Below are 55752 nucleotides of genomic sequence, written 5' to 3'. Positions count from 1 at the left end.
CGATGAGCAAGCGCGGGCTGTTCCGGCGCAAGGGATACTTGCGCCGCACCCGCAACATGCTCGAACGCATGAAAAGACTAAAAAACAGGAGAGCGAGAGGATGAGCAGTCTTGTAGGACCCGATGAAGACGATAATCGCGGCAAAATTCCGGTTCCGGACGAAGTGCAAGACGCCATCCGTACACTGCTTCGCTGGGCCGGTGACGATCCGGAGCGCGAGGGATTGCTCGATACGCCCAAGCGCGTTGCGCGCGCCTGGAAGGAATATTGTCTCGGCTACGACGAAGATCCAGCGATCCACCTCTCGCGGATCTTCGAGGAAGTGGGCGGCTACGACGAAGTCGTGCTGCTCAAGGACATTCCGTTTCAGTCACATTGCGAGCACCACATGGCGCCGATCATCGGCAAGGCGGCGATTGCCTACCTGCCGCGCGATCACGTCGTCGGCATCTCGAAGCTCGCGCGCGTGTTGCATGGCTATGCGCGCCGCTTGCAGATCCAGGAACGCCTCACCGCCGAAGTCGCGCAATGCATCTGGGAGCACCTGAAGCCTCACGGCGTGGCGGTGGTGATCGAAGCGAGCCATGCCTGCATGACCGCGCGCGGCGTGCGGACGCCGGGGGTGAGCATGATCACCAGCCGGATGATGGGCACCTTCCTCGAAGATTCGCGCAGCCGCGAGGAAGTCATGAGCCTGATGGGCTACTGAGGCGAAGGCCTCGCCATTCGCGAGCCGGGCGGCGCCGAACCGGATACCGGTCGATGCCGCCCCGCGCGCGTGGCGCGAAGATTACCCGCCGCGCGAAACCGGGATCAGCGCGCCGGTGATCGCGGCGCCATCGGCCGAGGCGAGAAAGTGAATGACTTTGGCGACCGCGTCCGGGCTCACCCATTCCGAATAATCGGCATCGGGCATGTCCGCGCGGTTGGTCGGCGTGTCGATGATGCTCGGCAGCACCGCGTTGGCGGTGACGCTGGAGCCGGCCAGTTCCTCGGCCAGCGCCTCGGTCATGCGGTGGACGCCCGACTTCGACGCGGCATAGGCGCCCATGCCCATCCCCGCCTTGACCGCGCCGCCCGCGCCGATGTTCACGATGCGCCCGGCCTCGGACTTTTTCAGTTCGGGCAAGGCGAGCTGGGTGATCGTCGCGCCCGTCATCACGTTCATCGATTGCATCTTCGCCCAGGTTGCCAGGCTGCCGTCCTCGAGCGTTTCCCAGGCGAACCCGCCCGCGACATTGACCAGCACGTCGATGCCGCCGTTGGCGGCGACGACCTTGGCCAGTGCGCCCTTGGTCGCTTCGACGTCGGTAAGATCGATTCCGCCGATCTCCAGCGAGCCGGCGAGCGGCGCGCTTGCTGTCGGCGCGTAATCGATCCGCGCCACCTTGTCGCCGCGGCTGGCGAAAACTTCCGCGACTGCGGATCCCAGGACCCCGAAGCCCCCCGTAACGATAACCGAACGCGTCATGATATCTCCTTCTTTCGCCTGAAGGCTATCCGCCGCGACGGCATGCGACAAGCCGCTCGCTTGGTTCGCAATGCGTTCGGCGCCTGACCGACGAAATCGGCCGTGGTGCGCTTGTATGTGTGGCCGGTCACCGTTTGGCGACCGGCCATCATCACTCAGAGCTGGCCGAGCATGTGTTCGGCCGAGCTGACTTCGAAGGCGCCGGGCTGTTCGACGTTGAGCTGTTCGACCTTGCCGTCGTTGACGACCATCGAGAAGCGCTGGCCGCGCTTGCCGAGGCCGAAGCCGCTGCCGTCCATGGTCAGGCCCAGCGCTTCGGCGAACTCGCCGTTGCCGTCCGACAGCATGGTCACGTCGCTGCTTCCCGACGCGTCGTTCCAGGCACCCATGACGAAGGCATCGTTGACGGCGGTGCAGGCGATCTCGTCGATCCCCTTGGCCTTGAGCTCGCTCGCCTTGTCGACGAAGCCGGGCAGATGCTTGGCCGAACAGGTCGGCGTGAAGGCGCCGGGGACTGAGAACAGCGCCACCTTCTTGCCCTTGAAGTAATCGGCCGACTGAACCGCGTCCGGGCCGTCGCTGGTCGCCTTGATCAGCTTGACGTCGGGCAAGGTGTCTCCAACGGAAATGGTCATGTTTTCGTCCTTTCGCAGGGCAGGTGGGAATGTCCGTGCCTCATATAGGCGCGGTCCGCCGTGCGGCAACGCGGCATCCCGGAGGAAGCGCGTATTGGCATATAAAGGAATCTTTATATTTGCGTCGGAAGGCGTGAATCGGTAGGAGCGGCGGCACGACATGTGCTGTCCGGCTCCTGACAGGGGCGGCCGGCGCCCGGACCAAAGACGAGATTCATCAGGAGACTGCGCAATGGCAACCCTCGCCGAAGCGACCAAAGACTATGCGATCGCCGATATCGGCCTTGCCGATTACGGACGCGACGAAATCGCGATCGCCGAAACCGAAATGCCGGGCCTCATGGCTCTGCGCGAGGAGTTCGGTTCGTCCAAGCCGCTCAAGGGCGCGCGCATCACCGGCTCGCTGCACATGACGATTCAGACCGCCGTGTTGATCGAGACGCTCGTCGCGCTCGGCGCCGAGGTCCGCTGGGCGACGTGCAACATCTACTCGACGCAGGACCACGCCGCCGCCGCGATCGCCGCGCAGGGCATTCCCGTCTACGCGATCAAGGGCGAGAGCCTGGCCGATTACTGGGACTACGTCGGCAAGATCTTCGATTGGTCGAGCGAGGGCGATCCCGACCTCACCGCCAACATGATCCTCGACGATGGCGGCGACGCCACGATGTTCGCGCTGTGGGGCGCGCGGGTCGAAGCGGGCGAAGACCTGTTCGAGCCGTCCAACGCCGAAGAAATCGAGTTCGTCCGTGCGCTCAAGGCCTTCCTCAAGGCCAAGCCCGGCTATCTCACGGCTTCGGTCAAGGCGATCCGGGGCGTTTCGGAAGAGACCACCACCGGCGTTCACCGGCTCTATCACATCGCCAAGGAGGGCAAGCTGCCGTTCCCCGCGATCAACGTGAACGATTCCGTCACAAAGTCGAAGTTCGACAACCTCTACGGCTGCCGCGAATCGCTGGTCGACGCGATCCGCCGCGCGACCGACGTGATGTTCGCCGGCAAGGTCGCCTGCGTCGCGGGCTTCGGTGACGTCGGCAAGGGCTCGGCCGCCTCGCTGCGCCAGGCCGGTGCGCGCGTGATGGTGACCGAGGTCGATCCGATCTGCGCGCTGCAGGCGGCGATGGAAGGCTACGAAGTCGTGACAATGGAAGAAGCCGTCACCCGCTGCGACATCTTCTGCACCGCGACCGGCAACGAAGGCGTCATCACCGGCGAGCACATGGCCGCGATGAAGGACAAGGCGATCGTCTGCAACATCGGCCACTTCGACAGCGAGATCCAGATTTCCGCGCTCGACAACTACGAGTGGAAGGAAATCAAGGCGGGCACCGATCTCGTCACGTTCCCGGACGGCAAGCAGATCCTGATCCTCGCCAAAGGCCGCCTGGTCAATCTGGGCTGCGCCACCGGCCACCCCAGCTTCGTGATGTCGTCGAGCTTCACCAATCAGACGCTCGCGCAGATCGAACTGTTCGCCAAGTCGGACGAATACGAGAACCGCGTCTACGTGCTGCCCAAGCACCTCGACGAAAAGGTCGCCGCGCTTCACCTCGACAAGCTCGGCGTCAAGCTGACCAAGCTTTCCGACAAGCAGGCCAAGTACATCGGCGTGCCGCAGGAAGGGCCGTTCAAGCCCGACCACTACCGCTACTGATCGGCGCGCCAGGGGAGGGCCGGCGGCAGCGTTCATCGCGCTGTTCGCCGCCGGTCCTGCCAGCGATCTGGGGAATGTCGGCGCAAGGCTTGCCACTTGGCGGCCCAGCCCATTGTCATATCGCGGCGCGCATCGCATAGCCGCGCTCGATGGAAGCCGAACGCCTTGTGGTTCTGACGCTCGCGCTGCTGCTTGCCGTGTGGACGGCGGCAGCGGTGTGGGCAATCGTGTCGGCACGCCACCGGCTGCGCCGCGCGGAAACGCTCGGCCGTTCGGCGCGCCGCCTCGCCAAGATGGTCGAGGAATCGCCGGCGTTGCCGCTGCTGGTGCGCTCCGATGGGCGGATCGAGGCTTCGCCGCGACTGGCGCAGTGGCTGGGGCTCGACAAAGTCCCGCAATTCCTCAGCGAACTCGATGATGGCGAGCGGGGACTGTCGGCCGAAACGCTCGCCGAACTGACGCAGGCGGTTCTCAAGACGCAGAAGTCCGCCGCGCCGTTCCGCATGGTCGCGACCCCGCGCGGCTCTTCGCGCAGTCTCGCGCTGCGCGGCCATCTCGCCGATCCGCAAGTCTCGCCCGGCGGCGCCGCGCTGGTCTGGGTGTTCGACTTCAGCGACAGCGAGAGCGAACTGGTCAAGCTGCGCGAGGAAGCCGCGCGCGCGCGCGGCGATTTCACCGCGCTGGTCTCGCTGATCGAGGCCGCGCCGATGCCGATGTGGTTTCGCCGCCCCGATGGCGCCCTGCAACTCGTCAATTCCGCCTATGTCGCAGCCGTCGGCGGCGAAAATGCGGATGCGGTCGTCGCCTCGGCGACCGAACTGGTCGAGGCGGTCGACGGGCTCACCGCGCGGCAAGTGGCGACGCAGGCCGCCGACAAGAACCTGCCGATCGAGCGCATCGTCAGCATCACGATCGACGGCCAGCGCCGCGCGTTTCGCGTCCACGATCTCCCGCTCGGTACCAACGGCATTGCCGGCTACGCGATCGACATCGAGGATCAGGAAGAGATCGGTCGCACCTTCCGCGCCTTTCGCGAAGCGCAGCGGGCGATGCTCGATCAGCTCTCGGCCGGGGTCGCGCAGTTCGATGCCCATCGTCGCCTGACGTTCGTCAATCAGCCGTTCCAGCGCATCTTCGCGCTGCCGCCGGGCACGCTGGTCGATCCGCCGCTGTTCGAGCGACTGCTCGAATCGCTGCGCGACGCCGGCCGGCTTCCCGAAGTCCGCGACTTTCCCGAATGGCGGCGCGAGAAGGCCGAATGGTTTGCCGCGAGCGAGTCGGTCGAGGAGAGCTGGCACATCGCCGATGGCCGCAACTTGCGGATCGTCGCGCAGCCGATGCCCGACGGCGGCTTGCTGCTGATCGCCGAGGACCAGACCGAGCAGCTGCGCCTTTCGGCCGTGCGCGACACCCTGCTGCGCACGCGGACCGCCACGTTCGACAGTCTGTTCGAATCGGTTGCGGTGTTTGCGCCCAACGGTCTGATGCAGCTGTGGAACCGCCGCTTCGCCGCCGACTGGGGGCTCGAAAGCGATTTCCTCGATACGCATCCCAGGATCGACGTCCTGCTCAAGAAGCTCGAACCTCGGCTGCGGCATGCCGCGCAGGCGAGCACGGTCGGCGATGCGGTGCGGGCGGCGACGCTCGATCGCAAGGAAGCAAGCGGGCGCGTGGTGCTCGCCGATGGTCGCACGCTCCAGTTCGCGGGCGTGCCGCTGCCAGACGGCAACGGCTTGCTGACCGTGCTCGACATCACCGATTCGCAGAAAGCCGAAAAAGCCCTGCGCGAGCGCAATGCCGCCCTGATCGAGGCGGATGCGGTCAAGACGCGGTTCCTCGCCAACATGAGCTACGAGCTGCGCACGCCGCTGACCTCGATCGGGGGCTATGCCGAACTGCTCGCGACCGGCGTGGGCGGGGAACTCGACGAGGCGGGGCGCGCCTATCTTGCCGCGATCATCGAATCCTCGGCGCGGCTCGGCGAACACATCGAAAGCCTGCTCGACTTGTCGCAAAGCGAGGCGGGCATGTTGCCGCTGGCCGAAGAAGACATCGACCTGCAAGCTTTCGTGCGCGGTGTCGCGGAGGAGCGCCGTCGTCGGCTCGAAACCGCGGGCATCACGCTCGATCTCCAATGCCAGCCGATGGTCGGAACGATTTGTGGCGACAAGCGGCGGCTCGGGCGAGCGCTCGGCCACTTGCTCGACAACGCGATAGCCGCCACGCCGCGCCGCGGTCGCATCCTCGTTCTCGTCTCGCGCGAGCGCAAGGGGGGCGAGAACCGGGCCCAGATCGTGGTTTCCGACAACGGGAAGGGCATGGATGCCACCATGCTCGCTCAGGCGCTCGACGGCGTCGGGCTCGAACGCAATCGCAAGGGCTTCGTGCGCAAGCAGGGCATCGGCCTGCCGCTCGCCCGCCAGCTGATCGAGGCGCACGGCGGCAAGCTCGAGCTGATCTCCGAGCCCGGCGAGGGCACCGCCGCGATCATCGAGTTGCCATGAAGGTCTCGCTGACATGAAGGTCGAACTCGCCGATCTGGATGCGATGGACCGGTTCGGCAGCGTCCTTGCCGCGCAATTGCGCCCCGGCGACGTGGTCGCCTTGTCGGGCTGGCTGGGGACGGGCAAGACGACGCTCGCCCGTTCGATCATCGCCGCGCTCGGGCATTCCGGCGACGTGCCGTCGCCCAGCTTCACCATTATCGAGACTTACGATCCCCCCGCGGTGCGGCTGCCACTGGTCCACGCCGATTTCTATCGGCTGGAGGACCCTTCCGAGATCCAGGAGCTCGGTCTCGACGATTATCGCCTGGGCGCAGTGCTGCTTGCCGAATGGCCCGAACACGCCGGCGGCTTCGCGCAGGAGCCGGGCTGCCTCTCAATCCACCTCGAAACTGCGGGTGAAGGCCGGATCGCCATTGTGGAACCGGGGCCCGATTGGCTAGGGCGCATGCCATGTCCGTGACACTACCTGATGGTCTCGACGAATTCCTGGCCGGCTGTGGCTGGGGCGGCGCGAAGATCGAGCCGCTGCCCGGCGACGCTTCGTTCCGCCGCTACTTCCGCGTCACCCGTGGCGAGGACACGGCGATGCTGATGGACGCGCCGCCGCCCAACGAGGATACCGCCCCGTTCCTGCGCGCGGCGCGCTGGCTCGATGCGAACGGCATGCGCGCGCCGCACATTTTCGCCGACGATCCCGCACGCGGGCTGGTGCTGCTCGAGGATTTCGGCACGGCGCGGATGCGCGACTACCTCGAACAATGGCCCGCCGACGAGCGCGGCGTCTATCGCAGCGCGGTCGATGCGCTGGTGGCGCTGCACGAACTGCCGCCGGGGCCGTTCCTCGATTACTCGATGAGCGAATACGTGCGCGAGGTTCGGCTGTTCATCGACTGGTACTGCACTGCGCAGAACCTTTACGTCGATGCGGACGGTTTCGTGTCGGCCTGGGAAAAGGTGATCGGCGCGCTGCTGCCGCGCCAGCGGCCGGGGATCACGGTGCTGCGCGACTATCACGCCGAGAACATCATGCTGCTCGGCTCGCTGCACAACCAGGGCCTGCTCGATTTTCAGGACGCGCTGGTCGGCCACCCGGCCTATGATTTGGTCTCGCTGCTGCAGGACGCGCGCCGCGATGTCTCGCCCGAACTCGAGGCGGAGATGTTCGAGCACTACGTGCAGGCGACCGGCGCCAACGCCGAGGATCTGCGGGCCGACTATGCGCGGCTGGGCGCGCAGCGCAACACCAAGATCGTCGGCATTTTCGTGCGGCTGTGGCGACGCGACGGCAAGCCGCGCTATCTCGAGCTGATCCCGCGGGTGTGGGCGCTGCTGGAACGCGATCTGGCGCATCCCGCGCTGGCTCCGGTCGCCGCCTGGTTCGATGCCAACATTCCGGCCGAACTGCGCGCCGAGAACGGCGGGAGCTTCGCGGCATGACCATCGCCGACCGGGCGGAAGCGCTCGCCAGCGATACCGCGATGGTGCTCGCCGCCGGGCTGGGCAAGCGCATGCGCCCGCTGACGGCGACGCAGCCCAAGCCGCTGGTGCGCGTCGCCGGCCGCTCGCTGATCGACCACGCGCTCGACAAGCTCGAGGCGGCGGGCGTGGCGAAAGCGGTGGTCAACGCGCACTACCTTGCCGATGCGCTCGAAGGGCATCTCAAGGCGCGCAAACGGGGCCCCGCCGTGTCCGTGTCCGACGAACGGGAGAGGTTGCTCGAGACCGGCGGCGGCATGGCCAAGGCCCGGCCACTGCTGCCCGATCCGTTCTTCAGCCTGAACTCCGACAACATCTGGCTCGATGGGCCGACCGACGTGTTCCACGATCTTTCGCGGTTCTGGGACGCCGAGCGGATGGACGCGCTGCTGCTGCTCGTGCCGCATGCCCGTGCACTCAATTATCGCGGGAAGGGCGATTTCCACCTGGATCCCGTCGGGCGGATCACGCGTCGCCGGTCGGGCCGGATCGCGCCGTTCATCTTCACTGGTATCCAGCTCGTCTCGCATCGGCTGCTGCGCGATGTGCCCGTGGGGCCGTTCTCGACTAATGTCCTTTGGACCCGCGCGATCGAGGAAGGCCGGCTCTACGGCATCTCGCACACTGGCTTGTGGTTCGAGGTTGGCGATCCGGGAGCGATCGCGCCCACCGAGGCCTGGCTGACGCGTGCCTGAGGGCCCGCGAATCTATTCCATCGCCGCGCATCGGGGGGTCGCCGATGCCCTCGTCGCCGGATTGGTGCCCCGCTACGGCGACGCCGAATTCGGGCTCGCCCGGCTGACCCTGCTGCTGCCCGGCCGCCGCACCGTGCGCACCGTGACCGAGGCTTTCGTGCGCCATTCGGGCGAGGGGCTGCTGCTGCCGCGCATGGCCGTGGTCGGTGATCTCGATCTCGACGAGGCGCTGGGCAGTCTGCTTGATCCGCTTGGAGCCAGCGACATTCCCCCCGCCGCCGATCCGACGCGGCGCTGGCTGCGCCTCGCGGCCTACTTGCGCGAAGTCGAAGGCGAGGAAACCGGCAGCGGCGCCGCGCTGCTGCGCCGCGCGTTCGAACTGGGCCGCACGATGGATCGCCTGCTGGTGGAAGGCATCGCCCCGATCGATCTCATGTCCGAGCGCATTCGCGGGATCGTCGGCGAGCATGCCGAGCACTGGACCGATGCGACGCGTACTTTCCTGATGGTCCAGCAATTGTGGATCTACGAGCTTGCCGAACGCGGCGAGGTCGACGCGCCCGAGCGGCGCAACCTGCTGTTCGAACATGCCGCGCGGCGCTGGCGCGAGACGCCGCCTGCGGGGCCGGTGGTCGCGGCGGGCGTCACCAGCGCCTCGCCCGCGCTCGCACGGTTGCTGCGCGTGGTCTCGCAATTGCCGCAAGGCGCGGTGATCCTGCCCGATCTCGACCTCGCGCTCGATGCCGAAACCTGGGACGAACTGGGCACCGCCGGCGCGCCCGAGGGGCCGGAGGATCCGCACTTCGCGCCGGGCGATGCGGTCACCCATCCGCAGTATCACCTCAAGCTGCTGCTCAACCGGATGGGCGTGGCGCGCGAGGAAGTGCGCACCTGGCACCGGTCCGGAACCGGCGCCGCCCCGCCCGAACGCAGCCGCGCGATCTCGAACCTGTTCCTGCCGCCGCAAGCCAGCGCGCGCTGGGTCACGCTTGGCCCGGACCAGCGCCGGCTGGCAGGCGTGCGGCTGATGGAAAGCGCGCATCCGGGCGCGGAGGCGCAGGCGATCGCGCTGCTGATGCGCGAAGCGCTCGACGTGCCCGAGCGGCGCGTGTGCCTGGTCACGCCCGATCGCGCGCTGGCCGGGCGCGTGGTCGCGCATCTGACGCGCTGGGGTATCGATGCGGACGACAGCGCCGGCCAGCCGCTGGCGCAGACCGCAGCGGGCCGGGCTTTCCTGCTGCTTGCCGAACTGGTGGCCGAGAACGCCGCGCCGGTGCCGCTGCTGGCGCTGCTCTCGCATCCGCTGGTGCATGCGGGCGAGCCGCGGGCGGAATGGCTGCGCGCGGTGCGGCGGCTCGATCGCGCCATGCGTGGCCCGCGACGAGGCGTGGGGCTCGCTGCGATCGAGGCTCCCGCGAACGAGGCGGGGGTGCGGGACTGGTGGGCCGAGACCGCGCCGATCCTCGCGGCGGCCTTCCCCGAGGGCCGCGTGGCACCGTTGCCCGACGTGCTCGACCGGCTGACGGGCGCGATCGAAGCCCTGTGCGGCGAAGGCGTCTGGGCCGGGCCCGATGGCCGCGCGCTGGCCGCCTTCGTCGAGGAATTGCGTGTGGCGGCGGCCGATGCCGGCACTTCGATCGGCGCGGAAGAAATCCACGCCGTGCTGCGCGATGCGATGGAGCGCGTATCGGTGCGGCCGCCCTGGGGCGGGCACCCGCGCGTCGCGATTTACGGTTTGCTCGAAGCGCGCATGGCCCGCGCCGATCTCGTCATTTGCGGCGGGCTCGTCGAGGGGGCCTGGCCCGCGAGCCACGCGCAGGACGCGCTGTTGCCGCCGGCGGTGCTGCGCGCCCTGGGAGTGCCGGGCGGGGATTTCCGCATCGGTCTTGCCGCGCACGATCTTGCCGCCGCCCTCGGTGCGCCGGACGTGGTGCTGAGCTGGGCCGGGCGCGACGAGAGCGGGCCGGTGATCCCCTCGCGCTTCGTGCTGCGCGTCAAGGCCCTGCTCGGCGAACTGGCCGGGCGCCACCGCGAGGACGAGATGGTGCGGCTCGCCCGCGACGTCGACGATGGCCCGCGCATGCCCGCGCATCCGCGCCCGCAGCCCATGCCCAGCGCCGCGCAGCGCCAGGTTTCGGTTTCCGCCACCGCGCTCGACCGGCTGCGCAGCGATCCCTACCAGTTCTACGCCGGCACGATCCTGCGCCTCTCGCGGCTCGACTCGCTCGATGCCGAGCCGAGCGCGGCCTGGAAGGGCGAACTGGCGCACCGGATCATGGAGCGCTGGCACGAGGCGGACGAACCGCCCGACGGCCTCGAGGCGATCGCGCGCGAGGAACTGGAAGCGCTTTCCGCGCATCCGCTGATGCGGGTGCTGTGGTGGCCGCGCCTCAGCGCCGCCCTGGACACGTTTCGCGAGGAAGTCCTCGCCGCGAAAGACGCCGGGCGGGTGCCGCTGCTGGCCGAGAAGCGCGGCGCGGTCGACTGGCGCGGGGTCACCATCACCGCGCGCGTCGATCGCATCGACCGGCTGGCCGACGGGACATGCGCGATCGTCGATTACAAGACCGGCTCGCCGCCGAGCGATACGCAAGTCGCCAAAGGCTATTCGCTGCAGCTCGGCACGATCGGCCTGATCGCGCGCGCGGGCGGGTTCGAAACGCTGCGTGCCGAACCTTCGGCGTTCGAATACTGGTCGCTCGGCAAGAAGGCCGGCGCGTTCGGCTATGTCCAGACGCCGCTCAAGATCAAGGGCAAGCGTGGCGGCGTGGAACCCGACGAGTTCCTGCCGATGGCCGAGGACTATCTCGATCAGGCGCTCGATCAGTGGATCTTGGGCGATGATCCGTTCACCGCGCGGCTGAACCCCGACTTGCCCAGCTATGCCGACTACGACCAGCTGATGCGGCTCGACGAGTGGTTCGCCAGTCTAGGCGACATGGGGGGAGACGACGCGCCATGAGCGGCGCTGCCAAGCCTTTCCCGCTCCACGGCAACCAGATGCATGCGGTGCGTCCCGACGAGGTCGTCTGGCTGTCCGCATCGGCGGGAACGGGCAAGACGCAAGTGCTGTCCTCGCGCGTGCTACGACTGCTGCTGCAGCCCGATGTCGAGCCCTCGCAGATCCTGTGCCTCACCTTCACCAAGGCTGGCGCGGCGGAAATGGCGGGCCGCATCAACGACAAGCTCGCCCGCTGGGTGCGCATGGCCGAGACCGACCTCTTCGCCGAATTGCGCGCAATCGGGGCGAAGGGCGTGCCCGACGAAGTCGCCCGCGCGCGCACGCTGTTCGCCAAAGTGCTCGACAGCCCCGGTGGGGGCCTGCGGATCGACACCATCCACGCCTTCTCGCAGTGGCTGCTCGCGGCGTTTCCGCTCGAAGCGAAGCTCTTGCCCGGCGCGCGGCCGATGGAAGACCGCGAGCGCGCGATGCTGGCGCGGCGCGTGCTGTCCGACTTGCTCGTCGCGGCCGAAAGCGATCCGCTGGGCGATCCGCAATTGCTCGATGCCGTCGCCGCGCTGTCGCTGCGGATGGGGCCGGACGCGGTGGAGGGCTACCTGCTGCGCTGCGCCTCGGCGCGCGAGGCGTGGTTCGGGCCGGGCGCGTTTCAGGAACCGATGCGGCCGCGCGTGATGACGCTGCTCGGCTTGCCGCAGGAGGCGGATGCGGACTGGCTGGCGGCGATGTGCGCCGACGATGCCTTCGATACCGCGTCGTTGCGCCGCTGCATGGCCACCGCGCATGGCTGGGGCACCAAGACGGGGCTGGCCACGGTCGATGCCATTTCGAACTGGCTGCTCGGCACGCCGGCGCAGCGGGCGGAAACGATCCCCGAGTTGCGCAAGGCCTTGCTGACCAATGACGGAGCGATCCGCTCGCTCGCCTCGCTGTCCAAGGTCGATCCCGAATACCCCGCGTATTGCGGCCGTGTGACCGAATGCATGGAGCGCGTGATCGAACAGGCCGCGCTGCTCGACCTCGCCGAACGACTGTTGCCCGCGCTGCGTCTCGGCCGCGCCTTCGCCTTTGCCTGGGAAGAGGCGAAGCTGCGCGAAGGGCTGATCGACTTCGACGATCAGATCCGCCGAGCTGCCGAACTGCTCGGCAATTCGGCGATGTCGGAATGGATCCGCTACAAGCTCGATCGGCGCTTCGATCACATCCTCGTCGACGAGGCGCAGGACACCAACGAAGCGCAGTGGGACATCATCGACGCGCTGACCGGCGATTTCTTCGCCGGCGAAGGCCAGCACGGCGATCGGATGCGTACGCTGTTCGTCGTCGGCGATACCAAGCAGGCGATCTTCCGCTTCCAGGGCACCAGCCCGGAGCATTTCCGCCGTGCCCGCGACCGCGTGCGCACGCAAATGCATGGCGCGGCGGCCAACGCGGTCGAGCAGCGCGGCAACCTGCCGGCGCGCGAGTTGCGCGATCTCGGCCTCGAACGCAATTTCCGCTCCTCGCAGGACGTGCTCGATTTCGTCGACAAGGCGATCGCCGGGATCGGGCACGAGGATTTCGGCCTCATCACGCCTGCCGATCCGCACAAGGGCGAGGCGCGCCCCGGCTATGTCGCGCTGTGGCAGCCGGTCGACTTGCCCGAAGCGGAGGGCGACGACGGCGAGGACCAGGGCTGGCTGTCCAAGCCCGAGCGGCGCCTCGCCGATCGCATCGCGCGGCAAGTGCGCGAATGGCTCGACGAGACGCGCCCCGGCTTCCGCCTGCACAAGGATGGCCGACGCGCGCGGCCGGGCGACGTCATGGTGCTGGTGCGCAAGCGCAAGGAGCTCGCCGGGCTGATCGTCGCGCGGCTGCATGCCGCCGGCGTGCCGGTCGCGGGCGTGGACCGGCTGCGGCTGGGCGCGCCGTTGGCGGTGAAGGATCTGGTCGCGGCGCTGCGCTTTGCCGCACAACCGCTCGACGATCTCAATCTGGCGAACCTGCTGGTCTCGCCGCTGGTGGGCTGGTCGCAGGAGCAGCTGCTGGAGCACGGCTATCGCGACAAGGGGCGGCTGTGGAACCACTTGCGCGCCAGTGCCGATCCCCTCGTGCTGGCTTTGCGCGAACACTTGGGCGACTTGCTGGCCCGCGCGGATTTCGAGACGCCGCAAGCGCTGCTGCACTGGCTGCTGGTGGGGCCCTGGCAAGGCCGGCGCAAGCTCGTCGCGCGGCTCGGCAGCGAGGCCAACGATCCGATCGACGAACTGATCAACGCCGCCCATGCCTATGCCGCCACCGGCACGCCCAGTTTGGCGGGCTTCCTCGCCTGGTTCGATGCGGGTGACGGCGAACTGAAGCGCGAGCCCGGCGGGCAGGCCGATCAAGTGCGGGTGATGACGGTGCACGGCTCGAAAGGTCTGCAGGCGCCGATCGTCATCCTCGCCGATGCCACCGGCAATCCCGACGAAAGCCGCGAGCGCGGCATCGACCTTGCCGATCCGCGTGAACCCAAGCGCCGCATCCCGCTGCCCGGCCTCGCGAAGGAGGAAAAGGTAGGTCGCCTGCGCGAAGAGCTCGATCTGGTCGCGCGCGAGGAGATGCAGGAGCATTGGCGGCTGCTCTACGTCGCGATGACCCGGGCCGAGGAAGCGCTGTTCATCGGCGGCGCGCTGGGCAAGCGCGACAAGGGCGAGCCGGCGCAAAACAGCTGGTACGCGCGGCTGAAGGCGCTGTTCGCCGAAGGCTCGGAACGGACGGATCCGGTCTGGGGCTGGCGGCTCGACTGGGGCGCGCCGCCCGAAGCGATGCCGCCCGTAGGCGCGGCGCCGCAGCTGCCGATCCCCGAACCGGTGCCCGCCTGGGTCCGCAGCGCGCCGCCTGCCGAGGCACGCCCGCCGCGACCGCTCGCGCCATCGTCGCTGGGCGACGACATCGCGCCTGATCCGCCGCTGCCGCCCGGTCCCGGTACGGCGCTCGCCGCGCGGCGCGGCACGCTGATGCACCGCCTGATCGAGCGATTGCCCGATGTGCCCGATGCCGATCGCGCTGCGCGCGGCGCGGCCTGGCTCGAACGGCAGGCGCCCGACTTTTCGGCGACCGATCGCGCCGAAATGGCCGAGGCCGCGCTTGCCGTGGTCGCGCATCCGGACTGGGCGGAGCTGTTCGGACCGGGCAGCCTTGCCGAAGTGCCGTTCTCGGCCGTGGTGGGCGGACACGTCGTCGCCGGCAGCGTCGATCGCTTGCTGATCGGGCCGGACAGCGTGCGCATCGTCGACTTCAAGACCTCGCGCCGTCCGCCCCTGACGATCGGCGAAGTGCCCGGCGCCATTCTGCGCCAGATGGCCGCATACGTGGCCGCGCTCGAAGCGATCTATCCGGGGCGCGAGGTTTCGGCGGCGCTGCTGTTCACCGCGGTGCCCGTGCTGATACCCCTGCCTGCGGCGGTGCTCGATCCGCTCAAGCAGGAGTTGCAGGCGGTGCAGTAAAGCTTGTGGGCCCGCTTCGCCCCTAACCCTTTCCTCCCCGTCATTCGTACCTAGATAGCCCTCAGAGATAATTCAGGAGCACTGCGATCATGGCCACCAAAGCCGTCACCGATGCGAGTTTCGAGGAAGACGTCCTCAAGTCCGACACGCCCGTCCTGGTCGATTTCTGGGCGGACTGGTGCGGCCCGTGCAAGATGATCGGCCCGTCGCTCGAAGAGATCAGCGAAGAGCTCGAAGGCAAGGTCACCATCGCCAAGATGGACATCATGGCCAACACCGAAGTGCCCGGCCAGTTCGGGGTGAAGTCGATCCCGCTGATGGTGCTGTTCAAGGACGGTCAGCCGGTTTCGCAGAAGCTGGGCGCCGCGCCCAAGAGCGCGCTCAAGGGCTGGATCGAAGGCGAGCTTTGATCCTGTTCGGTTGAGGTTTGACCACCTCTGCTTGGTCTGGGTGCGTCGAGGGGGCGGGTGTTTTGCCTACCCTTCGACAGGCTCAGGGTGAGCGGGGGTGGTTTTCGTTTGCCCTGAGGGCCGATGCCCTCCCGCGACCCGTCACAAGATCCGCTCGTCCTGAGCTTGTCGAAGGACAGACCTGACGCTCGCCCTTTCTCAGTCCAGCGTCGAATTCGCCTCGATCCGCTCCGCTAACGCGTCCCACAAGGCGGGCGTAGACGCGCCGATCAGGCCCTTCCTTTCGAACTCGTCGACCCGATACGCGCTTCCATCAACACGCGCGACTTTGCCGCCCGCTTCGTTGAGGAACAGCGCCCCGGCCGCGTGATCCCAAGGCAGGGTGCGCTGGAACACCGAGACGTCGTTGGTGCCCAGCGCAAGCCGCGGATACTGCTCGGCGGCGCAGCGCGGGATGTCGACCAGCCGGTAATGCGGCGCGATCGTGCGCCTCACCGTTTCGCGCTGGGTATCGTCCAGAAAAATCAGTGAGATCGCGGCGATCGGCGGATCTTCGCCACTGCCGCGCGACGTGATCGCATCGCCGTCGATGAAGGCACCCCCGCCTTTTACCGCATGGCAAAAGCGGCCGGTGAGGCAATCGAGGATCCAGCCGCCCAGTGTCTCGCCGCGATCCGCCAGCGCGACCAGCACGCCGAACGGCGGCTTGCCCGCTGCGAAGTTGTTGGTGCCGTCGAGCGGATCGACGATCCAGCAGAGGCGGTCCTTGAGCGCCATGAGGACGCCTTCGTCGGCATAGGCCGCTTCTTCGCCGACGACGGCCGCCTCGGGCAGCAGCGCGGCGAGCCGTTCGGTGAGAATGTCTTCGCTCTCGCGGTCCGCCACGGTCACCACGCCGTCCGGCGCCTTGCTGACGATCTGGTCGGCGCTCAGCGAGCGATAGTGCGGCAGGATCACTTCGGCGCTGACGTGGCGGATCGCGGTCTCCACCGCGCGGGTGAGAGCGGGCGTGATCTCGGCCATGGCGTTCAGCTCCTGTAATCGGCGTTGATCGCGATGTAGCCGTGGGTCAGATCGCAGGTCCACACCGTGGCGCGGCCGTCGCCCAGGCCGAGATCGACTTCGATGGTCACGTCCTCGCCCTTGAGGTGCGCAGCGACCGGCGCCTCGTCGTAGTCGGCGAGCGGCAGGCCCTCGCGCGCCGCCCAGGTGCCGCCGAAACCGATCGAGAGCTTGTCGCGGTCCGCCGGCTCGCCCGCCTTGCCCACGGCCATGACGACGCGGCCCCAGTTGGCGTCCTCACCGGCAATCGCGGTCTTTACCAGCGGCGAGTTGGCGATGGCGAGGCCGACCTTGCGCGCGCTGTCGTCCGAGACCGCGCCAGACACCGCGATTGCGATGAACTTCTGCGCCCCCTCGCCATCGCGCACCACGAGATGCGCGAGCTGGCGGCACACGTCGGCCAGCGCGGCGGCGAAAGCATCGGCGCCGGGGCTGTCGAACGAGGCGAGCGGCGCGTTGCCCGCCTTGCCGGTGGCGAAGGCGAGGACGGTGTCGCTGGTCGAAGTGTCCGAATCGACGGTGATGCACGAGAACGTCGCACGGTTCGCGGCGGAGAGGCACTGCTGCAGGAACGCCGGCTCCACCGCCGCATCGGTGAAGATATAGCCGAGCATCGTTGCCATGTCGGGCGCGATCATGCCGCTGCCCTTGATGATCGCGGCGAACTGCACCTTGGTATCGCCGATCATCGCCGAAGCGGTCGCGCCCTTGGCGAAAGTGTCGGTGGTACCGATCGTGTCCGCCGCCTCGCGCCACGAGCAAGGCGCGGCGGTCAGCGCGCGCTCGACGCCTTCGCGCGCCTTGTCCTTGGGCAGCGGCACGCCGATCACGCCGGTCGAGGAGACGAAGACTTCGCTTTGCGCGCAGCCGAGGTCATCCGCGACTTGCGCCATGATCTGCTCGACGGCCTCGCGCCCGCGATAGCCGGTGAAGGCGTTCGAATTGCCCGCGTTCACCACCAGCGCGCGCGCCTTGCCGGCTTTGGCCTGCTCGCGTCCCAGTTCGACTTCGCTTGAGCAGCACAAGTTCCGCGTGAACACGCCGGCGACCGACGTGCCTTCGTCCAGCTCCACGTAGGTGAGGTCGCAGCGGCCCCAGTCCTTGTAGCCGGCACGGGCTACGCGCGGCGTGACGCCGGCGATTGCGGGCATCTCGGGGAAGGGGCGGGCAAGCGGGGAAGTGGGAATGTCCATGACGGGCGCCATAGCGGTTGCCCGGACGATTTCCACGGTAAAGGACCAGAGGCGCCTCTATTCTGACGGCGACCATGGACTATTAAGGGTTCCGTCCTTATCTGGCCCCGTATGGCCAGCCGCCTTCTACTCACCTTGCTGGCCCTTCTGACGGGGCTCGCCGCGCAGGTTTCGCCTGCGCGCGCCGCCGAGTGCGCGCGTGCCGCGCAAGTCGTCGCGGCTACCGCAAACCCCGTCGCACCACGCCCGTCGAGCGTTCCGATCGAGCTGCGCAATCCGCCGCGCCTGCATTCGCGGGCCTTTCGCGGCGAGCGGGCTCCCCTGCATGAAGCCGGACAGATCGTTGTGCCGGCGCCGGTTCTTCCTGGGATCGACCGCGCCCACGAATAGCGATTGGCGTCGTCCGGCAGCGCTGCTGCGCGGACCCCAACTCACGCTATTCCCCGCACAGAACTGAACAGGATTCCGCCCATGCTCGGCGCACTCGTCAAGACCATCTTCGGCTCCGCCAACGACCGCTACGTCAAGTCGCTCGACAAGTACGTCCAGCAGATCAACGCCTTCGAGCCCGCGATCACCGCGATGAGCGATGACGAACTGGCGGCCCAGACCGCCAAGTTCCGCCATATGCTCTCCGAAGGCACCTCGCTCGACGATCTGCTGCCCGAAGCCTTCGCCACGGTGCGCGAGACCTCGAAGCGTGTGCTCGGCATGCGCCACTTCGATGTGCAGATGATCGGCGGCATCGTCCTCCATCGCGGCGAAATCGCCGAGATGCGCACGGGCGAGGGCAAGACGCTCGTCGCGACCGTCGCGACCTACCTCAATGCGCTCGAAGGTAAGGGCGTACACGTCGTTACCGTCAACGATTACCTCGCCCGCCGCGACGCGGAATGGATGGGGCAGATCCACAGCTTCCTCGGCCTCACGGTTGGCGTCATCGTGCCCAACCTCAACGAATTCCAGCGCCGTGAAGCCTATGGCGCCGACATCACGTACGGCACCAACAACGAGTTCGGCTTCGATTACCTGCGCGACAACATGAAGCACGACCGCAGCCAGATGGTGCAGCGGCCCTTCAATTTCGCGATCGTCGACGAAGTCGATTCGATCCTGATCGACGAGGCGCGCACGCCGCTGATCATCTCGGGCCCGACAGACGACAAGTCAGAGCTCTACATATCGGTCGATCTGGTGGTGAAGCGTCTGACCGAAGAGGATTTCGAGAAGGACGAGAAGACCAAGAACATCACCCTGACCGAGGACGGCGTTGAAAAGGCCGAGCGCATGCTCGAGGCCGAGGGCCTGCTCGAAGGCTCGAACCTCTACGACGTCGAGAATACGCAGGTGGTCCACCACCTCGACCAGGCGCTCAAGGGCGTCCACATGTTCAAGCGCGACACCGACTACATCGTCAAGGACGACAAGGTTATCATCATCGACGAGTTCACCGGGCGCATGATGGAAGGCCGCCGCTGGTCGAACGGTCTGCATCAGGCGGTCGAGGCCAAGGAAGGCGTCAAGATCGAGCCCGAGAACCAGACGATGGCCTCGATCACGTTCCAGAACTACTTCCGCATGTACCCCAAGCTTTCGGGCATGACCGGCACCGCCGCGACCGAGGCTGCGGAATTCTACGACATCTACAAGATGAACGTCGTCACCATCCCGACCAACGTGCAGATCCAGCGCGTCGACGAGGAAGACGAGTTCTACAAGAACACCATCGACAAGTTCGGCGCCATCGCCAAGCTGATCCGCGAGAAGAACGAGAAGGGTCAGCCGGTGCTGGTCGGCACCGTTTCGATCGAGAAGTCTGAGCTCTTGTCCGACTTCCTCAACAAGGAAGGCGTAAAACACTCGGTTCTCAACGCCAGGTTCCACGAGATGGAAGCGCATATCGTGGCGCAGGCGGGCCGGTTGGGCGCGGTCACGATCGCCACCAACATGGCCGGGCGCGGCACCGACATTCAGCTCGGCGGCAACGTCGAGTTCCGCACCGAGGACGAGCTGAAGGACATGCCCGAAGGCCCCGAGCGTGATGCCGCGATCGCCCGGATCAAGGAGGAAGTCTCCGAAGAGAAGCGCAAAGTGCTCGAAGCGGGCGGCCTGTGCGTGATCGGCACCGAGCGGCACGAAAGCCGCCGTATCGACAATCAGCTGCGTGGCCGTTCGGGCCGTCAGGGCGATCCGGGGCTGTCGAAGTTCTACCTCTGCCTCGAGGACGATCTGCTGCGCATTTTCGGGCCCGACACGCTGTTCTCGCGCATGCTCAATTCGAACCTCGAGGATGGGGAAGCGATCGGCTCGAAGTGGCTGTCGAAGGCGATCGAGACCGCGCAGAAGAAGGTCGAGGCGCGCAACTACGAAGTGCGCAAGCAAGTCGTCGAATACGACGACGTGATGAACGACCAGCGCAAGGTGATCTACGAGCAGCGCTCCGACATCATGGATGCCGAGGCCGTCGACGATGTCGTCACCGACATGCGCGCGGATACGATCAACGCGATCGTCGCCGACGCCTGCCCCGCCGGATCCTATCCCGAGAACTGGGACGTCGAAGGCCTCAAGGCGCGCACCGCCGACATTTTCAATCTCGACGTTCCGATCGAAGCCTGGATCGAGGAAGACGGGCTGGAGCCCGAGCAGATCGAGGAGCGCATCGCCGCGCAGGCGGACGAGAAGATGGCGCTCAAAATGGGCAAGGACGATCCCTCGATCTGGCGCCAGGTCGAAAAGAGCATTCTGCTCGACCGCATCGATCACCACTGGAAGGAACACCTCGCGACGCTCGATGCGCTGCGCCAGGTCGTGTTCCTGCGCGCCTATGCGCAGAAGACGCCGATCAACGAATACAAGCAGGAAGCCTTCGGCCTGTTCGAACGCATGCTCGAAACGATCCGCGAAGACGTGACGCGCATTCTCTCGGTCAGCGAACTGCGTATGCCGGAGACGGTTGATCTTCCCGATCTGCCCGATTTCCTCACCGGCCACATCGATCCGCTCACGGGTCTCGAAGACAGCAACGACGGCGACGGGTCGGCCGCGCGCGCTGCGCTGTTCGGATCGCTCGCTGGCAGCACCCAGGCCACGGCAAGCCCGGGCGGCGCGGGCGCCGATCCCTATGCGGAGATGGAATTGAGCCGCAACGCGCCGTGCCCTTGCGGTTCGGGCAACAAGTACAAGCACTGCCACGGCGCGCTGTCCTGACCGCGCGCTTCGTCCCGCCCCCCTTGTTGACGCAAGGGGGCGGGGCAGGGCTCGGCCGAGAAGAGGGTTCAGTCGGGGATCAGCGCACCGTCCCAGGCAAAGTGGCGGCCGCTGTCTTCCTGGGTCAGGCCGTCGATCACCATGCGCAGGCGCTCCGCGCTGAATTCGGGCGTGAACAGCTTGTCGTCGGCGACATTGCCCTGAAACGGCGCCGATAGTGCGGTGGCGACAGTGCCGGGGTGCAGCGTCACCGCGATCGCTTGCGGATTGCGCCGCGCCAGTTCGATGGCGAAATCCTTCACCAGCATCACCAGCGCCGCTTTCGATGCCCGATAGCTGTGCCAGCCGCCCAGCCGATTGTCACCGATCGATCCGACGCGCGCGCCCAGCGCCGCGAACACCGAGCGGCGCTCGCGATGCAGCAGCCCGAGGAAATGCTTGGCGACCAGCGCGGGGCCGATGGTGTTGACCGCGAGAACTTGCGCCATCGCCGCACCGTCGATCATCGACCATGCCTTTTCGGGCCCGAAGCCCTCGCCATGGAGAATGCCGGTCGCCACGAACACGAGGTCGAGCGGTTCGCGGCCGATCTCCTCGGCCGCGCGCGCGATCGAGGCTTCGTTGGCGTAGTCGAAATGGAAAGGCTCGATTCCCTCGGCCGCATAGCCCAGCTCGGACCGGCCCCCGGCATGGACGTCCCAGCCTTCGCGCGCGAGCTGACGCGCGAAAGCGCCGCCGACGCCGCCCGAGGCCCCGAACACGACGGCCCGCCGCGCGCTCACGCTGGCAACATCCCGATCGGACGGGGTGGGGAAGCGGGGGCGGCCCGAGGGGGTCGTGGCCGAGCGAGATCCGGGAAGGTCAGGTAATGGATCGGATCGCTCTGAGAAGAGGATCGATGTTCGCGCTTCTCACCAAGAGGGCGCAAGGCCGTGATTCCACGCGAGATCATGGCGACTTTTAATCCGAAGCCGCGCCACTTCAAAGCGCGACGAGGGGTAAGTCGTGCTTCGCCCGTCGCTCGCCCGGCATGCGGCGGAGCGGGGGGGGGGGGGGGGGGGGGGGGGGGGGGCGAAGTGGGAAAGGGGACGCGGTTTACATCCGCGCCCCCTCATCCATCACATCATCAGGGCTTCGGTGCCGATGCCCTTCTGGTCGAGCAGGACGACCGCGAAGTCGGCGCCCGCGGTACCGTCGTTCTCACCGAGAATGACGGTGATCTTGCCGGTCGCGTAGCCATCGGGCGTGTCGATATCGATCCCGAGCGCATTCTGGGCGGCATTGATATTGCCGAAAGTGCGCACCGTGATCTGGCCGATTCCCGGATTGGCCTTGTTGGTCATGGTGAAGGCCTGATCGCCCGCGACGTTGAGGTTGGCATCGATGCCGCTGAGGTCGATGATGTCGCCCTTGCTCCAGTCGGCAATGACGTCGACCGGCAGATCGTTCGCGCCCGCGCCCGAATCGTCCTGCTCGATCACGAACATGTCGTTGCCGAGGCCGCCGATCAGGATGTCGTCGCCGTCGCGCCCGATCAGGATGTCGTCGCCAGCGCCGCCGTCGAGAACGTTCGAAACGGCGTTGCCGATCAGCACGTCGTTGCCCGAGCCGCCGCTCGCGTTTTCGATCACGACGCCGTTGGCGATGGTGAACCCGCCGTAGATGCCGCTGGCGAAGGAGACGACGCCGCCACCCGTGGGCGAATAGTCCAGCGTGGCCGCGAGCAAGTCGATCCGCGCGTCGGCGCTGCCCTCGTACACGATCTCGTCGGTGCCGCCGGTATCCCAGATCGTCGAGAAGTAGGTGCCCGGAGCGTTCTCGTCGCGGATCACGTAAGTATCGTCACCCGTGGCATATTCGTGAACGCCGTAGCGGTCCTGCAGCTGCGCGATGTCGAAGGCGCTGAGGCTGCCAGACCAGCCGTAGCCGATCGTCGCAAGAGTGAAGGCCTGCGGTCCGTCGGGGTTGGTCTCCCAGCCGTCGTTGTACGACATGACCGTGTAGACGCCCTGGTTGAGGTCGTAGATGCCCAGCGACGCGGAGCCGGCAACGCCCAGCATGATGTCCGAACCGCCGCCCGTGTCGTGCGGGTGGGCAAGGCCATGCGCGTGGCCGAACTCGTGCAGGACGACCGCGTAGGAATATCCGCCCTGTTCCAGACTCGCCTCACGGGTGAAGCCGCCGCTGAGCAGGTTGAACGTGCCGATGCCCTGCTGCGAACCATAGGCGGGATCCTGGGGATAGAAACGCGCGCCGTACTCGGTCGATTCCGACGTGAGTAGGCGGAAGGTCGCCTGATCGACATCTTCGGTGATCTCGTAATTCACGCCGAGGATGTGCTCGTATTGCTCGAGCGCCGACATCACGCCGTCGATCTGGAACTGTTCCCAGCCGAACGTCACGAGCGGGGTCACCCCGTCATCGCCGACCTCGCCGAAATTCTCGCCCGCCGGCGCGAAATAGACATAGGCCGTCGGCACGCCGCCGACATCGGTGAAGGGGACATTGTTGGCGGAGCGCCAGTCGATCGAATCGAGCGGATCGTAATCGGCCGGGTTGAGCTCGGCGATATCGAGCGTGTAACCGCCCAACAGGCTCGCATCGTAAGGCGTGACCTCGACGTAGTAGGTCCCGCCTTCCTCGGAGAAGAAGCCGGCCAGCGTCTCGTAATTCACCGTTGCCAGAACCGGCGTGCCTGCCGAATCGTATACGGTGAGAACGCCGATGTTCTCGCCGGGCTCGGGCGCGCCGAGTTCGTCCGGCCCCGCGATGCCGCCTGCATAAGTGAAGGTGTAGTACATCCCCGCCGTCGTCTCGATGGCGTACATGTCGACATCTTCGGCGCTGTCGAGATAGCCGAACTCGGTGACACCGGCCGTGACGGTTTCGGCTCCGGCGAACGTGCCCGGCGCGTCCTTCGCCGGGTCCTGGATCCACACGTCGATCGTGTAGTCGCCGGTGTCGGTGTCCAGCGGATAGCCGGCGATGTTGTACCACGAGGTCGCGTAGAGATAGTAGGTTCCGCTCGTCGCGGCGGTATATGTGATCTGCGAGGTGCGACCGAAGCCGCCGTCGTCATCCTCGGTGATATACGAGAAGCCGGGCCCGAACAGTGCGAGGTAAGGATCCTCGATGCCGCCCGTCTCGGTCCCGCGATAGGAGAATGAATAGGTCTCGCCCGCGGTCAGAGTGATCGAAATGAGATCGTAGCTTTCGGTGCCGGACAGGCTTCCGGTCGCCGTAAGGTCCGCTGCGGCGCCAATGACATTACTGGGTGCGGAAACACCCGAGACGGAAGATTGAATGGTCGATGAGTAGCTGCTGCTCATCGTGGTCAGTTTGGCAGGAATATAGCAATTGCTTACAAAATTTTCTTGAAGCGCGAAACTATAGGTCTGGGTATCCATCTATCATCATCCCCCACATGCTGTCGGTACGCGCAAGGTCCACCCCCACCCAGGAGTGCCGTTTTTTGCAATGAGCCTTGACCCATCCTTGCTGTGACGAAAAGTTGTCAAACGATTCTTGCGCTACCCAAGATTGACGATGAACCCATCGCAGCATAAAATTTCGCGTTCAACAAGATGAACTTAGGCCAATGATAAAAAAATTTCCTGCGGCTTGGATTTGGTTGCCGGCGGTCGCTCTGGTTGCGTGTAGCGCAACCTCACGCGAGCCGGCGGCGGAGCCGGGCAAGTCCCGGGCACTCGAGGGCCCCGAAACGATGGATGCAAGAAAAAGCAAGACCCCATTGCCCTATGCGCGCGGGAATCATTTCGATACTCTCGACGAATACTTGCATTATCTTGAGCGATACAATGGTCCGATCGATATGCCCTATTGGCGTGTCATCGGTCCGGGGCGCTACGAGTGGGTCACCACGATGCGCCCGCTCGATGGCGAGAAGGAGCGGCAAGTCGCGACGCGGGCCGAACTGATGGAGCGATACGGTTTCGAAAAGTGACGAGGCAAAGTCGGCCCGGGGCCGCAGATCCGCGCCTGTCCGATGAGCCCGCTTACCTGAAGCTCGCTTTCGAGCTCTAGATCGGTGACTGTGCGATCATCTCCTCCGGCAGGCTGCGGTATAGCCAGCTCGGTCGCAAGGGATTGGGACGGCCCGCCTTTTCCGCCCGCGCGAAGATATAGTGACCAAGATCCGGTCCGCGATGTGCCAGTAAATCGGACAGGCGTTCGAGCTTCGGGAAGATATCCGCCGCACGGTTCGGGCGAACGTCGGCAGTAAAGTGCAGGTCGGGCGCGAAGCCGCAATGCTGCAGCAGGTGCACCGTTTCATGCCGCGTATATTCGCGGTTGTGCCGGCCGTAAGGACCGTACCCGGAATAGGGATCGTAGAGGTTGCTGCCGGCCAGTGCACGCGCAACGTTCTCCAGTCTCGCCACATTGGGCGTGGTCAGGATCAGGCAGCCGCCCGGTCGCAGCACGCGCCAGATCTCGAACAGGGCAGCGACCGGATCGTTGGTCATGTGTTCCAGCACTTCGCAGAACAGCACGCAGTCGAAAGCCTCGTCGTCGAACGGGAAGCGGCCCGCTTCGACGTTCACTTCGACATAGGCCTGGCGGAATTCATCGATGCTGCCGGACGGATGCGCGACACGCACCGACTGTGCGCCGGCCATGCCGTCATTGCCGAAGTAGTTGGTCGCAGTGACGGCGATTTCCGGGCGGAGCCAGCGTAGCAACGTGGTGGTGAAGTAGGGATTGGCCCCGATTTCCAAGGCCTTGGCGACGCCGGGCGGGATCATGTCGATGGTGCGCAAAAAGCGCTCTCCATCTTCGTGCGCATAGGCCCGCAACTCGCCCGAGGGATGGCCGTCCAGCGCCAGCGATTCCAGAGACCGGCACAGACGATCGGCCGCAAACCCACCGAACGAGGGCGTTTCCCCAACGTAGGACCGGGGATCGATCGCTTGCGGCAATTCGTCGGCCATGCCAATCGCACCTTTCGGAAGTTTCCGCTGCAGGGCCTGAACCGGGGCAACGCGGTCAAGCCCAGACGATTTTCGTATGGATTGTCCGCCCCACTCCCAGCGGTGAATACATCCGGACACCGCAAAAGCGAAATCCGCATGAAGCCTTAGAACAACTCCTTATGTCTGCGTGACGCCGTCGCGTTTCCATCGTCCTGGCATTGCTTGCGCCTCAGCTTCGAGAAACGACCGAGGTCGCTGCGAGATCAGTCAGGAAGGGCCTTTCTGATTTGCTTAGCCCCGCCGGATGGGTATCATATTAGGGTCGCTTAGCTTTTTTCGGAAAAAGCCATGGAAACCGACTGGGTCATCAAGGGCCTCCTGACGAATATCATCTCGCCATAAAGTGGAGACTGCACGCTTGTCCCGTTTCGATCATCCGGTTGTCGCCGTTGGGGCATCGGCTGGTGGCATCGAAGCGCTGAAAGGGTTCGTCGAGCACATTCCGGCGGAGACGAACGCCAGCTTCGTGATCCTGCAGCACCTCGCGCCCGATCATGAGAGCCAGTTGACGGAGATCCTCGATCGGGCGGCGCATCTGCCCGTCATCGAGGCGAGCGAGAACATGGCTGTGGAGCCAGGGCGCATCTATGTCCTCGGTCCGAACCGATATCTCACGATCGTCGATCACGGGTTGTTCACCGAGCCGCCTACCGAGCCCCGCGGGCTGCGCATGCCGATTGATCATTTCATGCGTTCGCTGGCGGATGCGGCCGGCGAACAGTCGGTGGGTGTGATCCTTTCGGGCACGGGCAGTGACGGCACGCTCGGCTTGCGCGCGATCAAGGGCGCGGGCGGGGTGGCGATGGTCCAGTCCCCCGATACCTCGCTCTATAGCGGCATGCCCCAGGCCGCGATCGACGCAGGCGTCGTCGATACCGTGGGCTCGATCGACAATCTTTGCGAGATCATCGTCGACCTGACTGAGCGTTCGACGGATCCAGCGGACCAAAGTGGATTCGATCGTACCAATGCCCTCAAATACGGTGCCTTGAGCGTGCAGAGTGGCAAGGTTTCGATCAACTGGCGCGTGTTACGCGGTGGAAACGAGCAGCACTTGCAGTTCGACTGGGTCGAGCGCGGGGGGCCTTCCGTCCAGCCACCCAGATCGCGTGGATTCGGCTCTACTGTAATCGAGCGCATCTTGCGCAGCCAGCTGCTCGCCGAATCGGAAATCCGTTATGAGGAGGCGGGTCTGGAGGTCCATTGCCGCTTCCCGATGTCCCGCCTCACCGGGTCGGACAACGTGCTTGCCAAGGCTCGCACCGACGGCGCCATCGACCTCGAACGATTGCGCGGCGCAAAGGTCATGGTGCTCGACGATGAGTGGCTGGTGGCCGAGCAGACAGCGCAGTATCTGACCGACGCGGGCGTTGAGATCATCGGCCCCTACTTTTCGCTCGAAGAGGCAATGGAGCGCGCCCGGACCGATTCCGTCGACCTGGCCGTGCTTGATTACAATATCGATGGCTCGCCGGTCACGCCGCTGGTCGAGGAGTTTCAGAAAAGCGACATTCCGGTCATCCTCGTCTCGGGGTACGGGTCGCATCTCGATTTGCCGCTGGGGACCTTGGGCGTCGATTTCATGCCCAAGCCCGTATCCGGCACCGCGTTGATCGACCGCGTCGCCCGGCGACTGACCGCGCGTGGCGACAACCAGTCCGCTGCCTTCGAGACGGCAAAGTGACCCGTCGGCGAGACGTCGTCGGTATCGGTGCCAGCGCCGGCCATGCCTATAGCCAGATGGCACTGGACGCGAAGCAGGAGGAAATGCTCGAACGCAGCCTCTACGATAGCCTGCGTTCGCTGCGCGAGAAGGCCGCCCTGCTTCGCGACATCGCCAGCCGGGACGACATCAACAGCGGCAGGCTGATCAAGCGGGCCGACGGCTACGACCAAGACGCTGCTACGGTCGAGGCCATGATCCTGTCGCGGCGCAAATCCGCAGCATGAGTCAAACCGATCCGTAAGAAGGATTCAGCCGGCACACGGCCGGCTGAATCCGACAGTTCGGCGTCTTGCGGCGCTGGCCGATCAGCCTTCGTCTTCCTCTTCTTCGAAGCCGATCGCGACATCGGCATTCGCGGACAATCGCACCTTGTCTCCCTCGACTTCCGCGACGAGTCCGCCCGAGATGTAATGATGATGCCCCGCATGTGCACCGCTCTGGACCTTGGTCAGTTTGATGCGATTACCATCGACGTGATCGACGGTACCAACGTGGACGCCATCGGCGCCAATGACTTCCATATGCTCCTTGATTGCGCTGAGATCGCTCATGACTTTTCCTTCCGTGCGAGGGGCGAACACCATGAACGTGTGAGGGCAGCGATGGTGACGTGGGCATCGCAAATATTTGCGCGCGCGAACGCGGCCTCGCACGGCTCCTGAAGGCCCTTCTCTTACGGCGCGACTATAGCCGACACCGGCCGTGGTTCTGACCGCTGGAACTCAGGCCAAAGTTAGGCAGTTGAAGGTTGCAAGCGGGGTCTTTTGGCAGCGGGCGAAATGCTTCGCGAGACCGCTTATCGCTTCTTGCCGGGCCGGCGGCTTCGGTGGGCCGTCAGCGGATCGGGCTTTTTCGGTCGCACCCAACCGGCGGGCGGACGGATGGTCTGCTGGCTGGTGCCGAGGCCCATCGCGCCGGGCTGCTGACGAGTCAGGCCCGCAGTATCGATCTCTTCGACTTCGGCCTGGTCATTCGCAAGCCGCAGCACACTGATCTGATCGCGAAGCCGGCTAGCTTCCTCGAAATCCATTGCGGCAGCGGCACGCTCCATCGCGAGCCGGAGTTCGTCGATCGCAGTCATGTCGGTATAACGCGTATGTGCTCAATCGGCTGCCACGATGGAATGCTCAAGTCGGACATCGTCGAGAAGCTGCTCGATCGTGGCGCGTTGGGCGTCGGTGCCATTCAGCCTGACGTCCCAATTGCAATGGGGGTGCGTCGCCGCGTCGCGCACGATCACCTTGCCAAGCGCCCGCTGCCATGTCTGCGAAGTGCCGCCTTCCTCCCGGACAAGGCGGGCGATCAGCAACTGTTCGAGGTCGGTGGCTGTCATGTTCACTGCAATAACCGCTCAAGTGGACCAGGAACAGATGTTGCCGCCAGCCTGATGCCAAGCGCCGGTTTTCAGCTGAAAAATGTCGCGACGAATGGCAGGCCGGTTTTGGCTGCGAAAGCGCAGAAATCTGCCTTTCAGGTTGCGACCCTGATTGTCGAGGTCGAGGGGATTGCCTCGCTGGCTCTGAAAGCCGACGCTAGAGCAGTGCACGTCGGTGAGCGCAGCTACGGCAAAGTCGGCGGACAAACTTTCGGCAAACCCTGAGCGGCGGCAAGGAGTGGCTCGGGGTAGGACGGCGCTGCGGCGCTCGGCCGCTGGCTGAACATATCGTACCAGTCGCGTAGAACAGCGCAGCCTTCGGGCAGAGGAACACCATAGAGTTTTTCGGCAAACTGCAGCGTGGCCATGGCCATGCAATCGGCGATGGTGACCCCGTCACCAGCGAGGAATGTGCTGGGGGCTTCGCTTGCCAGCGTGTCGAGCATACGCAAGCGGCCGTAGTAGGCATCCGCCGCAATGGTCGCGGCTTCCCGGCTCTGTTCCTCGCGTCCTGCGAATGCCGGACTGCCTTTGTGGCACCATATCCCGAATTGCAGCGCGGCCTCGTCGATAACCGCGACCAACTCGCGCGTCCGCGCCCGCAGTTCCGGCGTCGCGCCCAGCATGTCAGACGAGGGGAAGCGCTCTTCGAGATACTCGAGGATCGCGATCGAGGAGCGGATCAGCATGCCGCTTTCGGTCCGCAAAATCGGCACGGTGGCGAGCGGGCTCAGTTGCTTCAGTTCGGGTGGCGGCCATCCAGCCAATAGCTCGAAGGCGATCCGGTCTATATCCGTGATCCCCTTCTCGGCGAGATAGATGCCGATGCGGCGAGGATAAAGGCCCCATTCCAGTTCGTAGAGCGTCATGCTCATGCGGCAGCACCGGCCATGGATGCCTCGAATACCAGCGACTGGTGGAGCGAGATGCCGGCGGTCACGCCGTCTGCCGAAGCCCAAGTCGCATTATGGGGCGCACGGGCGATGTCGCCGGCTGCGTATACGCCGGTAACGCTGGTGAGCTTGGCCGCATCCGTCCGGATAATCGGGCCGAATGGTCCGTCGTCGAGCGCGCAGCCGAGCCGTTCGGCTATTGGACTGTTGAGCTTCGAGCTCGGAGCCAGAAACAGTGCGTCGATCGCGGCCTCGCGGCCATCACCGAGCAGCAACGACGTCAGGCTGCGGTCCTTGCCCCGTAGCTCCCTTATCGACGCGGCTTCGATCGATACGCCGCGATGCTCGAGAAGCGTCCTTGCATCCCCCTCGGGCGAGGGGTTGCCGTCGAGATAAAGCGTCGTCGCTCCCCAATCGGCGATAAGCGCGGCCTGATGCGCCGACATGGGCGCGGTCCACAGCACACCAAGTCTGCCGTCCCGATGTTCATAACCATGGCAATAGGGGCAGTGCAGCACGGTATCACCCCAACGTTCGGACAGGCCGGGAACGTCGGGAAGCACGTCGGAAATCCCGAACGCCAGCACCAGTTTCCTTCCGGTGACCGTCCCACCGCTTGCAAGCGTCACCTCGAACCCGCCATCGGCCCGCGTCGCATCGCAAGCCACGTCGGCAATCATTCGAACGGTTGAATAGGCTGCGAGTTGGTCGCGGGCGCTGGCGATCATGCCTTCGGGCGCTGCACCGTCCTGGCCAAAGAAACCGTGCGAGGCGTCCGCGAACCGGTTGCGCGGCTTGCCCGTATCGACGACGCATACCGATCGGCGCGCCCGGGCGATCTGCATCGCCGCCGACAGACCGGCATAGCTCCCGCCGATGACGACGGCGTCATATGTCATGGGTGATCTCCTGATCGACAGCTTCGGCATGTGCGCCCATACGGCGATGGAAGTCATCGCTCAGCTGAGCCAGGGTCACGGTGGCGAACCGGTCGAGCAGCACGGTTCGCGCCTCGTCATAAGCGCTGCCCAGCGCCGCGTTGACGGCCTCCTCGACCAGGCATCCCGGGGCGTCGGTCCGGTTGCCCATCGCAAAGAGTTCGGGGCTGTCCAACCATGTGTAGATGTCACGCAGCGTGACCTCCGAAAGTGGTCGCTCGATCGACCAGCCACCGCCGTGTCCCTTATCGGATTTGACGAACCCCGCCTTGCGTAGCCCCGCCATCGTGCGCCGCATCGTAGCCGGGTTGCTTCGCATGATGATCGCCATGGTCTCGGAGGTTACCGGACCATCCATCTCGGCCATATGCAGCAATACGTGGAGTACGCCCGATAATCTGGTATCCCGTCTCATGTACCTTTATATGATACGTAATTTCTTTTGGGTCAAGATCTGCCCAGGTTTGCGCTTGGAAGGCTTAAATCGGTGCTCTGGGGAGAGCCGGATGGTGAATGGGGAGGGCCGATGGTGATCGGAGCTGGGCAAGGGGGAGGGGCCACCGGAGCGTCGCGGCTAAGGGCAGGCCTGATACACTGGAGAGAATATACGTTCTCGCGGACAGTCCAGTAGACTCGGGGGCACGTCGTTGATCGTGCCGTCCAGTAAGCAGCCGAATGACGATTTTTCTGTCTGAAATCTATGTCTGGCTTTGCTTCAGTGGACACTGGCAGACAGGCGATGAAGAGAGTGGAGCTTGGGGGCCACCGTATCAAGACGGGCAAGTTTCCTGATCCAGGAATTCCTCGACGGCCGCCGCGAAAGCATCCGGTGCGTCGATATGCACCGAATGGCCGCCTGCGATTTCCATGAAGCTCGTGTCCGGATGCTCCAGAGCCATGGCCTTCAGGTCTTTCCGATCGGAGAGCGGACTATCCGCGCCTTTAATGACCAAAGCGGGACAATGACTGCTGGCCCAAGTCTGCTCATGATTGCCATTCAGTGCCGCCACGGACAGCAGAAATTCCTCAATTTCGAAATTCAGGCACCAGCCATCCTCAACACGATGTATCGAGTTTTGCAAATAGGGAGACAGGCGGGCGCCAATGCGTTCTTCCAGCTTCTCTCTTAGCGGGAATACTCCAGCCGATGCGCGCGTAAATTCGCCCTCTTCGTCCAAAGATGTTCCTATATCGACGATGACCATGCGCGACACGCGTTCCGGCATCCGGGCAGCCATATGATAGGCTACGAGCCCACCGAAGGAATGCCCGATCACAGGCACAGCGGTCTTGATTCCTATATGATCCAGCAGCGCAGCCACGTCAGACGGCCCAGCTTCAACCGTTATGCTGTGCATCTCAGGCGAACGCTGGATGGGGACCACTTTGGAATGGCCCGTGGCGGAGAGGGTGGGATTCGAACCCACGGTACGGTTGCCCGTACACCGCATTTCGAGTGCGGCGCATTCGACCTCTCTGCCACCTCTCCGCGAAGCGTCCGCAAGGCGGCTGAAAGGCCGCCCGGTCGAAGGAAGGGCGGCGGTTAGCCGAACTCTTTGCGCTTGCCAAGACCCTCGATGCCGGATTTCGGGGGAGCGAGGGTGCAGTCAGCTTGTTTCCCACATGCGAGAGCCCTACATTCGGATCTATGAACAGAGCGTCCTTCTTTTCGCCTCAGGCCGGACGCGTCATCGACGCCCCGCGCAAAGTCCGCGCCCAGTTCGCCATCGGTGACGTCGTTCGCCACAAGCATCACGACTTTCGCGGCGTCGTCTTCGATATCGATCCGGTCTTCGCCAACAGCGAGGAATGGTACGAATCGATCCCCGCCGATGTGCGACCGTTTCGCGACCAACCGTATTATCACCTCCTCGCCGAAAACGAGGAATCGAGCTACGTCGCGTATGTCAGCCAGCAGAATCTGATGGGCGACAATGATGGCGGCCCGATCGACCATCCTTCGATTTCCCAGATGTTCGAGGATTACGCCGACGGGCGCTATCGCTTGCGGCAGGGACTGACGCACTGAAGGTCCGGTCGAGCGCGCCTTCGGGTGCGAAGGCGCTTTCGTCAGGCGCCTAATTCCGGGAATTCTGCCCAAGAAATCGGGCTGTCCTGCGCTGGCGGTTCAGCTCTTGAGCTTCCATCCCGAGCGAAGCACGAGATACGTGACGATCGCCATGACGACGTTCACCACGAACAGGCCGATCGCGCTGTGCAGCACGGCGGCGTTGGTATCGCCGATGTCGCTCAGGCCGAGGAAGCCGAAGCGAAAGCCCGAGATGATGTAGAAGAACGGATTGGCGCGACTGATCGCCTGGAAGGTCGGTGCCAGATTGTCGATGACGTAGAACGTGCCCGAAAGCAGCGAGAGCGGGGCGATGATGAAGTTGGTGATCGCGGCGTTGTGATCGAACTTCTCGGCCCAGATCGAGGACAGCAGGCCCAGCAGCGCAAGAAACACCGAGCCCATCAGGCCGAACCAGACGATCGCCCAGGGGTGCGCGATCGACAGGTCGACCCCCGGCCAGAAGCTCATCGCCAAGAACAGGGCGCCACCGACCAGGATCGCGCGCGTCACGGCGGCGCCGGTCATCGCCAGCATCAGTTCGCCTTCGCTCAGCGGCGGCATCAGGAAATCGATGATCGTTCCTTGCACTTTGCCCGAAAGGAACGAGAAGCTGGCGTTGGCAAAGGCGTTCTGCATCATCCCCATGACGATCAGCCCCGGCGCGACGAAGGTGGCGAAGTTGACGCCCAGCACTTCGCGTCCACCCCGGCCCAGCGCCACCGAGAAGATGACCAGGAACAAGAGGGTGGTGATCGCCGGCGCCCAGATCGTCTGGGTCTGAACCTTGAAGAAGCGCCGCACCTCCTTCATATACAGAGTCCTGAGGCCCACCCAGTTGACCTGGTGGATCACAGGAACTCCCTTGACCGGAAATTCCCGGGTAGCGGGCAGAGCGTCGGAGATCGGCATGTCGCCGGCAGGGGCTTGATCGGCCATGGTGTGCCGATTATCGGCTGGGCGCCCCAGTGGCAAGTCTGCGGCAAGCGTCCGGCAAGAAAGACGATGAAGGAATGGATAGCGAATGAGCTGGACTGACGAGCGGATCGAGAAGCTCACGAAGATGTGGGAAGGTGGCGCCACCGCCAGCCAGATCGCCGACGAACTGGGCGGTGTGAGCCGCAATGCAGTGATCGGCAAGGCGCACCGCTTGGGCCTCAAGGCCCGACCCTCCCCGGTGAAGCCGAACGAGAAGCCGGCTCGACCGGCGCCTGCGCCCAAGGCTGCGGCGAAGCCGGAACCCGCGGCGCCACCCAAGGCGCCTGCCGAGATCGTGCCGCCGCCGGCCCCCGTCGCGGCCGAACCCGTCGTCGAGGCCGAACCGGCCGCCGACGAGCCCGAGACCGGCGAAGCTGCGGACGCCGGCGCTCCCGCCGCGAAGCCGCGCGTCGTATCCGTGGGGCCGGGTGGCTTCCTGCGCCAGGGCCCTGGGGATCAACAGCAACCGATTCCCCCGGCGCCGCCGCGACGCCTCGTCCCTGCCAAGCCGAGCCCCGAGATTGCCGACAAGACCAGCCTGCTCGATCTCAACGATCGCATCTGCCGCTGGCCGGTCGGTCATCCCGGTGAGCCGGACTTTCACTTCTGCGGCGACAAGGTGAACCCGGGGTTCCCCTATTGCGTCGATCACTGCGGCAGGGCCTATCAGGCACAGCTTCCGCGCGGCGCCCGCCGGCCTCCCCCGCCGCTGCCCTTCGGCGGTCCGCGAGTCCGCTAAAAGACCCAAGCGAACGACACGACAGCGGCGCTGCCTCCGGTGGGAGGTGGCGCCGCTTTCACGTGTGCCGTGCGTGAACTGGGCAAAGCGCGACCGAGATATGTAAGGAATACCGACAAGCCCGGTATCATGGGCATGGCAGCCGCAATTGCCCGTTATCGGGCGCGATCGCAGGGATCGCCACGCGTCGCGCGCTGGCCATCGCCCGTACGGCTTTGAAACTTCGCGATATCGGGGAAGAGCTTCTCGGGGAGGCGGGGCCGGGAGACTGTTCGGCCCCGCCTCTGTTCGAGACTACTCGGGGTACGGATTGCAATAAGCATGGAGCGTGCCAACCTGGAAAAGGCGCTGAGTTCCGGGTGAAACGGCGTTCGGAAGACACTGCGCTGAACCGCTGTTTGTAAAACTTTCCGACGGATGGCGATTGGCCTGGTTGTGGCACCGAAGCGGTGCTTGCCTTGCTAAGTGCCGTGCGCGAAAGACACCCGATGACTTCATATCCGCCTGACGGGCCCATGCCGGCCGACGGCCCGAAGGTCGTGCCCGCCGCCACCGTCGTGATCTTTCGCAATGCGGACGAGGGCGAGCCACCCGAACTCCTCATGGTCCAGCGCGCGAAGAAAATGCGCTTTGCCGGCGGTGCCGCGGTGTTCCCCGGCGGACGCATCGATCCTGCCGATCGCGAGCTCGCGGCGCGGATCTTGCCCGATGCGGATCCCGAGATATCGGCAGCCAAGGTCGCGGCGATTCGCGAAACGCTGGAGGAAACCGGCCTGGCGATCGCCATCCATCGTCCGGTCTCGGCGCAGGAAGTCGCGGCGGCGCGCACGATGCTCGAGCAGGAAGGGGCGCTTGCCCCGGTGCTGGAACGCTTCGACTGGCGGATCCTGCCCGATCGCCTGTCCCTGTTCGCGCATTGGTGTCCGCGTTACGACGGCGCGTTCGACACGCGGTTCTTCGTGACCGATCTTGGCACCGGCGCAGTTCAGATCGCAGTCGATGCGACCGAGAACACCCGGCTGTTCTGGGCGAGCGCCGGTAGAGTCCTGGAGCAGGCCGACGCGGGCGAGATCAGTGTCATCTTTCCTACGCGGTGCAATCTGGCCCGACTCGCTCAGTATCGATGCTTCGACGATGCCATTGCCGACATCGCGCGGTATCCGGTGAGCCGCATCCACGGGATCGAGGAAGACCGCGATGGCGAAGCATGGCTGGCGATCCCGGAGGGACATGGCTACCCGTTTCGCGGTCAGCCCCTGTCCCAGGCCCTGCGGGGCTAAGTTCTCGCGCCGGCTCGGCCGCCGCCGAACCGTCGACCGTGGTTGCATGACGCCGGCAAGCCCGATGCCGACCGCGACGTCGCCGTACTTCAGGAAGGGGCCCGCCCCCTTCGCGAACCGGCATCCTAAACGCTTGAAATGAGCAGAAATCCTTAGAGCAGCGCTAACCACGAATTGGCTCGCACGCGGTATCAAAGCGTTTGACAAGGTGGTCAGCGCCGGGAAAAATCTCCGGGTCCTCGGCAGGCTACGGGGACATGAGAAGCATCGAGAGGGTGGGCATGCCGCAAGGTGCGGAATCCGTCGCGAACTGTTTTGGCGATACTGCGATGACCTGGGGGCAGGGGGCCTCGGGGGGCGGGACGCTGCGGCCCGGCGAGGGCGGCCACCTGCTCACCGCTTATTGCCGTGCGCGTGGCACACGGGTGCGCCTTGCGATCCTCAACATTACCATCAACGGTTGTCTGCTCGATCTCAGGTCCTGGTCCCTCAGAGCCGGCGAACGGGTGCTGATCAGGCTGCCAGGTCTCACCGACCTGCCGGCCGTCCTGCAGTGGGCGGAAGATGGCCGTGGCGGGCTGGTGTTCGATCAGCCCCTCCACGAGGCGGTGCTGCGCCATTTGCTCCACAGCAGCGCAAGCCGGCGCGGATCTCTCGGCGAGGCGTAACGCTGGTCCCGGCTCCCCAACTCCCGCGAATCGCTGTCCCGATCCGGCACCCATGAACGGAAGATTCGGCTCCCTCGTATTGAGTTTGGTCTGCGATAGCGCCTATCTGGCTGTTACAATCAACAAGCCCGGCGCAGCGACAACTGTAGATTGATGATGAACGATTCGCCTTTGGACAGTCTCACCGAGCGGCAGAGGCAGCTTCTTGACCTGGTCAACAGGCAGGTCTCTCGATCGAAGGAAATCGCGAAGGAAACGGGCCTCGCGCCAGGCTCGATCGACACACTCCTCCAGAACGCGGCGAAGACGCTGGGTGTGCGCGATCGCAAGTCGGCCGCGCGCCGCTACGCGGAGCTGGTCGATAAATCTCAAAATTCGTCTCAATTGAGACCGCAACGCTTTGAAACTGAGGAAAATCAGGCTCTTTCGGAGAGCGCAGCCGCTCCCAAGTCGGCCCTAGGCAAGATCCTCAAGTTCTTTCGGGGACCGCCGCTCGGGGGTAGCAGCCAGCATTTGCGCTGGGATCAGATCGCCCTGCAAGTCCTTCGGGTTGCGGCGATCGGCATGGTTTCAATCTGGGCGCTAGTGCTGCTCGTCCTTGGCTTCTTCCGGACATTCGGAGGAAACTGAGACCCGCAAGTTCGGGCGGGGGGCATCCCCCGCGTCATGGAGACAGCCATGTATAACCTCAAGGAATCGAGCGTCCACGTCGTCGCTGCCGAGTGCCGTACCGCCGTCGAGGATTTTGACGCCGCTTATGCTTCGAGCCTGCGCCTGGCCGCTGACACGGTCGAAGGGTTGCGGGGATCGGGCCTGCCTTCGGGTCAGTCGCAGCGGCTCTACCGCAGCTTTACCGAAAGCTTCGACAATCTGCTCGAGGGGCGCAAGAACCTCGTTGCCGCGATCGGGCAACTGCAAGTGATTCACAAGCGCAGCAATCAGGCCGAAACCAGCGGTGGCTGCCCGGTGCCCTGGGACGTGGAGTTCTTCACGAATGCCGAAGGGGATGCCGAGGCCGATCGAACGGTGGCGCAAGCCCCGCTCGTCCAGGCGAATCGCTGACGGATAGCGCGAAGGCGGCGCGCGGTCGGATATGGCGATTACCATCCTCTATCTGGCCGTGTGCGTCGCCTGCTGGACTTACGCGATCCGCTATGGTGATCGGGCGGCTCGCTTCGCCTTCGTCAGTTTCGTGGCGATGACCATCGGCACGATCTTCGCGACGAGCGAATCGGACGAGTTTCGCACGCACTTATCGTTCTGGACCGGCTTCAATACGCTGCTCTTCGTCACCGATCTGCTGTATTTCGCGGCGTTGTTCTGGATCGCGGGCACTTCGCGTCGCTATTGGCCGATTTGGTCTGCAGGCTTCGCACTGCTGTGCGTGCTGACGCATTTCGGGCCGCTGATCGATCCGGCGTCAGACAGCAAGATTTATCGCGGGCTCGAATCGTTTTGGCAGCTGCCGATCTTGGCGACGATGGTGATCGGTATCGCCAGGGACAAGGCGGGCGGGGTCGGACGGGAATCGAACCCGGCGCGCAATTCTGAAGGGACGCGACGATCGCTCGCGTCGCGGATTGTGCGACCGCATTGGCAGTCAAGAGTCCGGAACGGCACTTCCGTCTCCGTCAACGACAGAAGATAGGCCGTCGACTATTTCTCGAGATCCCGCCGGTGCGGCGGCGGGACGCGCGGCACGCCTGCAAGGGCTCGATCTGACCGGGTCGAAGATCTTGCCCTAGCGGCGTGCCGCGCCATTCGTGCTAAGTGTATCGCGGTCCTCGCGCGACCGGCATGATCGCGAGCCTATCGCCGCCGTTGCGATCGGCGATAGAGTTTCGCTGACGGGGGCGCCCCGAAACGTCGCAGCGTCTGCGCACTTCCCAAGCCTGACAAGGCTCGCTAAGGCTTGAGGCATGTCCCCAAACGACATGATCGAAAACTGTCCCATTGCTGCCGTCGTCGCCGATCCGCGCGTCGCGGACATTCCGATCGTCTCCTGCAACGATGCCTTTCTGGAAATGACCGGTTATGACCGGGACGAAGTGATCGGGCGCAATTGCCGCTTCCTGGCAGGGCCCGATACCGAACCGTGGCTTTCCGAGCGGATGCGTACCGGGATCCGGCAGCAACGTCCCGTCCAGGTCGAGATCACCAATTACCGCAAGGACGGGAGCAGCTTCCGTAATGCGGTGCTCGTCGCTCCGATCTTCGATGAGCACGGGAAGATCGAATGGTTTCTGGGCTCGCAAGTGCTCGTACCGCAGGGCGGCAAGGTCAACGGTTACGATGCGCGCTCGGCGCATGCCAAGGTTGCCGAAGTCAGCGATCGGCAACGCGAGATCCTGATCCAGATGGCCGAGGGCAAGCTGAACAAGCAGATCGCCTACGACCTCGGATTGAGCGAGCGGACGATCAAGATGCACCGCTCCGCGCTGTTCAAGGCGTTGGGCGTGCGCACCACGGCAGAAGCCATCCGGATCGCGATCGAAGCGGGCTTCTGACTTGTCGTCGGACCTTCGACGCGTCTTCCGCAAGCTCCGCCAAAGTGCCGCGAGAGCTTGAACGGCGTGCCGCGGGTTCCGCCATCGAGGTCGTGATGGAATGAAAACTCTCGAAGGATCCTGCCGCTGCGGCACGGTGCGTTTCTCGGTCGAAAGCCATGCGCCGGTGCCGTTCATGCGATGCTATTGCTCGATCTGCCGCAAGACCGCGGGCGGGGGTGGATATGCGATCAACCTTCACGCCGATAAGCGCACTTTGCAGGTCCAGGGAGAGACCGCCGTCTATCACGCGACGATCGATGACGGGAAAGGTGGCTGCGAGACGAGTTCGGGCGAGCGGCATTTCTGCCCCGCCTGCGCCAGCGCACTGTGGGTCTACAGCCCCGAATATCCGGAGCTGCTTCACCCCTTCGCTTCCGCGATCGATAGCGAACTGCCGAAGCCGCCTTCGCTGGTGCACATGATGTTGGGCTCCAAGGCCTCGTGGGTCGTCCCCGACGTGGGCGAGGACGATCAGTGCTTCGAGGCATACCCGGACCTCGGCCTCGAAGACTGGCACCGGGCGCACGATCTCTGGATCGATTAGTGTTGCGTGCGTGAAGTCGGGTCTACTTGGGTGGGAGAGGGGGCTCCTCCAGACCAAGTGGGTCAGCCGATCGCATAAGTGAAGTCGCCTCCGTCCGCCGTCACTTCGATCGTGGTTATTTCCTCCCCGTCCATCTGACGCCCGAGCAGTTCGACCGACATTTGCGGCAGCATCGTATTGGTCAGGATCGCATCGATCATGCGACCGCCGCTGTCGACTTCGGTGCAGCGCGACACGATCAGGTCGACCACGTCGTCGCCGTAGCGGAACGCGATCTCGTGGTTCTGCGCGATCCGCTTGCGAATGCGCTCGAGCTGAATGCGCACGATCGCGCCCAGCATCTGCTGGCTCAGCGGATAGTAGGGCAGCACCATCAGCCGCCCGAGCAGCGCGGGCGGAAACACCTTGAGCAGTTCGGGACGCAGCGCCTCCGCCATGGCGTCGGCATCCGGCTTCATCTCCTCGTCCTCGGCCATGGCCATGATGAGATCGGTGCCGACGTTGGACGTCAGCAGGATCAGCGTGTTCTTGAAGTCGATGAAGCGGCCTTCGCTGTCGTTCATGAAGCCCTTGTCGAAGACCTGGAAAAACATCTCGTGGACGTCGGGGTGCGCTTTTTCGACTTCGTCGAGCAGTACGACCGAATAGGGCCGGCGCCGCACCGCTTCGGTCAGGACGCCGCCTTGCCCGTAGCCGACGTAGCCTGCAGGCGCCCCTTTCAGCGTCGAGACGGTATGCGCTTCCTGAAATTCGCTCATATTGATGACGATCATCGAATCGTCGCCCGAATAGAGCAGTTCGGAGAGCGCATGCGCCGTCTCGGTCTTGCCCACGCCCGAGGGCCCGCACAACATGAAGACGCCGACCGGCTTGTTCGGATTGTCGAGCTTCGCCCGGGTCGTCTGGATGCGTTTGGCAATCGCGTCCATCGCGTGATCCTGGCCGATCACGCGGGTCTTGAGCGCATCGGCGATCTTGAGCACGCTGGCGATCTCGTCCTTGACCATGCGACCGACCGGAATGCCGGTCCAGTCGCCGACGACGGCGGCCACCGCATCTTCGTCGACCACGCTGAACACCATCGGATCGTCACCCTGAAAGGCGCGCATCGCATCGACCGCGGCCATCAGCGCTTCGGTCAGTTCCTCGACCGAGGCGGGCGAATCCGCGAGTTCGCCATTTCCGTCCGCTTCCGGGTTCTGCCGTGCGCGCAACGCATCGCGCGCGGCCTGCACTTTGGCGAAGCCTTCCTGCTCGGTCTTCCACTTGGCATCGATGGCAGCGTGGTCCTGCCGGGCCGCTTCCAGGGCTTCCTCCAGCTTCGCGAGTTCGCCGGGTTCGCGGTAGTGCCCTTCGACCTCGCGCCGGGCGATGTCGCGCTCGATCTCGAGCAATTGCACTTGCCGCAGCCGATCCTCCACTTGCGCGGGTGTCGCGTATTGCGAGCCGGCGACACGCGCACAGGCGGTGTCGAGCAGGCTCACCGCCTTGTCGGGCAACTGCCGCGCGGGGACGTAGCGCTGCGACAGCACCACCGCGGCGCGCACGGCTTCGTCGAGCACGACGATGTCGTGGTGCTGCTCCATCATCGGCGCGACCGAACGGATCATCGCCACGGCCTTTTCGGTCGCCGGCTCGCGCACGTCGACGGGTTGGAAGCGGCGCGTCAGGGCCGGATCCTTTTCGAAATACTGGCGGTATTCGGCATAAGTCGTCGCCGCGATCGTGCGCAGCCGCCCGCGTGCCAAAGCCGGCTTGAGCAGATTGGCGGCATCGCCGGTCCCCGCCTGTCCGCCCGCGCCAATCAGCGTATGCGCTTCGTCGATGAACAGGATGATTGGCTTGGGCGAAGACTCGACTTCGTCGATCACCTGGCGCAGCCGTTTCTCGAATTCGCCCTTCACGCTCGCGCCGGCCTGCATCAGCCCGATGTCGAGCGAGCACAGCGTCACGTCCGCCAGCTTGGGCGGCACGTCGCCATCGGCGATACGCCGGGCGAATCCTTCGACCACCGCAGTCTTGCCCACGCCCGCCTCGCCGATCAGGATCGGATTGTTCTGTCGCCGCCGCGCGAGGATGTCGACGCACTGGCGGATCTCGGTGTCGCGTCCGACGATCGCGTCGATCTCGCCGTTGCGCGCCTTTTCGGTGAGATCGACCGAGAATTTCCTGAGCGCGCTGTCCCCGCTTGCCGCCATCGGCACATTCGCGCTGTCCGCTCCAGGCAGGGCGGTACCGCTGTCGGCGGGCTCGCTGGTTTCGCTCGAGGGGCCGACGATGTCCGCGAACCCGTCGCCCAGTCCATCGGCGTTCACCTTGCGCCATTCCGCGCTCATGCCGGTCAGCAGATTTTCCAGCGTCGGCGTCTTGAGCATCGCATAGATCAGGTGGCCGGTCCGCACGCGCGCGGCCGAGAACTGCAGCGAGGCATAGAGCCAGCCCTTCTCGATCGCTTCCTCGATCGGCGGCGCGAAATCCGAAATCGAGGTGGCGCCGCGTGGCAGGCTGTCGAGCCGCAGGACCGTGTCCCGCGCGAGCGCCGTCTCGTCCAGACCGAAATGCGCGCGGATCGCGGCCACGTCGTTCTGGGCGTCCTGCAGCAGCACGTGGACCCAATGCACCAGTTCGACATAGGGGTTGCCGCGCATCTTGCAGAAGCTCGTTGCGGTCTCGATGGACTTCAGCGCGGTCGGATTGAGCCGCCCGAAAAGCGAACTTCTGCTGATCCTGCTCATACTATCCCCTGCTCCTAAACGTCCCTCGTTTACGACTGTTTCGCGCGACGCGGTGCCTTGCGAAGGCGCACATCGCGGCGAATTTCGCCTGGCGTTCCCTTACCGAGCCAGCTCGTCCAGCCCAACTGCGCCGTGCCGTCGGCGCGCGCCGGACTGATCAGCGCGCCGTCCAGTTCGACGAGCAGGACCCAGGTCAAGTGACTGGGCGAAAAGGTGTTCAGCGCATCCCGCGCCATTGGAAAGCGCGGCCCCGACGGCATCAGACTGCGATAATCGGCAAGCGACCCGGCACGGATCACGACCTGAAACGCCTCGGACGACGTGCTGATACGCTTGCCGATGATCGTGTCGTGACCGAGCGAGCAATAGGCCTTGCCCAGCCGGCTCTGATCCGCGCGCTCGATCGGATACCAGTGCGACTGGAATTCCTCGATCGAAACCTGCTGTTCCAGCAAGTGCGAGAGCGCGTCCTCGATCGCGACGGCGCTGCGCGGCGAAGCCAGCAGCGCGGCATACTGCAACCGCGCCGGCGCCGGCAGAGCATGCTTGTCGCTCGTTGCATCGAGGGCGCCGCACAGCAGTGCGATGAACCAGGCGAACGGATCGTCGCCCGGACGGTCCGCGCTCGCCGCCGGCTGGCTATCCGCCCATGCACGATAGAAGAGTTGCAGCATGCGGTTGGAGATGAGGTCCAGCCAGGCCCCGAAGGGCCGCTGCTCGGCATAGCGCCGTTCGTAGATGGCGAATTCGGTGAGATGCGAAGGCAGCGGCCCCATCGGTCCGAGCAGCCCGAGCCAGTGACCCTGTATGTCGGGCTGGCTCTCGCCGAACGCGATCTGTTCGATCGTCGGCGCGGGGAATGACTGGCTGGGGTATTGGGAAAGCTTGAGAATATCGCGCGATTTTCCGCTCGAAGTGCCGACGCGCGGCAAGTCGCTCGCCATCGCTTCGGCAGTGCGGACCACCGGAAACAAGCCGAAGCCGCGCACGTCCTCTGCCATCGCGCGCAGGTAATTCAGATGCTCTTGCGACGGCCGATCCGGGGAGGCCATGACGCGAACTTTCCTTCCATCGAGCTTTCGAAGTGGCATTCGGTGAACGAATTGATGCTCGCGAATTCGGCGAGAAACCGTTCGAGCACCGCGGCGAACAGGAACATGCGCGAATTGGCGAAAGCGGCATCGTCGAACTTGATGCGAATCCGGTGTCCGCGCGCGATCGACATCGAACGGGAGCCGGGGACACGGCGGGTGATGGGCTCCGAACGGACTTCGAGCAGGCTGTCGATATGCCGCTGCGACGCGGCCTCGTCGCGTCGGCCATAGAGCGCGAGGTGATCGCGCAGTGTCGAGGGATCGCCGTCGGCTTCGTCGACCAGCGAGAGGTAGTTCGGCGTGAGGTGACCGATGATCCGCCACGCGGCATCGCCTCGATATCGCTCGACGAAGGGATTGTCGCGCGAAGGCCGCATGTCGCGCGTTCCAATGGCCATCGGCGGGCGCGGCAGGCTGGGCGAGCGCAGAATGCTGACGCGGCGGGCGGGAATGCCGCTTGCCGAAAAGTGGTTGCTGCCCGTGAAGCGCAGGAGCGAGGGCAACTCGCGATTGGTTACCCAGCCCTTGACCGCGAGTTCGGCGACATCGTCGAGCAGGCCGGGGTTTCCAGGCGCCGTCAGCGTCATCCAGGCTTCAGTGCCGATGTAGTCGTTGCGCCGCCGCAGGCGCTGCTCCTTGGTCGAGAGCCTGCGCTGCTTGAGTTGCACCTTGTAGTAGAGCGCATCGCGCTGGTCGTAGAGCTGCGAGCCGATCTCGAACAGCGGTGCCACCGGCCGGCGCAGGGTGTTGTCCTTGGTGAAGGCGTTGACTTCGGTAATGCGGAACACTTCGAAGTCGAGCGGCTTCGCCCTGTCCGGCACGACATGAAATTCGTGCTGGCGCGGCGAATACTGGATGCGGCCCAGTTGCTTTTCGAACAGGTTGATCGCCGGCGTCGCGAAGAGCCGGAAGTTCGCCGGCTCAAGCGCATTGATCAGCTGCGTCGACGTGCGCGAGAGCAGGATGACCACGTCGATCCGCTTGCCGCCGATGTCCTTGAGCTTGCGCAGTCCGGCCAGCTCGGTGAAGAAGAAGCGCTCGGGGCAGGCGAAGTATTCGGACAGAATGCGGTAGCCCCGGAAGCTGCGGCGCTCGGCCGGCAACAGGCTTTCGTCGTCGTCGAAGCCCACTTGCGCGACGGGTCCGATGACCCGCCAGCTTGCCTCGCCCGCGGCCGAATCCGGCGAGCCTGCGATCACGGCCAACTGGTCGCCGATCATCTGGCGATAGAGTTCGCCGGGAATATGCTCGCTGCCGTCGAGGTAGATGGGCAGAGTATCGAGTGCGAGATCGGCGAAATCGACGTCGCCCATGGTCTCTAGCCGCAAGCGGATCGCCGCTTCCGCGCGCACGTTCGCGACTTGCCCGAAGCTCGCCGCCGCGGCGCGGCTGGAGAAATACTCGACGGCCGAGACTTTGATCGGCCACAGCGTGATCGGATGGCCCGAGCGGAAGCGCACCGGCGTCTGCTCGCCCTCGATCGCCTCGGCGATCAGTTCGGTGCCGCGCGGTACTTTGAAACCTTGTGCCAGCGCCGCGTCGCCTTCGATCGGCTCAAATCCGGCAATGCAGATCGAGGGCATCGGCGCGAGATAGTGCGGCTGGATGGCGTGCAGCAGGTGATGAGTGAACTCGGGAAACTGGTCCTCCATCTTGAGCTGCACACGCGCGCCGAGAAAAGCGACGCCTTCGAGCAGCCGTTCGACGTAAGGATCCGGCTCCTGCGGCGATTTCAGCCCGAGATAGCCTGCGGCGTTCTCGTATTCCTTGCCGAATTCGCGCGCCGAATCGCGAAGGTGTGCCAGTTCGCGCTCGTAGAGGCGCAGCAAGCGCGGGTCGATCATGGCTACTCGCGCACCTCGACCGCCGCGATTTCCGCATCGACGTCCGTCTTGAATTTGACCGGCAGCGCGTGGGCGGCCTGCCCCACGTCGCCGGTAATCAGGAACGTCACCGCATTGATCCGTTCGGCCTGATCGAGCGGCTCGACCCGCAAGGTAGAGCTGTCGAGGCGGGGCTCGAAGTCCATGATCGACTGCCGCATCTCGCGCGCACGGCGACGGATCACGGTCTTGGTCGTGTCCTGCCCGGAAAGGTCCGGCACGCCGTAGTTCAGGACCGAGCTGCGGATCTGGGGATAGTCGTCAAGGTCCACGCTCGAAGCGAGGTTCGTGGTGTTGAGCAACCACGAGAGTTCGCGGCGCACGGTTGCGCGCAAGGCCCGTTCGTTGAAGCGGCGCAAGTCGGGAATCGCGAAGTTGCGCAATTGTTCGCGCGAAAATTTGGCCTGCGCGTCCTGGTCCTGCTCGTTGAGACCGGCGACCTTCAGATCCCCGGCCAGCTTGTCGAAGATCGTCGGGGTGAAGCGTTCCTGGGCCATGTCTAGTTGCTGGCGATGGCGAGTTCGCGCACCGTCAGCAGGCCCACGTCTTCGCCATCGGATAGCGTCCAAAGCCGCTGCCCCAGACCCTGCTGCCCCCAGTCCTGATCGACCCAGTCGGTCGATCGGCACAAGCGCAGGGCATCGGCGTCGGCGTTTTCTGTGCCGGGATAGCGCGCCGGAAGGAAGCCCGCGATCGACTGGCCGCTGCGCAGACCGATCTCGACCGGATACCACATGAGGTCGCGCAAGTCGCACGGGCCTTCGCTGGTGATGCTTTCGAGACTGTCGAAGGCGACGAGGCCGTAGCGGCCGCGCATGATCACTTCGAGCGTCGGCCCAAAGCGGCTGTCCGCATCGGCGATCCACTCGAACGGCTTGCCGTCGAGCGTGCCCGCGGTGTCGGGCGCGGCATCGAAGGCCTTGTCGCGGCAGGCTTCGCCCTCGGCGGTGCGGCCTGCGATGAAATGGGTGAGGGCCTCGGCGACATCGCCTGCCCAGACGGAAGGTACGACCAGCTGTGCCGGGGCTTCACCGGCAAAAACCTTGGCACGCTGTTCCTCGGCATCGAGCGCCTGCCCATAGGCGACGGCAAGCATCTTCGCTTCCGACGAAAGCTTGGCCACCATCTCGAGCTGCTTGCGGGCCTTGTCCCGCTCGCCGCAAAGGGCCAGCAGCTGGAACAGGAACATGCGCGCGCGAACGTCGCCGGGCTTTTGTTTGACGCCATCGACGAGAGCGGCGCGCGCCCCGTCGATGTCGCCTTGTTCCAGCAGTTCGTCCGCCCGGTCCATAGCCTGTGATCAGCCCTTGGCTTGTCCTTCGCGGGTATTCCAGGCGGCCCGGACCTTCGATTCCGAGCGCCCCTTGGCGTCGCGCTTGGTCCAGTCGTAGCTGACTTCCTCAAAGTTGAACGACACGCTTTCCCCGATGTCGCCGCCATCGCCGGCGGTTGCCGTAACGTTGTAGGACGAAACGATGATATGCTTGAAAATAACCTCGTAGAGAATTTCAGGCTTGCCGGCCGTAATTGCCAGCACGCGCAGAGTGGCCTCGTCGAAGGGCTCCCCGCCCATCATGTTGTTCATTAGCAGCGCCGACGAGGAATCGACCACTTTGGTGCAGTACAAGTCCTGGACGTTGGCCTGTCCGCGGTTGGCGTACTTGCCGCTGGACTGGAACGTGCCGTCCTGCGAACCGCCAATGCTGAATGTGTTGAGTTGGATCCAGTCCTCGTGGCCGGCAGTATCAGAGTCGCCCTTTACTTCAGGGCCTTTGATCTGCATTAGAATAAGTCCTGCCATCTTTCGCTCCTGTTTATTTTACGGAACCTTGCGTTCCAGGTATCGATTAGTGGCTTCTGGTTACGGTTCTCCGGATCAATTCTTCTTCGGTAGCCGGGAAACCATGCTCAGTGATACGTCCATGCCCTCGAACTGATAGTGCGGGCTCAGCATGAACTTCCCCTTGTAGTACCCGGGGTTTTCCTCGTCGGGTATGACTTCGATCATCGCCGCCTTGAGCGGTCGACGCGCCTTGGTTTCGATGCTGGACGTTTCGGGCGCCCCGTCGACGAAGTTGGCGATCCAGTCCTGCAATTCGCGCTGCAGCTGCGCTTCCTCGCGATTGCCGCCGACCCAGTCGCGGACCATGCACTTGAGGTAATGCGCGAAGCGGCAGCTGGCGAAGATGTAGGGCAATCGGGCGGAGAGATTGGCGTTGGCGGTCGCCCCCGCGTCATCGTACTTCTTGGGTCGGTTGACCGTCTGCGCGCCGATGAAGGTGGCCTGGTCGGTGTTCTTGCGGTGGATCAGCGGCATCATCCCGGCATTGGCGAGTTCAGCCTCGCGCCGATCCGAGATCGCGATTTCGGTGGGGCATTTCAGATCGATGCCGCCGTCGTCGGTCGGGAACGCAGCGGTCGGCAGGTTCTCGAGCGTGCCGCCAGATTCGACACCGCGGATCCTTGTGCACCACCCATAGGTGTTGAACGCTTCGGTGATGCGGGTTGCCATGCCGTAGGCCGCGTTGAGCCACAGATGCTTGTCGTGATCGCCGCCGGTTTCCTCTTCGAAATCGAACTCGTCGACCGGCTCGGTGTTGGCGCCGTACGTCGTGCGCCCCAGGAACCGCGGCATCGTCAGTGCCAGGTATCGGCTGTCTTCGGAATCGCGGAACGTGCGCCAGGCCATGTATTCGTGCGCTTCGAAAATCTTGCCGAGATCGCGGGGATTGGAAAGCTCGGTCCAGCTTTCCATGCCGAACAGCGTCGATTTCGCCGCGGCGAGGATCGGCGCGTGTGCGGCGGCCCCGATCTTCGACAGTCCGCGCATGACCTCGAGATCGGGCCCGGAGTGGTCGAAGTTGTAGTCGCAGACGAAGGCGCCGTAGGGTTGGCCGCCGAGCTGGCCAAATTCCGCCTCGTAGACTTTCTTGAATAGCGGGCTCTGATCCCATGCAGCGTCGCGATACTGCCGGAACATGCGCCGGCATTCTTCCTTGCTGATGTTCATCACCCGGATCTTCATGTCTTTGCCGGTCGATGTGTTCATCACCAGGTAGTGCAAGCCGCGCCACGCCGATTCCAGCTCCTGGAATTCGGGATGATGCAGGATCTCGTTCATCTGGTCGGACAGCTTCTTGTCGATCGCCGAGCGCATCGCGTCGATCGTCGAGTAGACGTCGTTCCCGATGACGGTCGTATCGCCCAGCGCCTGCTGTGCCATCGTCAGCACGGCCTGCTGGATGCGCGTTTTCCGCTCGTCGGTGGCGGGTTTGAATTCCTTTTGGATCAGCGCGGCGAAGTCATCGAGTTCGATCGCTTCGCTGGTCGGGGCTGCTTGGCTGCTTTGCTCTGGTGACCGGTCCGCCATAAAACTGGTGTCTCCTGCTCAAAGATCGATTGTCGTTGCCCGGGATCGTGTCGCTCAGGCTTCGTCGGTTCCGTCGTCGCTCGCCGCAGACTCGTCCTTCGCCTCACTCGCGGCTCGCGCGGACGTGAGGGACTTCAGCAGTTCCGGATCCTTGAGGATCTTGTCGAGCAAGTCCTGCGCGCCGCTCTTGCCATCGACGTAGGCCAGCAGTTCGTTCAGTTCCTGGCGGGTTTCGAGAAGCTTCGCCATCGCCGGCACTCTCTTCACGATTTCGCCGGGATCGAAGTCCTTGATATTCTTGAAGGTAAGATCAACGCCGAGTTTACCCTCACCGGTCAATTCATTGTCGACCATGAACGCTGCCCGAGGAGCAATGCGCTCCATCCGCTGATCAAAATTGTCCATGTCGACTTCAAGAAAATCGCGATCCGAGAGAGCCTTTTTCTCGACCTCGCTCTTGCCGGAAAGATCGGACATGACTCCCATCACGAAAGGGAGTTCGACCTTTTGCTTGGCGCCGTAGGTTTCGACTTCGTATTCGATGTGAACCCGTGGGGCGCGATTTTCCCGAATGAAACGCTGTCCGCTCTTCGCCATAACACACCTCTCTCGGCTGGTTACTGACTGTGTCTGGACTCGATTCCATCCCCCAAGCCCACGTACAGTCTACGGGGGCGCTTTCGATTTACAACAATTAAGGGTCCCTTTTCGGGAGTTGGTGGCATAAATCACATCGCCGCTATTGCGATTAGTCCTCTGGCGGCTGTGAGGTCAGGACCGAGCGAGCATCCTCGAGGCTGCGCGGTGCGATGTCCTCGATCAGACTCAGGAAGTCGAGGTGGACCCAGCCGCGTACGCGCTTGAGGGATTCGGGAATGGGGCTGCTGGGTTCGTTGTTCCGATAGTATTCGATCAGCAGGTCGAGCGCTTTTACGACATCGTCGCGATTGTGGATCTTGCCGGCCACGCCCTGCCTCGTATCCGCAACCCCGGTTTCGGCGGGCCCCGCGCGGGACTCCGATTGCGGCTCATCGCCTGGCGCGGAAATATCCTGTTCGATCCCCGCGAAGTGGCTCAGCGCTTTGCGGGTATTGGCGATCTGCAAATAGAGATTGTCGAAGACCGTTCCGGTCGTGGCGCTGTCGGCATGATCGACCAGAATGGCGTCGATCAGTTCGATCGTGCTTTGCAGCGTGTCGAGCCGTTCGGCGATGCTTTCGAAATAGGCCGGGCCCAACTGCTCGACGGCGGCACGGAACTGAACGGAGCTGCCGTCGCCCTCGTCGCCTTCGAGGAACCCCTCGATCTGTTCGGAACTGAACGAGCCCAGCCGTTCGTGCTCGACCAGCGGCATACGCTTGAAGGGCAGAAGGAACTCCCTGAAGCCCACCAGCGAGTCGCACGGGCCTTTGCGGCCCTGGAAACCGTATTCGTCGAGCGTAGGGTGCACGCTGTCCCACATCGTATCGAGCAAGCCGTGGAGGAGCCGGGCGCCTTGGACGATGACGTCGAGATCGGGTAGCCTGGTGCCGGCGCGCATGAGGTACACGGGCAGCCAGATGTCGCGCGTTTCCGCGGCTTGCGCCAGGATCGTCTGTTTGACGTCACGCCAGGGAACGGCCGGCCCTTCGCCGTCGTCGGAATTCGCCTCGAACGCTTGTTCGATGATCGCGCGTTCAGTGCTGTAGCTCAGGTCCTCGCCGGCCGGGTTCTCGTCGGAAAGCGGGGCGGTCAGCGCGGCGATGTCCAAAGTCAAATCCCCCATTTCGCGACGTCTCGTTCAACCGCACCAGTGATGTGCCGAAGAACGAGGACAGTACCCGGCCCCGCTTGGCGCACTATGCAAAACTTGTCCTATTGAGTAAACACGCAGTCGAGCGCCCTGCGGTTCTTACGCCACCCGGGAATTTTCAGGCGCCCAATGGGTATTGCGCGCAGGCAAGGAATTTGGTTGTCTCGCGTGGGTGGCATATCGTTTCAGGGCGTGATTTTTGCGGGGATCTTGCGACCTTCCGATACGCGAATAGCTAGGGATCGAGAGGCTTCGCCATGGCAGGAACCGACACGCGCCAGCTGCGCTTGAAAATCGACCTCGGAGGCGAGCAGGTCGATATCGTACGCCTCACCGGCACCGAGGAACTGGGCAAGCCCTTTTCGCTCACGGTCCAGATCGCCTCACCGCTGGGCGAGCTCGATCTGCTGCCGCACCTGACCAAGCCGGTGGCGGTCAGCTGCTTCGAGGACGACGAATTCCTGCGCTATTTTCATGGCATCCTCGTCGAAGCGAGGATGGTCCGGGAGCGCGCGATCGGCTTCATCTACGATCTGATCGTGATGCCCTGGACCGTCCTGCTGGACCAGAACATCGACTACGCGATCTACCAGGACATGACCGCGGTCGACATCATCAAGCGCACGTTCGAGAACGCGGGGATTTCCGATTTCGACGTCGGCGGGCTCACCAAGACTTACGATCGGCGGCCCTATTGCGTGCAGTATGCCGAAAGCGATTTCGCCTTCGCCGCGCGGCTGATGCAGGAAGAAGGCATCTACTATTATTTCGAGCATAAGGCTGATCGGCACGTGATGAAGCTTTGCGATTCGCAGTCGGTACATCCCACGGCCAAACCGAGCAGCCTCGAGTTCAATTACGCCGCCGCGTCGCTTTCGGTCGCCTCGGAGCGGGTTCGCGCGGTGGAGCATCTCGACCACTACACCCTGACCAAGTGGCTCGAATGCGTATCGAGCAGCCTGCGCAGCAAGGTCACGGTCCGCGACTACGATTTCGCGAAAGCCGATGCGCCGGTCGAGGCATTGACGAGCGCCGATGGCGAGCACCCCAACGACAACAAGGAAGTCTACGTCTTCCCGGGGAAGCTGGTCGAGGAACAGCGCGCGAAGCATCTCGGTGAAGTCGGCCTCGAAGGCCATCGCACATCGCGTCAGGTCTTTTCGGGAGAAAGCCAGGCGACGGGTCTCGCCGTCGGCACGCATCTTAGAGTCCACAACCACCCCCAGCCGCGCATGAACGACACGTACCTGATCACCAGGACGCACCACCGCTTCGCGATCGAGGAATACCGTTCAGGCAACAGCGGCGAAGAGGACAGCGGCTACGTGGAGTTCGAGGCGATTCCCACCAGCCGCGCGTTCCGACCGGAGATCACCGTACCACGGCCGATCGTGCGCGGCCTCGAATCGGCGATCATCACCGGCCCCGAAGACGAGACCATCTACACCGACGAGTGGGGGCGCGTGAAAGTGCGGTTCCACTGGGACCGTTCGGATTCGCCGGGTGAGAAATCGACGTGCTGGATTCGCGTCTCGCAGACCGGCGGGCTGGGCAATCTGATCCTGCCTCGGGTTTCGCACGAGGTACTGGTGGATTTCATCAACGGCGATCCCGATCGGCCGATCGTGGTCGGCCGTGTGTTCAATTCGAAGCACAAGCCGATCTACCCGCTGCCCGAGCACAAGACGCGGGCGTTGTGGCGCACGTTGCGTTACGGCGAGACCGGCAGCTATCCCGACACCGAGGATCTCGATTCCGGCAAACCCGGAGTCAACGAACTGCGGTTCGAGGACAAGGGCGGGTCGGAGGAAGTGTTCCTCCACGCCGAGCGCGACATGAACACGCGTATCCGCTTCGACGAGACCCATCATGTCGGACACAATCAGGAAGTGAACGTCGGCTACGACCGCGAGCGATCCGTCGGCCACGACGAACATGTCTCGATCGGACGCGACCAGAAGCTCGACGTGGGGCATGATCGAACCGAAACCGTCAGCAACGATCGCGAGACCACGATCGGGGTCAACGATACGCTCGAGGTCGGCCAGGAACTGAAGATCAAGGCCGGCACCAACATCAAGATCGAAGCGGGAGTCTCGATCGAACTCAAGGTCGGAATGACGTCGATCACGATCGACAACATGGGCATCCAGTTCAAAGGCCCGCAGCTCACGCTCAAAGCCGATGGAATGCTCAATGCATCGGGAATGATGACCCAGATCTCCGGATCGGCGATGCTGACCGCCAAGGGCGGCATTGTGATGATAAATTGAGCGTGGCCATGACCAAGACGCAGAACCAGCCGTGGAGCAAGGTCCAGTGGACCGAAAGCAATCAGATCCTGCGCCTGCTGGACCGCGATGAAGCCGAGATCGCGGCGATGCCCCGGGATGTGGCCGAATGCCACCGCGCCTATCTTGCGCAAGGGCGTGCCCCGGAAGCGATCAGTTACCTGGCCATGGCACTGCCGCGCTTCGAGGCAGTGCGCTGGGGGTGTCTGTTCCTCGACGAGATGTCGCGCATCGATGGCCTCGCCCGCCCCGAGCAGCAGGCGCTGGATTCGGTGCAACGCTGGGTCGGGGAGCCAATCGAGGCCTATCGGCGCGCGGCTTTCGCGGCCTCGCAGCTCGCGCGCGAAGACAGTCCCGAACGCATGATCGCGCTGGCCGCCTTCTTTTCGGGAGGCAACGTGTCCTCGCCGGACCTCGAGCCCGTCGAACCGCCGCCGCATGCCGCGGGGCGCTTCGCCGGCGTCGCGGTTCTGGGCGCGGCCTATCGCAAGGGGCCCGATGCGGAACGCGCCGCGCGCGCCTTGCAGATGGGCCTGGAACATGCTCACTAGGATATCGAAGGTCGGCTCCCGGCCCCGGTTTGCGACGAGTCCATGACGCTGACACTGACGATCCAGGACATGGACAGGCTGAGCAACGGCTTGCCTGCCGAGTTCGTCCTCGCCCGGCGCGGCGCCAAGATCGGTCGGTCGCCGACCAGCGACTGGTGCCTGCCCGATCCGAACAAGTACATTTCCTCGACCCATTGCATGCTGCGCTTCGAAGGCGGCTTCTACTGGCTCGAGGACCTGAGCACGAACGGCACTTTCCTGAATGGCGCCGCTGTTCGGATGAACGGCCGCCGCCGGATCGAGCATGGGGACCGGTTCCTGATCGGCCCCTACGAACTGATCGCGAGCCTGAGCGGCGATGCCGTCGAGGCCTTTCGCGACGAACAGGCGGAACACGAAGCGCGAGCCGAGGGCGAACGCTGGCAAGGCTGGGGCAAGCTCTATGATGCTCCGGACACCGCTTCCGGTGCGCCGCCGCCCGGGGGGCAGCAGCCCGATTACGTGCAGCCGTTCGGGGAAGGGTGGACGCCGTCGCAGCGCTCTCCCGATCCGCCGAAGCAATCGGTCTGGTCGAGCCAGGAGCCCGATCGCATGGCGGCTTCCGGCTGGTCCTCGGAAGCGGGACCGGCAGCCGCTGCTCGTCCGGGAGACGCCTGGGGAGAACTGGCACAGAGCTACGTGGTCGATTGGGCGCGCGGCGGCTTCAACCAGCCGTCGACTGCCAATCCCGATCCTTTGGGCCTCGGGGCGGGCGATCCACGGTCCGACCCCTTCAGCATCCCGCTCGGCCCGCCGCAGGAGACGGCACGCGGTGCCGCGCCGGCGCCCGATCCGCAAAGCTTCGGGGCCGCGCCTGCGCCGTCGCGCTCCACCGACGCGGCAGCCGGTGGTGTTCCGCCGAAGACGGCCGATCATGGCGCGCTCGCTGCGGCGCTGGCGCAGGCGATGCACATCGATGCCGATGCACTGGGGCTTCCCCCCGAGGATCTCGCGCAGCGCACCGGCATGCTGATGCATCGGCTCGTCGCCGGGCTGACGATGATGATCGAGGCGCGCGCGCGTGCGAAGCAGCAGCTGGGGGCGGAAGGCACCAGCTTCTCCTACGATGACAACAACCCGCTCAAGTTCGCACGCAATACCGAGGATGCGCTGAGCCAGTTGCTCAAAGATCCCGAGCGCGGCTTCATGGACGGATTGCGCGCGGTCGAAGACGCGTTCCAGGATCTGCAGGCGCACCAGATGGCGACGCTAAAGGCCATGCAAGGCGCGCTCAAGGCGACGCTGGAGCGCTTCTCGCCCGATGCGATCCGCAAGCGTGCCGACGGCAGCGGCATTCTCAAGATCATTCCCGGCACGCGCGAAGCGGCCTTGTGGAAAGCCTACGAGCGTGAGTTTTCCGGCGTCGCCGAAGGGTCGGACGAGGCGTTCATGGACGTTTTCGCCAAGGAGTTCCGCAAAGCCTACATGGACAGCACACGCTGACCGCGCGGCCGCGGCTGCATCCGCCAGGCTTGAGCCGGACGATCTACCGACGCGCCTCGCTGGCCTGCATGTCCGTGCAAGTCAGGGAGCTGTCCCGGCGTCCGGAGCGCCACTCTCCATTCGGTTCGTATCTGTCTGCTTCGCCTGAAGCTGCGTCGCTTCGCCGACGTCGATCGCCACGATCGAAACGTTGTCGGGCGCACCGCGTTCGAGCACCATATCCAGCAATGTCGCGACGGCGCCGTCCGTACGCCGCTCGGTCAGGACGCGCGCGATTTCGTCGTTGCCGAGCAGGCAGGTGAGGCCATCGCTGCACAGCAGGAAGACGTCCCCGGCGACGGTCCAGTCGGCGACGATGTCGACTTGCACCTCCTCCATCACGCCGACCGCGCGCGAGAGCATGTTGCGCATTGCATGGTTCTCCGCCTCGGCCGGATCGAGCAGACCCTGCTCAACCATGTCCTGCACGCGCGAATGATCGACGGTGAGTTGGTAGAGCTGCCGGTCGCGCAGCAGGTACGCGCGGCTGTCGCCCACCCAGATCACCGCGAAGCGATCATCGCGCACATGCAGCGCGACGACCGTACTGCCCATTTGCTCGCCACGGCTCTGCGACTCGGCAAAGATCGTGCGGTTGGCGGCATGAATGCGATCGGCCAGCGCATGACAGGCGGCCTCGAAGTCATCGCCGACTGGGCCTTCGGCGAGACTGGCGGCGATCACGGAGGAGGCCCACTCGCCCTTGGCGTGCCCGCCCATCCCGTCGGCCACCGCCCAGACATTCGCCTGCGGACAATCGCAGATCGCATCTTCGTTGACGCTGCGCACTTTGCCGCAATGCGTCACGGCGGACCCGTCGAGCTTAAGCTGCATCGTCACCCCCGTCCGGCGATAGGGCGAGCATCTGCGAAACGAGATCCGGGGGACGCGCTCCGTTGGTCTCGCTCACGATGCCGCCTTCCAGGTCGGTCACCCACCAGCGTGGCAATTCCGGCGGGCTGTCGGCTTTGCCGGTCCCGACCGCGCATTCGCCAAGCCGATCCAGTCTAGCAAGCACGTCGTCCGC

General features: G+C 64.6%; 53 protein-coding genes and 1 tRNA gene (2 of these 54 running past the window's edge). 28 read left to right on the top strand and 26 right to left on the bottom strand.

What is annotated here, in order from left to right; all coding sequences use genetic code 11:
* Positions 1 to 104 carry the final stretch of a phospholipase D-like domain-containing protein gene (locus GQO94_RS13140; RefSeq protein ID WP_156842016.1) on the top strand. Its footprint begins 1378 nt before the window's first position, so 104 of the gene's 1482 nt are visible here — the last part of the coding sequence; its start codon lies beyond the left edge, outside the window; the stop codon is at positions 102 to 104.
* The gene (gene folE, locus GQO94_RS13135) at positions 101 to 709 is read left to right on the top strand and encodes a GTP cyclohydrolase I FolE (protein WP_156841996.1); all 609 of its coding nucleotides are present in this window, start codon (positions 101 to 103) and stop codon (positions 707 to 709) included. The genes GQO94_RS13140 and folE overlap by 4 nt, the downstream gene beginning before the upstream one ends.
* Positions 710 to 790: 81 nt before the next feature.
* Here the strand turns inward: folE and GQO94_RS13130 are convergent, their stop codons facing one another.
* Together GQO94_RS13130 and GQO94_RS13125 are read right to left on the bottom strand one after the other, a co-directional pair.
* The gene (locus tag GQO94_RS13130; RefSeq protein WP_156841995.1) at positions 791 to 1471 is read right to left on the bottom strand and encodes an SDR family NAD(P)-dependent oxidoreductase; all 681 of its coding nucleotides are present in this window, start codon (positions 1469 to 1471) and stop codon (positions 791 to 793) included.
* A gap of 155 nt (positions 1472 to 1626) precedes the next feature.
* A complete protein-coding gene (locus GQO94_RS13125; protein WP_156841994.1) occupies positions 1627 to 2106 on the bottom strand; it encodes a peroxiredoxin in 480 nt (159 codons plus the stop codon).
* A 232-nt stretch (positions 2107 to 2338) separates the two neighbouring features.
* On the opposite strand from GQO94_RS13125, the gene ahcY reads away from it, so the two are divergent.
* The 8 genes from ahcY to trxA all read left to right on the top strand — a co-directional run bounded on the left by ahcY (position 2339) and on the right by trxA (position 15274).
* Positions 2339 to 3760: an adenosylhomocysteinase gene (gene ahcY / locus GQO94_RS13120; protein WP_156841993.1), complete on the top strand. Its 1422-nt coding sequence runs from the start codon at positions 2339 to 2341 to the stop codon at positions 3758 to 3760.
* A gap of 149 nt (positions 3761 to 3909) precedes the next feature.
* Positions 3910 to 6264, top strand: a complete 2355-nt coding sequence (locus tag GQO94_RS13115; RefSeq protein ID WP_156841992.1) for a PAS domain-containing sensor histidine kinase — start codon at positions 3910 to 3912, stop codon at positions 6262 to 6264.
* A 13-nt stretch (positions 6265 to 6277) separates the two neighbouring features.
* Positions 6278 to 6727 (top strand): tRNA (adenosine(37)-N6)-threonylcarbamoyltransferase complex ATPase subunit type 1 TsaE, encoded by a 450-nt coding sequence (gene tsaE, locus GQO94_RS13110; protein WP_156841991.1) that lies wholly within the window; start codon positions 6278 to 6280, stop codon positions 6725 to 6727.
* Positions 6718 to 7704: an aminoglycoside phosphotransferase family protein gene (locus tag GQO94_RS13105; RefSeq protein WP_156841990.1), complete on the top strand. Its 987-nt coding sequence runs from the start codon at positions 6718 to 6720 to the stop codon at positions 7702 to 7704. Before tsaE ends, GQO94_RS13105 begins: the two co-directional genes overlap by 10 nt.
* Positions 7701 to 8438, top strand: coding sequence for a nucleotidyltransferase family protein (locus GQO94_RS13100; RefSeq protein WP_156841989.1), 738 nt, complete (start codon positions 7701 to 7703; stop codon positions 8436 to 8438). The genes GQO94_RS13105 and GQO94_RS13100 overlap by 4 nt, the downstream gene beginning before the upstream one ends.
* Positions 8431 to 11400, top strand: coding sequence for a PD-(D/E)XK nuclease family protein (locus tag GQO94_RS13095; RefSeq protein ID WP_156841988.1), 2970 nt, complete (start codon positions 8431 to 8433; stop codon positions 11398 to 11400). Before GQO94_RS13100 ends, GQO94_RS13095 begins: the two co-directional genes overlap by 8 nt.
* Complete coding sequence (addA, locus tag GQO94_RS13090) at positions 11397 to 14864, top strand: double-strand break repair helicase AddA (RefSeq protein ID WP_156841987.1); 3468 nt, start codon at positions 11397 to 11399, stop codon at positions 14862 to 14864. Before GQO94_RS13095 ends, addA begins: the two co-directional genes overlap by 4 nt.
* A gap of 89 nt (positions 14865 to 14953) precedes the next feature.
* Entirely contained in the window at positions 14954 to 15274 is a 321-nt protein-coding gene (gene trxA, locus GQO94_RS13085; protein WP_156841986.1) for a thioredoxin, read from the top strand.
* Positions 15275 to 15472: 198 nt separating this feature from the next.
* On the opposite strand, the gene GQO94_RS13080 is transcribed toward trxA, so the two are convergent.
* Positions 15473 to 16297, bottom strand: a complete 825-nt coding sequence (locus GQO94_RS13080; protein WP_156841985.1) for an inositol monophosphatase family protein — start codon at positions 16295 to 16297, stop codon at positions 15473 to 15475.
* Between the two features lie 5 nt (positions 16298 to 16302).
* Complete coding sequence (argJ, locus tag GQO94_RS13075; protein ID WP_156841984.1) at positions 16303 to 17529, bottom strand: bifunctional glutamate N-acetyltransferase/amino-acid acetyltransferase ArgJ; 1227 nt, start codon at positions 17527 to 17529, stop codon at positions 16303 to 16305.
* Between the two features lie 111 nt (positions 17530 to 17640).
* Here argJ and GQO94_RS13070 point away from each other — a divergent pair, with 111 nt between their 5' ends.
* Positions 17641 to 17919: a hypothetical protein gene (locus GQO94_RS13070; RefSeq protein ID WP_156841983.1), complete on the top strand. Its 279-nt coding sequence runs from the start codon at positions 17641 to 17643 to the stop codon at positions 17917 to 17919.
* Positions 17920 to 18000: 81 nt separating this feature from the next.
* A complete protein-coding gene (gene secA / locus GQO94_RS13065) occupies positions 18001 to 20739 on the top strand; it encodes a preprotein translocase subunit SecA (RefSeq protein ID WP_156841982.1) in 2739 nt (912 codons plus the stop codon).
* Positions 20740 to 20807: 68 nt separating this feature from the next.
* Here the strand turns inward: secA and GQO94_RS13060 are convergent, their stop codons facing one another.
* A complete protein-coding gene (locus GQO94_RS13060) occupies positions 20808 to 21521 on the bottom strand; it encodes an SDR family NAD(P)-dependent oxidoreductase (protein WP_156841981.1) in 714 nt (237 codons plus the stop codon).
* 336 nt (positions 21522 to 21857) lie between these two features.
* Entirely contained in the window at positions 21858 to 24068 is a 2211-nt protein-coding gene (locus GQO94_RS13055; protein WP_198045963.1) for a M10 family metallopeptidase C-terminal domain-containing protein, read from the bottom strand.
* Between the two features lie 395 nt (positions 24069 to 24463).
* Between GQO94_RS13055 and GQO94_RS13050 the strand changes: the two genes are divergently transcribed.
* Positions 24464 to 24703, top strand: coding sequence for a hypothetical protein (locus tag GQO94_RS13050; protein WP_156841979.1), 240 nt, complete (start codon positions 24464 to 24466; stop codon positions 24701 to 24703).
* A 76-nt stretch (positions 24704 to 24779) separates the two neighbouring features.
* Here GQO94_RS13050 and GQO94_RS13045 read toward each other — a convergent pair whose 3' ends face one another.
* The gene (locus GQO94_RS13045; protein ID WP_198045962.1) at positions 24780 to 25688 is read right to left on the bottom strand and encodes a class I SAM-dependent methyltransferase; all 909 of its coding nucleotides are present in this window, start codon (positions 25686 to 25688) and stop codon (positions 24780 to 24782) included.
* A 400-nt stretch (positions 25689 to 26088) separates the two neighbouring features.
* Here GQO94_RS13045 and GQO94_RS13040 point away from each other — a divergent pair, with 400 nt between their 5' ends.
* Complete coding sequence (locus GQO94_RS13040; protein ID WP_156841978.1) at positions 26089 to 27414, top strand: chemotaxis protein CheB; 1326 nt, start codon at positions 26089 to 26091, stop codon at positions 27412 to 27414.
* Entirely contained in the window at positions 27411 to 27680 is a 270-nt protein-coding gene (locus GQO94_RS13035) for a hypothetical protein (RefSeq protein ID WP_156841977.1), read from the top strand. Before GQO94_RS13040 ends, GQO94_RS13035 begins: the two co-directional genes overlap by 4 nt.
* Before the next feature lie 81 nt (positions 27681 to 27761).
* On the opposite strand, the gene GQO94_RS13030 is transcribed toward GQO94_RS13035, so the two are convergent.
* Both GQO94_RS13030 and GQO94_RS13025 read right to left on the bottom strand, forming a co-directional pair.
* The gene (locus GQO94_RS13030; RefSeq protein WP_156841976.1) at positions 27762 to 28007 is read right to left on the bottom strand and encodes a DUF2171 domain-containing protein; all 246 of its coding nucleotides are present in this window, start codon (positions 28005 to 28007) and stop codon (positions 27762 to 27764) included.
* 245 nt (positions 28008 to 28252) lie between these two features.
* Positions 28253 to 28537: a UvrB/UvrC motif-containing protein gene (locus GQO94_RS13025; RefSeq protein ID WP_156841975.1), complete on the bottom strand. Its 285-nt coding sequence runs from the start codon at positions 28535 to 28537 to the stop codon at positions 28253 to 28255.
* A 42-nt stretch (positions 28538 to 28579) separates the two neighbouring features.
* Here GQO94_RS13025 and GQO94_RS13020 point away from each other — a divergent pair, with 42 nt between their 5' ends.
* A complete protein-coding gene (locus GQO94_RS13020) occupies positions 28580 to 29056 on the top strand; it encodes a hypothetical protein (RefSeq protein WP_156841974.1) in 477 nt (158 codons plus the stop codon).
* On the opposite strand, the gene GQO94_RS13015 is transcribed toward GQO94_RS13020, so the two are convergent.
* The 5 genes from GQO94_RS13015 to GQO94_RS12995 all read right to left on the bottom strand — a co-directional run bounded on the left by GQO94_RS13015 (position 29017) and on the right by GQO94_RS12995 (position 32151).
* Positions 29017 to 29706 carry a glutathione S-transferase family protein gene (locus GQO94_RS13015; RefSeq protein WP_198045961.1) on the bottom strand — a complete coding sequence of 230 codons (690 nt, stop codon included), beginning with the start codon at positions 29704 to 29706 and terminating at the stop codon, positions 29017 to 29019. The two genes, GQO94_RS13020 and GQO94_RS13015, sit on opposite strands and share 40 nt — an antisense overlap.
* A complete protein-coding gene (locus GQO94_RS13010; protein ID WP_156841973.1) occupies positions 29703 to 30623 on the bottom strand; it encodes an NAD(P)/FAD-dependent oxidoreductase in 921 nt (306 codons plus the stop codon). The genes GQO94_RS13015 and GQO94_RS13010 overlap by 4 nt, the downstream gene beginning before the upstream one ends.
* Positions 30613 to 31077 carry an RrF2 family transcriptional regulator gene (locus tag GQO94_RS13005; protein WP_156841972.1) on the bottom strand — a complete coding sequence of 155 codons (465 nt, stop codon included), beginning with the start codon at positions 31075 to 31077 and terminating at the stop codon, positions 30613 to 30615. The genes GQO94_RS13010 and GQO94_RS13005 overlap by 11 nt, the downstream gene beginning before the upstream one ends.
* Before the next feature lie 355 nt (positions 31078 to 31432).
* Positions 31433 to 31984, bottom strand: coding sequence for an alpha/beta fold hydrolase (locus GQO94_RS13000; RefSeq protein ID WP_198045960.1), 552 nt, complete (start codon positions 31982 to 31984; stop codon positions 31433 to 31435).
* A 77-nt stretch (positions 31985 to 32061) separates the two neighbouring features.
* Positions 32062 to 32151, bottom strand: a tRNA-Ser gene (locus GQO94_RS12995).
* A gap of 159 nt (positions 32152 to 32310) precedes the next feature.
* Here GQO94_RS12995 and hspQ point away from each other — a divergent pair.
* A complete protein-coding gene (gene hspQ, locus GQO94_RS12990) occupies positions 32311 to 32691 on the top strand; it encodes a heat shock protein HspQ (RefSeq protein ID WP_156841970.1) in 381 nt (126 codons plus the stop codon).
* A 99-nt stretch (positions 32692 to 32790) separates the two neighbouring features.
* Here the strand turns inward: hspQ and GQO94_RS12985 are convergent, their stop codons facing one another.
* Positions 32791 to 33669 carry an ABC transporter permease gene (locus GQO94_RS12985; protein WP_156841969.1) on the bottom strand — a complete coding sequence of 293 codons (879 nt, stop codon included), beginning with the start codon at positions 33667 to 33669 and terminating at the stop codon, positions 32791 to 32793.
* Between the two features lie 85 nt (positions 33670 to 33754).
* Here GQO94_RS12985 and GQO94_RS12980 point away from each other — a divergent pair, with 85 nt between their 5' ends.
* The 8 genes from GQO94_RS12980 to GQO94_RS12945 all read left to right on the top strand — a co-directional run bounded on the left by GQO94_RS12980 (position 33755) and on the right by GQO94_RS12945 (position 39488).
* Positions 33755 to 34447, top strand: a complete 693-nt coding sequence (locus GQO94_RS12980) for a GcrA family cell cycle regulator (protein ID WP_156841968.1) — start codon at positions 33755 to 33757, stop codon at positions 34445 to 34447.
* Positions 34448 to 34935: 488 nt separating this feature from the next.
* Complete coding sequence (locus GQO94_RS12975; protein WP_156841967.1) at positions 34936 to 35727, top strand: NUDIX hydrolase; 792 nt, start codon at positions 34936 to 34938, stop codon at positions 35725 to 35727.
* A gap of 257 nt (positions 35728 to 35984) precedes the next feature.
* The gene (locus tag GQO94_RS12970) at positions 35985 to 36395 is read left to right on the top strand and encodes a hypothetical protein (RefSeq protein WP_156841966.1); all 411 of its coding nucleotides are present in this window, start codon (positions 35985 to 35987) and stop codon (positions 36393 to 36395) included.
* Positions 36396 to 36548: 153 nt separating this feature from the next.
* Entirely contained in the window at positions 36549 to 37025 is a 477-nt protein-coding gene (locus GQO94_RS12965) for a helix-turn-helix domain-containing protein (protein ID WP_156841965.1), read from the top strand.
* 48 nt (positions 37026 to 37073) lie between these two features.
* On the top strand, positions 37074 to 37457 hold the full coding sequence (locus tag GQO94_RS12960) for a hypothetical protein (RefSeq protein ID WP_156841964.1): 384 nt from the start codon (positions 37074 to 37076) through the stop codon (positions 37455 to 37457).
* Between the two features lie 31 nt (positions 37458 to 37488).
* Positions 37489 to 38043: a hypothetical protein gene (locus tag GQO94_RS12955; RefSeq protein WP_156841963.1), complete on the top strand. Its 555-nt coding sequence runs from the start codon at positions 37489 to 37491 to the stop codon at positions 38041 to 38043.
* Positions 38044 to 38314: 271 nt separating this feature from the next.
* Positions 38315 to 38902 carry a PAS domain-containing protein gene (locus GQO94_RS12950; RefSeq protein ID WP_156841962.1) on the top strand — a complete coding sequence of 196 codons (588 nt, stop codon included), beginning with the start codon at positions 38315 to 38317 and terminating at the stop codon, positions 38900 to 38902.
* A 100-nt stretch (positions 38903 to 39002) separates the two neighbouring features.
* Positions 39003 to 39488, top strand: a complete 486-nt coding sequence (locus GQO94_RS12945; protein WP_156841961.1) for a GFA family protein — start codon at positions 39003 to 39005, stop codon at positions 39486 to 39488.
* 62 nt (positions 39489 to 39550) lie between these two features.
* On the opposite strand, the gene tssH is transcribed toward GQO94_RS12945, so the two are convergent.
* The 9 genes from tssH to GQO94_RS12900 form a co-directional block, all read right to left on the bottom strand.
* Positions 39551 to 42223: a type VI secretion system ATPase TssH gene (tssH, locus tag GQO94_RS12940; protein ID WP_156841960.1), complete on the bottom strand. Its 2673-nt coding sequence runs from the start codon at positions 42221 to 42223 to the stop codon at positions 39551 to 39553.
* Between the two features lie 29 nt (positions 42224 to 42252).
* On the bottom strand, positions 42253 to 43275 hold the full coding sequence (gene tssG / locus GQO94_RS12935; protein ID WP_232332927.1) for a type VI secretion system baseplate subunit TssG: 1023 nt from the start codon (positions 43273 to 43275) through the stop codon (positions 42253 to 42255).
* The gene (tssF, locus tag GQO94_RS12930) at positions 43239 to 45161 is read right to left on the bottom strand and encodes a type VI secretion system baseplate subunit TssF (RefSeq protein WP_232332926.1); all 1923 of its coding nucleotides are present in this window, start codon (positions 45159 to 45161) and stop codon (positions 43239 to 43241) included. Before tssF ends, tssG begins: the two co-directional genes overlap by 37 nt.
* Before the next feature lie 2 nt (positions 45162 to 45163).
* Positions 45164 to 45697 carry a type VI secretion system baseplate subunit TssE gene (gene tssE, locus GQO94_RS12925; RefSeq protein WP_156841959.1) on the bottom strand — a complete coding sequence of 178 codons (534 nt, stop codon included), beginning with the start codon at positions 45695 to 45697 and terminating at the stop codon, positions 45164 to 45166.
* 2 nt (positions 45698 to 45699) lie between these two features.
* Positions 45700 to 46491: a type VI secretion system accessory protein TagJ gene (locus GQO94_RS12920; RefSeq protein ID WP_156841958.1), complete on the bottom strand. Its 792-nt coding sequence runs from the start codon at positions 46489 to 46491 to the stop codon at positions 45700 to 45702.
* A gap of 9 nt (positions 46492 to 46500) precedes the next feature.
* The gene (locus GQO94_RS12915; RefSeq protein ID WP_156841957.1) at positions 46501 to 47001 is read right to left on the bottom strand and encodes an Hcp family type VI secretion system effector; all 501 of its coding nucleotides are present in this window, start codon (positions 46999 to 47001) and stop codon (positions 46501 to 46503) included.
* A 75-nt stretch (positions 47002 to 47076) separates the two neighbouring features.
* Positions 47077 to 48570: a type VI secretion system contractile sheath large subunit gene (tssC, locus tag GQO94_RS12910; protein WP_156841956.1), complete on the bottom strand. Its 1494-nt coding sequence runs from the start codon at positions 48568 to 48570 to the stop codon at positions 47077 to 47079.
* A gap of 54 nt (positions 48571 to 48624) precedes the next feature.
* Positions 48625 to 49167 carry a type VI secretion system contractile sheath small subunit gene (gene tssB / locus GQO94_RS12905; protein ID WP_156841955.1) on the bottom strand — a complete coding sequence of 181 codons (543 nt, stop codon included), beginning with the start codon at positions 49165 to 49167 and terminating at the stop codon, positions 48625 to 48627.
* Between the two features lie 151 nt (positions 49168 to 49318).
* Positions 49319 to 50335 (bottom strand): type VI secretion system protein TssA, encoded by a 1017-nt coding sequence (locus GQO94_RS12900; RefSeq protein WP_156841954.1) that lies wholly within the window; start codon positions 50333 to 50335, stop codon positions 49319 to 49321.
* A 284-nt stretch (positions 50336 to 50619) separates the two neighbouring features.
* Between GQO94_RS12900 and GQO94_RS12895 the strand changes: the two genes are divergently transcribed.
* The 3 genes from GQO94_RS12895 to tagH are packed head-to-tail and all read left to right on the top strand — an operon-like array spanning position 50620 to position 54686.
* Positions 50620 to 52635 (top strand): type VI secretion system Vgr family protein, encoded by a 2016-nt coding sequence (locus GQO94_RS12895; protein ID WP_156841953.1) that lies wholly within the window; start codon positions 50620 to 50622, stop codon positions 52633 to 52635.
* Between the two features lie 8 nt (positions 52636 to 52643).
* A complete protein-coding gene (locus GQO94_RS12890) occupies positions 52644 to 53204 on the top strand; it encodes a DUF6931 family protein (RefSeq protein ID WP_156841952.1) in 561 nt (186 codons plus the stop codon).
* Between the two features lie 42 nt (positions 53205 to 53246).
* On the top strand, positions 53247 to 54686 hold the full coding sequence (gene tagH, locus GQO94_RS12885) for a type VI secretion system-associated FHA domain protein TagH (protein ID WP_156841951.1): 1440 nt from the start codon (positions 53247 to 53249) through the stop codon (positions 54684 to 54686).
* Positions 54687 to 54767: 81 nt separating this feature from the next.
* Here the strand turns inward: tagH and GQO94_RS12880 are convergent, their stop codons facing one another.
* Positions 54768 to 55559 (bottom strand): PP2C family protein-serine/threonine phosphatase, encoded by a 792-nt coding sequence (locus GQO94_RS12880; protein WP_156841950.1) that lies wholly within the window; start codon positions 55557 to 55559, stop codon positions 54768 to 54770.
* A protein-coding gene (tagF, locus tag GQO94_RS12875) for a type VI secretion system-associated protein TagF (protein ID WP_198045959.1) crosses the window boundary here: on the bottom strand, positions 55549 to 55752 show its 3' end. Its footprint extends 354 nt past the window's final position; the window shows 204 of its 558 coding nt (coding positions 355-558); its start codon lies off the right edge, out of view — the gene reads right to left on this strand; its stop codon occupies positions 55549 to 55551. Before tagF ends, GQO94_RS12880 begins: the two co-directional genes overlap by 11 nt.

The organism is Novosphingobium aquimarinum, assembly GCF_009746585.1.
GTDB lineage: Bacteria > Pseudomonadota > Alphaproteobacteria > Sphingomonadales > Sphingomonadaceae > Novosphingobium > Novosphingobium aquimarinum.
This window is presented reverse-complemented; position numbering and strand designations above follow the sequence as displayed.

What these genes read in the sequence shown, in the direction of transcription:
- tagH (WP_156841951.1), top strand. Translation starts at nt 53,247, where the DNA reads ATGACGCTGACACTGACGATCCAGGACATGGACAGGCTGAGCAACGGC.
- tssH (WP_156841960.1), bottom strand. Translation starts at nt 42,223, where the DNA reads ATGAGCAGGATCAGCAGAAGTTCGCTTTTCGGGCGGCTCAATCCGACC.
- tssF (WP_232332926.1), bottom strand. Translation starts at nt 45,161, where the DNA reads ATGATCGACCCGCGCTTGCTGCGCCTCTACGAGCGCGAACTGGCACAC.
- argJ (WP_156841984.1), bottom strand. Translation starts at nt 17,529, where the DNA reads ATGGACATTCCCACTTCCCCGCTTGCCCGCCCCTTCCCCGAGATGCCC.
- GQO94_RS12950 (WP_156841962.1), top strand. Translation starts at nt 38,315, where the DNA reads ATGTCCCCAAACGACATGATCGAAAACTGTCCCATTGCTGCCGTCGTC.
- tssE (WP_156841959.1), bottom strand. Translation starts at nt 45,697, where the DNA reads ATGGCCCAGGAACGCTTCACCCCGACGATCTTCGACAAGCTGGCCGGG.
- ahcY (WP_156841993.1), top strand. Translation starts at nt 2,339, where the DNA reads ATGGCAACCCTCGCCGAAGCGACCAAAGACTATGCGATCGCCGATATC.
- GQO94_RS12975 (WP_156841967.1), top strand. Translation starts at nt 34,936, where the DNA reads ATGACTTCATATCCGCCTGACGGGCCCATGCCGGCCGACGGCCCGAAG.
- tssB (WP_156841955.1), bottom strand. Translation starts at nt 49,167, where the DNA reads ATGGCGAAGAGCGGACAGCGTTTCATTCGGGAAAATCGCGCCCCACGG.
- secA (WP_156841982.1), top strand. Translation starts at nt 18,001, where the DNA reads ATGCTCGGCGCACTCGTCAAGACCATCTTCGGCTCCGCCAACGACCGC.
- GQO94_RS13020 (WP_156841974.1), top strand. Translation starts at nt 28,580, where the DNA reads ATGCTCAAGTCGGACATCGTCGAGAAGCTGCTCGATCGTGGCGCGTTG.
- GQO94_RS12915 (WP_156841957.1), bottom strand. Translation starts at nt 47,001, where the DNA reads ATGGCAGGACTTATTCTAATGCAGATCAAAGGCCCTGAAGTAAAGGGC.
- GQO94_RS12960 (WP_156841964.1), top strand. Translation starts at nt 37,074, where the DNA reads ATGTATAACCTCAAGGAATCGAGCGTCCACGTCGTCGCTGCCGAGTGC.
- GQO94_RS12920 (WP_156841958.1), bottom strand. Translation starts at nt 46,491, where the DNA reads ATGGACCGGGCGGACGAACTGCTGGAACAAGGCGACATCGACGGGGCG.
- addA (WP_156841987.1), top strand. Translation starts at nt 11,397, where the DNA reads ATGAGCGGCGCTGCCAAGCCTTTCCCGCTCCACGGCAACCAGATGCAT.
- hspQ (WP_156841970.1), top strand. Translation starts at nt 32,311, where the DNA reads ATGAACAGAGCGTCCTTCTTTTCGCCTCAGGCCGGACGCGTCATCGAC.
- GQO94_RS12890 (WP_156841952.1), top strand. Translation starts at nt 52,644, where the DNA reads ATGACCAAGACGCAGAACCAGCCGTGGAGCAAGGTCCAGTGGACCGAA.
- GQO94_RS13030 (WP_156841976.1), bottom strand. Translation starts at nt 28,007, where the DNA reads ATGAGCGATCTCAGCGCAATCAAGGAGCATATGGAAGTCATTGGCGCC.
- tssC (WP_156841956.1), bottom strand. Translation starts at nt 48,570, where the DNA reads ATGGCGGACCGGTCACCAGAGCAAAGCAGCCAAGCAGCCCCGACCAGC.
- GQO94_RS13015 (WP_198045961.1), bottom strand. Translation starts at nt 29,706, where the DNA reads ATGAGCATGACGCTCTACGAACTGGAATGGGGCCTTTATCCTCGCCGC.
- GQO94_RS13100 (WP_156841989.1), top strand. Translation starts at nt 7,701, where the DNA reads ATGACCATCGCCGACCGGGCGGAAGCGCTCGCCAGCGATACCGCGATG.
- GQO94_RS13010 (WP_156841973.1), bottom strand. Translation starts at nt 30,623, where the DNA reads ATGACATATGACGCCGTCGTCATCGGCGGGAGCTATGCCGGTCTGTCG.
- GQO94_RS13080 (WP_156841985.1), bottom strand. Translation starts at nt 16,297, where the DNA reads ATGGCCGAGATCACGCCCGCTCTCACCCGCGCGGTGGAGACCGCGATC.
- GQO94_RS12970 (WP_156841966.1), top strand. Translation starts at nt 35,985, where the DNA reads ATGAGAAGCATCGAGAGGGTGGGCATGCCGCAAGGTGCGGAATCCGTC.
- tsaE (WP_156841991.1), top strand. Translation starts at nt 6,278, where the DNA reads ATGAAGGTCGAACTCGCCGATCTGGATGCGATGGACCGGTTCGGCAGC.
- GQO94_RS13025 (WP_156841975.1), bottom strand. Translation starts at nt 28,537, where the DNA reads ATGACTGCGATCGACGAACTCCGGCTCGCGATGGAGCGTGCCGCTGCC.
- GQO94_RS13050 (WP_156841979.1), top strand. Translation starts at nt 24,464, where the DNA reads ATGGATGCAAGAAAAAGCAAGACCCCATTGCCCTATGCGCGCGGGAAT.
- GQO94_RS12945 (WP_156841961.1), top strand. Translation starts at nt 39,003, where the DNA reads ATGAAAACTCTCGAAGGATCCTGCCGCTGCGGCACGGTGCGTTTCTCG.
- GQO94_RS13130 (WP_156841995.1), bottom strand. Translation starts at nt 1,471, where the DNA reads ATGACGCGTTCGGTTATCGTTACGGGGGGCTTCGGGGTCCTGGGATCC.
- GQO94_RS12965 (WP_156841965.1), top strand. Translation starts at nt 36,549, where the DNA reads ATGATGAACGATTCGCCTTTGGACAGTCTCACCGAGCGGCAGAGGCAG.
- GQO94_RS13115 (WP_156841992.1), top strand. Translation starts at nt 3,910, where the DNA reads ATGGAAGCCGAACGCCTTGTGGTTCTGACGCTCGCGCTGCTGCTTGCC.
- GQO94_RS13045 (WP_198045962.1), bottom strand. Translation starts at nt 25,688, where the DNA reads ATGGCCGACGAATTGCCGCAAGCGATCGATCCCCGGTCCTACGTTGGG.
- GQO94_RS12895 (WP_156841953.1), top strand. Translation starts at nt 50,620, where the DNA reads ATGGCAGGAACCGACACGCGCCAGCTGCGCTTGAAAATCGACCTCGGA.
- GQO94_RS13070 (WP_156841983.1), top strand. Translation starts at nt 17,641, where the DNA reads ATGGCCAGCCGCCTTCTACTCACCTTGCTGGCCCTTCTGACGGGGCTC.
- GQO94_RS13125 (WP_156841994.1), bottom strand. Translation starts at nt 2,106, where the DNA reads ATGACCATTTCCGTTGGAGACACCTTGCCCGACGTCAAGCTGATCAAG.
- GQO94_RS13105 (WP_156841990.1), top strand. Translation starts at nt 6,718, where the DNA reads ATGTCCGTGACACTACCTGATGGTCTCGACGAATTCCTGGCCGGCTGT.
- GQO94_RS12900 (WP_156841954.1), bottom strand. Translation starts at nt 50,335, where the DNA reads ATGGGGGATTTGACTTTGGACATCGCCGCGCTGACCGCCCCGCTTTCC.
- GQO94_RS12955 (WP_156841963.1), top strand. Translation starts at nt 37,489, where the DNA reads ATGGCGATTACCATCCTCTATCTGGCCGTGTGCGTCGCCTGCTGGACT.
- GQO94_RS13055 (WP_198045963.1), bottom strand. Translation starts at nt 24,068, where the DNA reads ATGAGCAGCAGCTACTCATCGACCATTCAATCTTCCGTCTCGGGTGTT.
- GQO94_RS12880 (WP_156841950.1), bottom strand. Translation starts at nt 55,559, where the DNA reads ATGCAGCTTAAGCTCGACGGGTCCGCCGTGACGCATTGCGGCAAAGTG.
- GQO94_RS12980 (WP_156841968.1), top strand. Translation starts at nt 33,755, where the DNA reads ATGAGCTGGACTGACGAGCGGATCGAGAAGCTCACGAAGATGTGGGAA.
- tssG (WP_232332927.1), bottom strand. Translation starts at nt 43,275, where the DNA reads ATGGCCTCCCCGGATCGGCCGTCGCAAGAGCATCTGAATTACCTGCGC.
- trxA (WP_156841986.1), top strand. Translation starts at nt 14,954, where the DNA reads ATGGCCACCAAAGCCGTCACCGATGCGAGTTTCGAGGAAGACGTCCTC.
- folE (WP_156841996.1), top strand. Translation starts at nt 101, where the DNA reads ATGAGCAGTCTTGTAGGACCCGATGAAGACGATAATCGCGGCAAAATT.
- GQO94_RS13005 (WP_156841972.1), bottom strand. Translation starts at nt 31,077, where the DNA reads ATGAGACGGGATACCAGATTATCGGGCGTACTCCACGTATTGCTGCAT.
- GQO94_RS12985 (WP_156841969.1), bottom strand. Translation starts at nt 33,669, where the DNA reads ATGGCCGATCAAGCCCCTGCCGGCGACATGCCGATCTCCGACGCTCTG.